Annotated in this window: 50 protein-coding genes (2 of these 50 cut by a window edge); 17 read left to right on the top strand and 33 right to left on the bottom strand. The window is 68.2% G+C overall.

Annotated features, from left to right (window positions below; genetic code table 11):
- Positions 1-903, top strand: the 3' portion of a protein-coding gene (locus RN51_RS16200) for an MFS transporter (protein WP_082066631.1). It extends 390 nt beyond the left edge of the window; 903 of the gene's 1,293 nt are visible here — the last part of the coding sequence; its start codon lies off the left edge, out of view; its stop codon occupies positions 901-903.
- Positions 904-935: 32 nt separating this feature from the next.
- Here RN51_RS16200 and RN51_RS16195 read toward each other — a convergent pair whose 3' ends face one another.
- The 3 genes from RN51_RS16195 to RN51_RS16185 form a co-directional block, all read right to left on the bottom strand.
- Positions 936-1,490 (bottom strand): YceI family protein, encoded by a 555-nt coding sequence (locus RN51_RS16195; RefSeq protein ID WP_045265072.1) that lies wholly within the window; start codon positions 1,488-1,490, stop codon positions 936-938.
- Positions 1,491-1,668: 178 nt separating this feature from the next.
- The gene (locus tag RN51_RS16190; RefSeq protein ID WP_045265071.1) at positions 1,669-2,037 is read right to left on the bottom strand and encodes an FKBP-type peptidyl-prolyl cis-trans isomerase; all 369 of its coding nucleotides are present in this window, start codon (positions 2,035-2,037) and stop codon (positions 1,669-1,671) included.
- A 233-nt stretch (positions 2,038-2,270) separates the two neighbouring features.
- Positions 2,271-3,605 (bottom strand): PrsW family intramembrane metalloprotease, encoded by a 1,335-nt coding sequence (locus RN51_RS16185; RefSeq protein ID WP_231579331.1) that lies wholly within the window; start codon positions 3,603-3,605, stop codon positions 2,271-2,273.
- A gap of 88 nt (positions 3,606-3,693) precedes the next feature.
- On the opposite strand from RN51_RS16185, the gene RN51_RS16180 reads away from it, so the two are divergent.
- Positions 3,694-4,563 (top strand): fumarylacetoacetate hydrolase family protein, encoded by an 870-nt coding sequence (locus RN51_RS16180; protein WP_045265070.1) that lies wholly within the window; start codon positions 3,694-3,696, stop codon positions 4,561-4,563.
- Positions 4,564-4,626: 63 nt separating this feature from the next.
- Here the strand turns inward: RN51_RS16180 and RN51_RS16175 are convergent, their stop codons facing one another.
- The 4 genes from RN51_RS16175 to RN51_RS16160 form a co-directional block, all read right to left on the bottom strand.
- Entirely contained in the window at positions 4,627-6,087 is a 1,461-nt protein-coding gene (locus tag RN51_RS16175) for an aspartate ammonia-lyase (protein WP_045265069.1), read from the bottom strand.
- Between the two features lie 61 nt (positions 6,088-6,148).
- On the bottom strand, positions 6,149-7,069 hold the full coding sequence (locus RN51_RS16170; RefSeq protein ID WP_045265068.1) for a phosphodiesterase: 921 nt from the start codon (positions 7,067-7,069) through the stop codon (positions 6,149-6,151).
- A 59-nt stretch (positions 7,070-7,128) separates the two neighbouring features.
- Complete coding sequence (locus RN51_RS16165; protein WP_045265067.1) at positions 7,129-7,464, bottom strand: hypothetical protein; 336 nt, start codon at positions 7,462-7,464, stop codon at positions 7,129-7,131.
- On the bottom strand, positions 7,461-8,852 hold the full coding sequence (locus RN51_RS16160) for an inorganic phosphate transporter (RefSeq protein WP_045265066.1): 1,392 nt from the start codon (positions 8,850-8,852) through the stop codon (positions 7,461-7,463). The genes RN51_RS16165 and RN51_RS16160 overlap by 4 nt, the downstream gene beginning before the upstream one ends.
- Before the next feature lie 155 nt (positions 8,853-9,007).
- On the opposite strand from RN51_RS16160, the gene RN51_RS16155 reads away from it, so the two are divergent.
- Together RN51_RS16155 and RN51_RS16150 are read left to right on the top strand one after the other, a co-directional pair.
- Entirely contained in the window at positions 9,008-11,107 is a 2,100-nt protein-coding gene (locus RN51_RS16155; RefSeq protein ID WP_045265065.1) for a S9 family peptidase, read from the top strand.
- Positions 11,108-11,740: 633 nt separating this feature from the next.
- The gene (locus tag RN51_RS16150; protein ID WP_231579330.1) at positions 11,741-12,349 is read left to right on the top strand and encodes a DUF559 domain-containing protein; all 609 of its coding nucleotides are present in this window, start codon (positions 11,741-11,743) and stop codon (positions 12,347-12,349) included.
- Positions 12,350-12,541: 192 nt separating this feature from the next.
- Here the strand turns inward: RN51_RS16150 and RN51_RS16145 are convergent, their stop codons facing one another.
- The 6 genes from RN51_RS16145 to truB all read right to left on the bottom strand — a co-directional run bounded on the left by RN51_RS16145 (position 12,542) and on the right by truB (position 18,861).
- Positions 12,542-13,570: a 6-phosphofructokinase gene (locus RN51_RS16145; protein WP_045265063.1), complete on the bottom strand. Its 1,029-nt coding sequence runs from the start codon at positions 13,568-13,570 to the stop codon at positions 12,542-12,544.
- A 203-nt stretch (positions 13,571-13,773) separates the two neighbouring features.
- Positions 13,774-15,918, bottom strand: a complete 2,145-nt coding sequence (locus tag RN51_RS16140; protein ID WP_045265062.1) for a DEAD/DEAH box helicase — start codon at positions 15,916-15,918, stop codon at positions 13,774-13,776.
- 241 nt (positions 15,919-16,159) lie between these two features.
- Complete coding sequence (locus tag RN51_RS16135; protein ID WP_045265061.1) at positions 16,160-17,110, bottom strand: bifunctional riboflavin kinase/FAD synthetase; 951 nt, start codon at positions 17,108-17,110, stop codon at positions 16,160-16,162.
- Positions 17,107-17,544: a hypothetical protein gene (locus RN51_RS16130; protein ID WP_231579329.1), complete on the bottom strand. Its 438-nt coding sequence runs from the start codon at positions 17,542-17,544 to the stop codon at positions 17,107-17,109. The genes RN51_RS16135 and RN51_RS16130 overlap by 4 nt, the downstream gene beginning before the upstream one ends.
- Positions 17,545-17,602: 58 nt before the next feature.
- Positions 17,603-17,971, bottom strand: coding sequence for a hypothetical protein (locus RN51_RS16125; protein WP_045265059.1), 369 nt, complete (start codon positions 17,969-17,971; stop codon positions 17,603-17,605).
- Positions 17,968-18,861: a tRNA pseudouridine(55) synthase TruB gene (gene truB / locus RN51_RS16120; RefSeq protein WP_045265058.1), complete on the bottom strand. Its 894-nt coding sequence runs from the start codon at positions 18,859-18,861 to the stop codon at positions 17,968-17,970. The genes RN51_RS16125 and truB overlap by 4 nt, the downstream gene beginning before the upstream one ends.
- A gap of 87 nt (positions 18,862-18,948) precedes the next feature.
- Between truB and RN51_RS16115 the strand changes: the two genes are divergently transcribed.
- Positions 18,949-19,845 (top strand): A/G-specific adenine glycosylase, encoded by an 897-nt coding sequence (locus tag RN51_RS16115; RefSeq protein WP_045265057.1) that lies wholly within the window; start codon positions 18,949-18,951, stop codon positions 19,843-19,845.
- 53 nt (positions 19,846-19,898) lie between these two features.
- Here RN51_RS16115 and RN51_RS16110 read toward each other — a convergent pair whose 3' ends face one another.
- The 5 genes from RN51_RS16110 to nusA form a co-directional block, all read right to left on the bottom strand.
- Positions 19,899-21,974 (bottom strand): helix-turn-helix domain-containing protein, encoded by a 2,076-nt coding sequence (locus tag RN51_RS16110; RefSeq protein WP_045265056.1) that lies wholly within the window; start codon positions 21,972-21,974, stop codon positions 19,899-19,901.
- 164 nt (positions 21,975-22,138) lie between these two features.
- Positions 22,139-22,564 carry a 30S ribosome-binding factor RbfA gene (gene rbfA, locus RN51_RS16100; protein WP_021199404.1) on the bottom strand — a complete coding sequence of 142 codons (426 nt, stop codon included), beginning with the start codon at positions 22,562-22,564 and terminating at the stop codon, positions 22,139-22,141.
- A gap of 96 nt (positions 22,565-22,660) precedes the next feature.
- Positions 22,661-25,405 carry a translation initiation factor IF-2 gene (gene infB / locus RN51_RS16095; RefSeq protein WP_045265054.1) on the bottom strand — a complete coding sequence of 915 codons (2,745 nt, stop codon included), beginning with the start codon at positions 25,403-25,405 and terminating at the stop codon, positions 22,661-22,663.
- Between the two features lie 94 nt (positions 25,406-25,499).
- Positions 25,500-25,754 carry a YlxR family protein gene (locus RN51_RS18280; protein ID WP_082066630.1) on the bottom strand — a complete coding sequence of 85 codons (255 nt, stop codon included), beginning with the start codon at positions 25,752-25,754 and terminating at the stop codon, positions 25,500-25,502.
- Positions 25,755-25,816: 62 nt separating this feature from the next.
- Entirely contained in the window at positions 25,817-26,800 is a 984-nt protein-coding gene (gene nusA, locus RN51_RS16090) for a transcription termination factor NusA (RefSeq protein ID WP_045265053.1), read from the bottom strand.
- A gap of 131 nt (positions 26,801-26,931) precedes the next feature.
- Here nusA and RN51_RS16085 point away from each other — a divergent pair, with 131 nt between their 5' ends.
- Positions 26,932-28,287, top strand: a complete 1,356-nt coding sequence (locus RN51_RS16085) for a flavin monoamine oxidase family protein (RefSeq protein WP_045265052.1) — start codon at positions 26,932-26,934, stop codon at positions 28,285-28,287.
- On the opposite strand, the gene RN51_RS16080 is transcribed toward RN51_RS16085, so the two are convergent.
- On the bottom strand, positions 28,256-29,296 hold the full coding sequence (locus RN51_RS16080) for a TIGR00730 family Rossman fold protein (protein ID WP_045265051.1): 1,041 nt from the start codon (positions 29,294-29,296) through the stop codon (positions 28,256-28,258). The genes RN51_RS16085 and RN51_RS16080 overlap by 32 nt on opposite strands.
- 53 nt (positions 29,297-29,349) lie before the next feature.
- Positions 29,350-30,507, bottom strand: a complete 1,158-nt coding sequence (locus RN51_RS16075) for a P1 family peptidase (protein ID WP_156149208.1) — start codon at positions 30,505-30,507, stop codon at positions 29,350-29,352.
- 151 nt (positions 30,508-30,658) lie between these two features.
- On the opposite strand from RN51_RS16075, the gene RN51_RS16070 reads away from it, so the two are divergent.
- The 3 genes from RN51_RS16070 to RN51_RS16060 all read left to right on the top strand — a co-directional run bounded on the left by RN51_RS16070 (position 30,659) and on the right by RN51_RS16060 (position 33,344).
- Positions 30,659-32,119, top strand: a complete 1,461-nt coding sequence (locus tag RN51_RS16070) for an APC family permease (RefSeq protein ID WP_045265049.1) — start codon at positions 30,659-30,661, stop codon at positions 32,117-32,119.
- Between the two features lie 21 nt (positions 32,120-32,140).
- Positions 32,141-32,740: a TetR family transcriptional regulator gene (locus tag RN51_RS16065; protein WP_045265048.1), complete on the top strand. Its 600-nt coding sequence runs from the start codon at positions 32,141-32,143 to the stop codon at positions 32,738-32,740.
- A 100-nt stretch (positions 32,741-32,840) separates the two neighbouring features.
- Entirely contained in the window at positions 32,841-33,344 is a 504-nt protein-coding gene (locus tag RN51_RS16060) for a pyridoxamine 5'-phosphate oxidase family protein (protein WP_045265367.1), read from the top strand.
- Between the two features lie 35 nt (positions 33,345-33,379).
- Here the strand turns inward: RN51_RS16060 and RN51_RS16055 are convergent, their stop codons facing one another.
- Positions 33,380-35,140, bottom strand: coding sequence for a proline--tRNA ligase (locus RN51_RS16055; RefSeq protein WP_045265047.1), 1,761 nt, complete (start codon positions 35,138-35,140; stop codon positions 33,380-33,382).
- 42 nt (positions 35,141-35,182) lie between these two features.
- Positions 35,183-35,953, bottom strand: coding sequence for an isocitrate lyase/PEP mutase family protein (locus RN51_RS16050; RefSeq protein WP_045265046.1), 771 nt, complete (start codon positions 35,951-35,953; stop codon positions 35,183-35,185).
- 80 nt (positions 35,954-36,033) lie between these two features.
- On the opposite strand from RN51_RS16050, the gene RN51_RS16045 reads away from it, so the two are divergent.
- A complete protein-coding gene (locus RN51_RS16045) occupies positions 36,034-37,449 on the top strand; it encodes an RNB domain-containing ribonuclease (protein ID WP_045265045.1) in 1,416 nt (471 codons plus the stop codon).
- A 44-nt stretch (positions 37,450-37,493) separates the two neighbouring features.
- On the opposite strand, the gene RN51_RS16040 is transcribed toward RN51_RS16045, so the two are convergent.
- The 3 genes from RN51_RS16040 to ispG form a co-directional block, all read right to left on the bottom strand.
- Complete coding sequence (locus tag RN51_RS16040) at positions 37,494-38,360, bottom strand: hypothetical protein (protein ID WP_045265044.1); 867 nt, start codon at positions 38,358-38,360, stop codon at positions 37,494-37,496.
- A 73-nt stretch (positions 38,361-38,433) separates the two neighbouring features.
- Complete coding sequence (locus RN51_RS16035) at positions 38,434-38,766, bottom strand: nuclear transport factor 2 family protein (protein ID WP_045265043.1); 333 nt, start codon at positions 38,764-38,766, stop codon at positions 38,434-38,436.
- A gap of 17 nt (positions 38,767-38,783) precedes the next feature.
- A complete protein-coding gene (gene ispG, locus RN51_RS16030; RefSeq protein ID WP_045265366.1) occupies positions 38,784-39,914 on the bottom strand; it encodes a flavodoxin-dependent (E)-4-hydroxy-3-methylbut-2-enyl-diphosphate synthase in 1,131 nt (376 codons plus the stop codon).
- Positions 39,915-39,995: 81 nt separating this feature from the next.
- Between ispG and RN51_RS16025 the strand changes: the two genes are divergently transcribed.
- Together RN51_RS16025 and RN51_RS16020 are read left to right on the top strand one after the other, a co-directional pair.
- Positions 39,996-40,622 carry a pyroglutamyl-peptidase I gene (locus RN51_RS16025; RefSeq protein ID WP_045265042.1) on the top strand — a complete coding sequence of 209 codons (627 nt, stop codon included), beginning with the start codon at positions 39,996-39,998 and terminating at the stop codon, positions 40,620-40,622.
- A 171-nt stretch (positions 40,623-40,793) separates the two neighbouring features.
- Entirely contained in the window at positions 40,794-42,677 is a 1,884-nt protein-coding gene (locus RN51_RS16020) for a chorismate-binding protein (RefSeq protein ID WP_045265041.1), read from the top strand.
- A 74-nt stretch (positions 42,678-42,751) separates the two neighbouring features.
- Here RN51_RS16020 and RN51_RS16015 read toward each other — a convergent pair whose 3' ends face one another.
- The gene (locus tag RN51_RS16015; protein ID WP_156149207.1) at positions 42,752-44,065 is read right to left on the bottom strand and encodes a M50 family metallopeptidase; all 1,314 of its coding nucleotides are present in this window, start codon (positions 44,063-44,065) and stop codon (positions 42,752-42,754) included.
- Positions 44,066-44,129: 64 nt separating this feature from the next.
- Between RN51_RS16015 and RN51_RS16010 the strand changes: the two genes are divergently transcribed.
- The 3 genes from RN51_RS16010 (at position 44,130) to RN51_RS16000 (ending at position 47,212) form a co-directional block, all read left to right on the top strand.
- Entirely contained in the window at positions 44,130-44,714 is a 585-nt protein-coding gene (locus tag RN51_RS16010; protein WP_045265040.1) for a hypothetical protein, read from the top strand.
- Positions 44,715-44,810: 96 nt separating this feature from the next.
- The gene (locus RN51_RS16005; RefSeq protein ID WP_045265039.1) at positions 44,811-45,497 is read left to right on the top strand and encodes a YcnI family protein; all 687 of its coding nucleotides are present in this window, start codon (positions 44,811-44,813) and stop codon (positions 45,495-45,497) included.
- 92 nt (positions 45,498-45,589) lie between these two features.
- Entirely contained in the window at positions 45,590-47,212 is a 1,623-nt protein-coding gene (locus RN51_RS16000) for a Mur ligase family protein (protein WP_045265038.1), read from the top strand.
- A 75-nt stretch (positions 47,213-47,287) separates the two neighbouring features.
- Here RN51_RS16000 and dxr read toward each other — a convergent pair whose 3' ends face one another.
- Positions 47,288-48,370 (bottom strand): 1-deoxy-D-xylulose-5-phosphate reductoisomerase, encoded by a 1,083-nt coding sequence (gene dxr / locus RN51_RS15995; RefSeq protein WP_045265037.1) that lies wholly within the window; start codon positions 48,368-48,370, stop codon positions 47,288-47,290.
- 37 nt (positions 48,371-48,407) lie between these two features.
- Positions 48,408-49,370: an FKBP-type peptidyl-prolyl cis-trans isomerase gene (locus RN51_RS15990; protein ID WP_045265036.1), complete on the bottom strand. Its 963-nt coding sequence runs from the start codon at positions 49,368-49,370 to the stop codon at positions 48,408-48,410.
- Between the two features lie 123 nt (positions 49,371-49,493).
- Between RN51_RS15990 and RN51_RS15985 the strand changes: the two genes are divergently transcribed.
- A complete protein-coding gene (locus RN51_RS15985; protein WP_045265035.1) occupies positions 49,494-50,291 on the top strand; it encodes a lysophospholipid acyltransferase family protein in 798 nt (265 codons plus the stop codon).
- A 32-nt stretch (positions 50,292-50,323) separates the two neighbouring features.
- Here the strand turns inward: RN51_RS15985 and RN51_RS15980 are convergent, their stop codons facing one another.
- On the bottom strand, positions 50,324-50,818 hold the full coding sequence (locus RN51_RS15980) for an OsmC family protein (protein ID WP_045265034.1): 495 nt from the start codon (positions 50,816-50,818) through the stop codon (positions 50,324-50,326).
- Between the two features lie 67 nt (positions 50,819-50,885).
- Here RN51_RS15980 and RN51_RS15975 point away from each other — a divergent pair, with 67 nt between their 5' ends.
- Entirely contained in the window at positions 50,886-51,881 is a 996-nt protein-coding gene (locus RN51_RS15975) for an asparaginase (protein WP_045265033.1), read from the top strand.
- A gap of 86 nt (positions 51,882-51,967) precedes the next feature.
- Here the strand turns inward: RN51_RS15975 and RN51_RS15970 are convergent, their stop codons facing one another.
- From RN51_RS15970 to RN51_RS15955, 4 genes are all read right to left on the bottom strand, one after another.
- Entirely contained in the window at positions 51,968-54,745 is a 2,778-nt protein-coding gene (locus tag RN51_RS15970; protein ID WP_045265032.1) for an FtsK/SpoIIIE domain-containing protein, read from the bottom strand.
- Positions 54,746-54,803: 58 nt separating this feature from the next.
- Positions 54,804-55,601 (bottom strand): PP2C family protein-serine/threonine phosphatase, encoded by a 798-nt coding sequence (locus RN51_RS15965; protein WP_045265031.1) that lies wholly within the window; start codon positions 55,599-55,601, stop codon positions 54,804-54,806.
- A 299-nt stretch (positions 55,602-55,900) separates the two neighbouring features.
- A complete protein-coding gene (locus RN51_RS15960) occupies positions 55,901-56,734 on the bottom strand; it encodes a DUF5684 domain-containing protein (protein ID WP_197073275.1) in 834 nt (277 codons plus the stop codon).
- 142 nt (positions 56,735-56,876) lie between these two features.
- Positions 56,877-57,018, bottom strand: the end of a protein-coding gene (locus RN51_RS15955) for a YaaA family protein (RefSeq protein ID WP_045265030.1). 605 nt of this gene lie beyond the right edge of the window; only the last 142 of its 747 coding nucleotides appear in the window; the start codon falls outside the window, past its right edge; the stop codon is at positions 56,877-56,879.

Here is a 57,018-nt window from a genome sequence, read left to right as displayed (position 1 = left end):
ACGCGCACCGCGATCGTCCCGCGTCTCATCCCGCGTGAAAAGCTCGCCGCGGCATCGGCACTCAACGGCGTCGCCTTCGGGCTCACCGTCATGGCAGGTCCGGCGCTGGCCGGCCTCCTCGTCGCGCTCACCGGATACGGCTGGACCTACACGATCGACGTGGTGCTGATGCTGTCGATGTTCCTCGGACTGTGGACACTTCCGGCGTTGCGGCCGGAAGGAGAGGTCGTCCGCCCCGGACTCGAGTCCCTGGTCGACGGCTGGCGGTTCCTCCGCAAGGCCGGCAACATCCGCATGCAGTACATCATCGACATCATCGCGATGACATTCGGACAGCCGCTCGTGCTGTTCCCGGCGCTCGGCACGGTTCTCCTCGGTGGCGGAGCACTGACCACCGGCATCCTGACGGCCGCGGTCGCCGTCGGGACGTTCACCTCGAGCCTGTTCTCCGGTCGGGTCGTGCAGTATCGCTGGCACGGACGAGGGATCGCGAGGGCTGTCGAGGCGTACGGCGCCTCGATCCTGCTCTTCGGCGCCGTGCTGCTTATCGGAGCGTTCTCCGCACCGGCGAGCGAGACGATGCCGCACGTGGGGCTCATCATCGCCGCATGCATCGCGCTGGCACTTTCCGGCGCCTCGGACAATGTCAGCTCGATCTACCGCAACACCATGATGCAGGCCGCCGTGCCCGATGCGATGCGCGGACGTCTCCAGGGGCTCTTCATCGTGGTCGTCGCCGGTGGACCCCGCATCGGCGCGCTGTACGCGGGAACGCTCGCAACGTTGACGAGCCTCTGGTTCCCTCCCATGCTCGGCGGGTTCCTGGTGATCGCCCTCGTGGCGATGCTCGCCCGCCGCAACCGGCGCTTCCACGACTATGACGCAGAGAACCCCGAGCCCTGAGGGGCCCGGGGTTCCGGTCTCGATCCGTCGCGTCAGTCCTGCTGCAGCGCGCCCTGGAGGTCGAGGCTGATCGTCACGTCCTTGCCGACGAGCACGCCACCGGTCTCGAGCGCAGCGTTCCAGGTGAGGCCGAAGTCCTCGCGGTTGATGACCGTCTTGGCCGAGGCACCGGCCTTGTAGTTGCCCCACGGGTCGCTGCCGAAGCCGCCGAAGTCGAGCTCGAAAGTCACCGGCTTCGTGATGCCGCGGATGGTGAGGTCGCCGTCCACGAACAGGTCGCCGCCCTCGGCGCGAGCGCCGGTCGAGACGAACTCCATGGTCGGGAAGTTCTCGGTGTCGAAGAAGTCTGCGGAGCGGAGGTGCTGGTCGCGGCCCTCGTCCTTGGTGTCGACCGAGGTGACGTCGACGGACGCCTCGACCTTGGCCTCGAGGGGGTTCTCCGGAGCGATCAGGGTGGCGCTCTTGACGCCGAAGGTGCCGCGCACCTTCGAGATCATCATGTGGCGGACGCTGAAGGTGACCTCGCTGTGCGAGGGGTCCAGGACCCAGGTGCCGGGACGGTAGCCGGGGATGTCGATGCTGGTCATTGCTTCTCCTCTGGAGACGTCAGCCGCAGCTGCGGCAAGGGACAGGGGCCGCGTTCACCGCGACCCCTGTGACAACTTACATTCACAAGCATGTATTCCCCTGAATGAAGAATCTCTTCTGAAAACACGAAACGCCCCACTCGCGAAGGAGCGGGGCGCGTCGTGGAACGAGCGGGGATCAGCCGACGGCGACGAGATCGATGATGAAGATCAGGGTCTTTCCGGAGAGGAAGTGGCCTCCGCCGACCGGGCCGTAGGCCAGGTGCGGCGGGATGATCAGTTCGCGGCGGCCACCCACCTTCATACCGGGGATGCCGTCCTGCCAGCCCTGGATGAGACCCTGCAGCGGGAACTGGATGGTCTCACCACGACCCCAGGAGGAGTCGAACTCTTCGCCGGAGTCGAACTCGACCCCCGCATAGTGCACGGTCACGGTGTCACCGGGCTTCGCCTCGGCACCGTCGCCCTCGATGATGTCGCGGACGACGAGGTCCGCAGGTGCGGGGCCGGTGGGGGCGTCGAACTCAGGCTTTGTGCGATCAGTCATATGTCCATCCAACCCGAGCGCCACGGACCGGTCAACGCGTCGGCACCTGCTCACAGCGAACACCACGCAACTTCTTCAGCGCCCCTCGGCAAGTAGCCCTTGACACTCGCGCGGGGCCGGGTGCACCCTGTTTACAGATCAACTCAGCGCCCGGGAGACTCGCAGGCATCGCCGCAGCACCGGGCGCTGAGTCTTGTCACAGGCGGATGGTCGCGCTCGGCCGCGGCCGCACGTCAGTAGGCCAGGAGCGCCGCCCTCGTAGCCCTGGTGCGGATCAGCAGCGCACGCTCGTCGTTCACGGCCATCGGGTCGCGACCGGTGATCGCACGCTGCCGGACCGAGGCCAGCTCGGTCGCGTCCTTGATGAACGATCGCATCAGCGGACGCCGGTCACCACGCAGCTGCGACGCCCATGCGAGTCCCACCTTGCGCCCGGCGGGCGTGGCCAGCATCGTGACCTCCTCGGGGGTGAACCAGCCCGCGGCGGCGTAGTCCTCCAGGCGTGCGCGGGTGAGCCTTGCCTCCTCGCGCCGCAGCGCGACGATACCCAGGATGAAACCGATGAACAGCGGCACCTGAAGAGTGAAGTAGAGCCCGAAGAAGTCCGCGAACGTCGCCGAACCGTTCCAGAGCGCGTGCAGCAGGATCGCTCCGACGAGACCCAGCGCTCCTGCGCCGGCCGCTGACCGCGCCGAGCCGTGGCGCCGAGCCACCAAGCCGATCGCGAAACCGGTGATCGCGGTGAACATGGCGTGAGCGAAGGGAGAGAGCAGTCCGCGTACGACGAACGTCACGGTCAGCTGCTGCCCCCCGCCCTCGATCAGGCTGACTCCGAAGTACTGGATGTTCTCGGTGAAGGCGAAGCCTGCTCCCACCAGAGCACCGTAGACGATGCCGTCGACAGGTCCGTCGAACGCCCGACGGGCGAGCAGGAAGATGAGGAAGACGCCCAGACCTTTCCAGAGCTCCTCGACGAAGGGGGCCTGCACGACCGCACCGAACTCCTCCGACCGGAAGCCGAGCAGGAGCGTCAGCGCCGTGTCGACCAGCAGGGTGAGGCCGACCGCAGCCACCGCACCCCAGGCGATGGCGAACGCCACCAGCCGCTTGGGCTCGGGCTCCCATCGATCGATCAGCCGCACGCCGAGGAACACGATCGTGAGCGGTATCAGCGCGAGGACCAGACCGACAACAGAGGCGAACGATCCGAGCGCCCACACGAAGTAGCCCACGAGCGCGATCAGCAGGAAGCCGAGCACACCGAAGAGCCACAGCGAAATCGTGCGGCCCTTCCTCGTGGGCACGGGCAGAGCGGGAAGCGACTCCGCAGGCGACGGGGCAACCGGAGCGGGCGGAGTGTACGGAGTCGGCTGAGCCAGAGGAGAGGCATACCCGGCGACGGGGCGGCCCGCCGTGACGGAGCCGTCCGCCGTGGTCGACAGAGGCGCGCTCGGATGCGGCGCGGGCGCGTATGCACGCGGTGGCACCTGCCCGGGCGAAGACTGCGAGGCAGGCGGAGGAGCATACGGCGAGGGCTGCTGCGGCTGGGACGGTCCTCCGGAACTCATAGGCAAAGCTTATGGGCACAACGTGGGTGGTCCGGATATGGTGAAGCCCTCCACCCGGCGACCCGCACCCACCCGGTAGCGTAGAAGCATGCGGTTCGCTCACCTGCGCCGTCCTGACTCCCCCCACGCGGCTCTCGCCGTGGTCGAGGGCCCGGACGCCATCCTCGTCTCTGACCTCCTGACCGACCCTCCTGCCACGCTGCAGCAGCTGATCGAGGGAGGGGAAGCGGCACTCGACGCTCTGCGCGGTGCGCTGGAGAACAGCTCCGCGCCGCGGCACCCACTCGACGGGTGGACATTCGACTCCGCCGTACTCACACCGCCCGCAGTGCTCGCCGTCGGCCTCAACTACGCCGCGCACTCCAGTGAGCTCGGTCTGAAGACGGATGCGGCACCGACCGTCTTCACCCTGTGGCCGAACTCGCTCACAGGTCACGAGCAGACCACGTCATGGCCGCGGTCGCTGAGCGAAGCCGTCGACTACGAAGCCGAGCTCGGTGTGCTCATCGGCCCCCCTGCCAAGGACGTCTCCGAGGCCGATGCGCTGTCGCACGTCTGGGGCTACACGGTGGTCAACGACATCACCGCCAGGAACGTCCAGTTCTCCGAGGCGCAGTGGTCCCGCTGCAAGTCGTTCGACGGCTTCACCCCCACCGGCCCCTTCGCCGTGACCGCCGACGAGGTGGCCGACCCGCAGGACCTCCACATCTGGACCGTCGTGGACGGCCACACCGTGCAGGACGCGAGCACCGACCAGATGGTCCGATCGGTGGCGAAGCTCATCGCCCACCTGTCGCAGTCGCTCACGCTGCTGCCCGGCACCCTGATCTCCACGGGCAGCCCCGGCGGGGCTGGCTACTCACGCGACCCGCAGATCTTCCTCCGCGACCACTCCACGGTCACGGTCGGCATCGACGGCATCGGCGAGCTGACCACGCACTGCCGGATCACCGACTGAGCCCAGACGATACGAAGAGGGGGACGGATGCGGCGCATCCGTCCCCCTCTTCGTATCGCGCGATCAGATCTCGATCAGGTCCTCCGACGCGACCACCGGGATCGCCGCGGTGATCGTCTCGAGGCCCGAGAGACGCGCGGGCGACAGCTGCTTGAGGACCTCTTCGCGCGACATCAGACCGGCTTCGACGACGAGGTCGGCAACGCTGCGGTTGGTCAGCAGAGCCGTCTTCGCCAGAGCGGCGGCGGCCGCGTAGCCGATGAAGGGCGTGAGGGCCGTGATGACACCCACCGAAGCGCCGACCATGGCGCCGAGGCGGTCGCGGTTGGCGGTGATGCCGTCGACGCAGTTCACGCGCAGGGTCCACATCGCCTGGCGCATCCAGGTGATCGACTGGAAGATCGAGTGCGCGATCACGGGCTCGAAGGCATTCAGCTGCAGCTGTCCCGCCTCGGCCGCCATCGTCACGGTCATGTCGGCGCCGGCGACGGCGAACGCCACCTGGTTCACGACCTCGGGGATGACCGGGTTGACCTTGCCCGGCATGATGCTCGAACCCGCCTGCATGGCCGGGAGGTTGATCTCACCGAGACCCGCCTGCGGGCCGGACGAGAGCAGACGGAGGTCGTTGCAGATCTTCGAGAGCTTCATCGCGTTGCGCTTGAGCGTCGAGGAGAACGACATGAAGGATCCGGTGTCGCTGGTGGCCTCGACGAGGTCGCCGGCGGTGCGCAGGTCGAGACCGGTGATGTCACGCAGGTGCTTGAGGACGGCGGGGGCGTATCCCGGGTGGGTCGTGATACCCGTACCGATCGCCGTGGCGCCCATGTTGATCTCGAACATGAGGGACGCGTTCTCCGTGAGTCGCGTGTGGTCGTATCCGAGGGTCGTGGCGAAACCGTTGAACTCCTGCCCCAGGGTCATGGGCACGGCGTCCTGCAGCTGCGTGCGACCGACCTTCAGGACATCGTGGAACTCGCGCGACTTGCCCAGGAACGACAGCCTCAGCAGGTCGAGCTCCTCGAGCAGCGAACGCAGCGTCAGCGAGAGGCCGATCTTCACCGCCGTCGGGTACACGTCGTTCGTGGACTGGCTCCGGTTCGTGTGGTCGATCGGCGAGAGGAAGGCGTAGTCGCCCTTCTCGTGACCGGCCATCTCGAGCGCGATGTTGGTGATGACCTCGTTCGCGTTCATGTTCGTCGAGGTTCCGGCACCGCCCTGGATGACGCCGACCGTGAACTGCTCATGGAACTCGCCGTCGATCACGCGCTGCGCTGCGCGGTCGATCAGGTCGGCCCGCTCGGGGTCGAGCACGCCGATCTCCCGGTTCGCGCGGGCACTCGCCTGCTTGACCATCGCGAGACCCACCACGAGGTCGGGGTACACCGAGATGGGGCGCTTCGTGATCGGGAAGTTCGCGTCGGCGCGGGCTGTATGGATCCCCCAGTACGCGTCGACGGGAATCTCCATGCTCCCGAGCGAATCGGTCTCGGTACGGGTCAGGGTAGGCGCGGCAGAAGCCATGTCACATCCTCGTGGGTCGTGGCGGGTGAGAAGGGTGGGGGATGCCCCCAGTCTACGCCGCTCAGCGTGCGGGTTTGCGGGAGAAGGCCTCGAGTCGCTCTTCCGGGCTGAGCCGCGCCATACGCTCCAACCACGCTTCCGAGAAGTATTCGCCGGTCTCCGCTCCGGTCACCGGGATCACCGTATGCGTGATCGTGTCGGCGTACACGTGGACGAGCTGGAACGCCTGTGCGGCGTCCATGCCGTTGACCTCGGCTGCGGGCCGCGCGACGTTCATCGTGTAACAGGTCGCCGACGCGACGCTCACCGGAACCCCGGCGAAGGTGCCGTGGGACGAATAGTGGAGGTGGCCGGCGAGGATGCCGCGGACGTCGCTCCCCCGGATCACGTCGGCGAGTTCGTCCTGGTGTCGCAGCTCGAGGATGTCGAACAGCGGCACATGACTCGGGAGCGGCGGATGGTGCATGGCCAGCAGCGTCCCGGACGGGGCGGGGTCGGCGAGCACCTCGGCCAGCCACGTGAGCTGACCCTCGTCGAGATCGCCGTGATGCCAACCGGGCACGCTCGTGTCCAGCGCGATGAGCCGGACGCCGTCGAGATCCCAGATGCCCGTGACAGGCTCTTCCGTCGGCTCCAGACCGAGCATCTCGGCACGCAATGCCGGGCGCTCATCGTGATTGCCGGCGACCCAGACGACGTGCGTGTCCAACTCCGCGGCCACCGGCTCCACGGCTGCCCGGAGTCGGCGGTACGCATCGGGCTCCCCCAGATCGGCGAGGTCGCCGGTCACGACGATCGCGGTGGGATTCGGATGCACCGCCCTGATCGCCTCCAGCGTGCGCGCGAAGTTCTCCTCGACGTCGTAGCGTCCCCCCAGCTTGGCGCCCCCGGCGAGGAAATGCGGGTCGCTCACATGGATGAGTGAATGAGACGCGAGCTCATGCCGGCCGAACGCGTAGGGGCTGCCTGATCCTGCGGACATGGCTTCAGCCTATGTCCGACCGGTGACCCAGGAGCGGGACCTGCACGGCTCGCCGTCGATCAGTGGCCGAGCACCAGGAGCAGGATCCCGCTGATCACGGCGACACCGCACAGAGCGAAACAGGCGTAGGCGCCGACGAGCGCGAGGGACTTCTGTCCCTCGGTCAGCGGGCTCTTGCGGGCGGCCTTCGCGGCCTGCTTCTCGGCGCGCTTCAGCTCCTTCTCCGTGATCACGGTGATCGCGTCGGTGAACTCGGCAGGGCTGACGACAGGTGCGCGACCGCTGCGCACGAGGAGGCGCAGCCCCAACGCGTAGAAGGTGACGATGGCCGCCGCACCGATGAGGGCGGCCGCGAACACCTGGAGGAAGGCATACCAGTCGATCACGACGCTCATTCGGACTCTCCGTTCCGGTCGGCGTCGGCTTTCTGCGTCGGCGACGCGGTCTTCGATGCCTTGGTGGTCGCTTTGGCGTCAGCTTTCTTCTTCGCCTTCGCTGCCGCATCCTTCTTGGCCTTGGCCTTGGCATCGGCCTTCGCCTTGTCGCGTGCCTCCGCGCGAGCCCGAGCCTCGGCCTTGGCCTGCTCGATGCGCTGCTGACGCCTCGTCGGCGGTGGCGTGTCGGGCAGCTCGATCGCGCGGCCCGATTCGGCGACGTCGCTCATCGCGTTCGCCGGCGTGACGGCGTTGCGCCGTGACCGCATGAACAGCCCGAGGATGATGGCCAGCGCGATGACGGCGTCGATCACGACACCCCAGTTGCCGAGCCAGACCACGAGCAGCGCCGCGAGTGCTCCGACGCCTCCCGCAGCGGGGAGGGTCAGCAGCCAGCCGACACCGATACGCCCCGCGGTCCGCCAGCGCACGGTGGAACCGCGGCGTCCGAGACCGGACCCGATGACCGAGCCGGAGGCCACCTGCGTCGTGGAGAGCGCGAAGCCGAGGGCACTGGAGGCGAGGATGGTGGCCGCGGTCGAGCTCTCCGCGGCGAAGCCCTGCGCCGGCTTGACGTCGGTGAGCCCCTTGCCGAGCGTGCGGATGATGCGCCAGCCGCCGAGGTAGGTGCCGAGAGCGATCGTGAACGCACACGCGATGATGACCCAGAGCTCGGGCTCGTGGTGCGCGCCGGACTGCCATCCGATGGTGATCATCGCCAGCGTGATCACACCCATGGTCTTCTGCGCGTCGTTCGTGCCGTGTGCGAGCGCGACCAGGGACGACGTGAAGATCTGCCCCCACCGGAAGCCGTCGCGCCCATCGGGCTTCCCGTCGTAGCGGCGGGTGATCGAGTAGGCGATCTTGGTGGCCGCGAACGCGATGAGGCCGGCGGTGACAGGAGCGATCAGCGCCGGGAGCACGATCTTCGAGAGCACCATGCCGAAGTCGATGCCGCTGATCCCCGCGCCGACCATGGTCGCGCCGATCAGTCCGCCGAAGAGGGCGTGGGACGAGCTCGACGGCAACCCGAGCAGCCAGGTCAGCATGTTCCAGGTGATCGCGCCGATCAGTCCGGCGAAGATCAGTGACAGGAACAGATCAGTCCCCGCGTCGATGATCGCGTCTTCGCGGATGATGCCGCCGGAGATCGTCTTGGAGACCTCCGTCGACAGGAAGGCGCCGACGAGGTTGAGCACCGCGGCGAGGAGAACGGCTGTCTTGGGCTTCAGCGCGCCGGTGGCGATCGGAGTCGCCATGGCATTCGCGGTGTCGTGAAAGCCGTTGGTGAAGTCGAAGAAGAGTGCCAGCGCGATGACAAGCACGACGATGAGGGCTGCGGTTTCCACCGTTCGCTTTCGGTCGTTGAGGAAGAAGGAGATGTCGACGGGATCGACGTGACGAACGAAGAGTTCACCGTGGGTTTGACTTCCGTTAACCGGCCCCGGTAAATCCTCCCACCGTCCCCCGTGCCGGTCAACTCGACCTGGGATAGCGTGAGACGGTGACTGACGCTCCCGCCACCGACCGCCGCTCGACGCTCCGCACCCATCATGGTGACACCTTCGACGATCCCTACGAATGGCTCCGAGCCAAGGATTCCGCAGAGGTCATCTCCCATCTGGAAGCGGAGAACGCGCACACCGATTCCGAGACCGCGCACCTGGCCGACCTGCGAGAACGTCTCTTCGAGGAGATCAAGGGTCGCGTCCAGGAGACGGACCTCTCCGTCCCGACCCGCCGCGGCGACTGGTGGTACTACAGCCGCACCGAAGAGGGTGCGCAATACGGCATCCACTGCCGCGCGGCCGCCGAGCCTGGCGACTGGACTCCCCCGCGCCTGGAACCGGGAGTGCCTGTCCCCGGCGAGGTCGTGCTCCTCGACGGCAACATCGAGGCCGAGGGCCACGAGTTCTTCTCGCTCGGCGCCTTCGACACCTCCGACGATGCGACCAAGCTGCTCTGGTCCACGGACTTCGAGGGCGACGAGCTCTACACCGTGCACGTGCGCGACCTCGCCACCGGCACCACCCTCGACGACGAGATCCCGAACACGGGCGGCGCCTTCTTCACCCCGGACGGCACCGGCGTGCTCTACACGACCCGCGACGAGGCCTGGCGCCCCGACACCCTGTGGCTGCATCGGCTCGGCACCCCGGTGTCCGAAGACGTGAAGCTCTTCCACGAACCGGACGAGAAGTTCTGGCTCGGTGCAGGCATCACCCGCAGCCGCCGCTACCTCGTGATCGCGGTCGGCTCGAGCATCACGAGCGAGGAGTATCTGGTCGATCTGCACGGCGACCTCACCGCCGAACCGCGCCTCGTCTGGCCACGTCGCGAAGAGGTCGAGTACTCGGTCGAGCACGCGGTCGTGGACGGCGAGGACCGACTGCTCGTGCTCCACAACGACGGCGCGCTCGACTTCGAGCTGGTCTCCGTGGCGGCCTCCGACCCGCAGGGTGCCCGACACGTGGTGCTCGCCCATGAACAGGGAAGGCGCCTTCTCGGAGTTGACGCGTTCCGTGACTTCGCGACCGTGGAGTACCGCCGCGAAGGACTGGAGCGCGTGGGTCTGCTCGACTACGCCACAGACCTCGTCGAAGAACTCGCCTTCGACGAACCGCTCTACTCGGCGGGCGTGAGCGGCAACCCGGAATGGCACTCCCCGTTCCTCCGCCTCGGGTACACCTCTTTCGTGACGCCGGGAACCGTGTACGACCTCGACCTGGCCACCAGGGGACTCGTGCTGCGAAAGCAGGTGCCGGTGCTGGGCGGCTACGACCCCGGGGACTACGGCCAGCGACGCGACTGGGCGACCGCCGCCGACGGAGTCCGTGTGCCGATCTCCCTCGTCTGGAAGCGCTCCTTCGGAGAGCCGGGAGCGGAACCGCGCCCCGTGCACCTGTACGGCTACGGATCGTACGAGCACTCCATCGATCCCGGATTCTCCGTCGCCCGCCTCTCCGAGCTGGACCGCGGGGTCGTCTTCGCCGTGGCGCATGTGCGCGGCGGCGGCGAGATGGGTCGGCAGTGGTACGAGGACGGCAAGCTCCTCCACAAGCGCAACACCTTCACGGACTTCGTCTCCTGCGGCGAGCACCTCGTCGAGACGGGTGTGACCACTCCGAACCGGATGGTGGCAGAGGGCGGCAGCGCCGGTGGTCTGCTCATGGGCGCCGTGACGAACCTCGCACCCGAGCTGTTCGCCGGGATCCTCGCCGGGGTACCGTTCGTGGACGCCTTGACGACGATCCTCGACCCCTCGCTCCCCCTCACCGTGATCGAGTGGGACGAGTGGGGTGACCCGCTCCACGACCCGGAGGTCTACGCGTACATGAAGTCGTACAGCCCCTACGAGAACGTCCGCGACGGTGTCGAGTACCCACGGATCCTCGCGGTCACCTCGCTGAACGACACCAGGGTGCTCTACGTGGAACCGGCGAAGTGGGTGGCTCGTCTGCGCGAAGCCGGAGCTGCCGATGTGCTGCTGAAGTGCGAGATGGTCGCCGGGCACGGCGGTGTGAGCGGACGCTACAACTCCTGGAAGGAGCGGGCGTTCGAACTCGCCTGGCTCCTCGACACGCTCGGCCTCGCCGAGGTGTGACACCGGCGCACGTTCGCGGGTGCTCGCGTTCGCGGGTGAGCGTGCGGGCGTGCGGGTAAGCGTGCGGGTAAGCGGGTGAGCGTGCGCGGGAGCGTCCGTGCGGGTATGCGTGCGCGCGCTGGCGTGAGCCTTCGCGCGCGGGGGTGAGCGTGCGCGAGAACAGGCGATCACGCCAGAACAGGCGGGGTTCGAGGCAAGCTGCCTGTTGCGGCGCGATAGCCTGCCGCCCCGTTGTCCGCTCGCCCCGTTGTCCGCTCGCCCCGTCGTCCGCTCGCCCGAGGACTCGGGGGTAGCGGACTACTCCTGCACGATTGGCTCCTCGCTGTCTCGTGTCCTCCGTCCGCGCGCAGAGCGGCGCTGTCGCCCCTCGGTACGAGGCAGGCTCGACGTGTGCCGAAAACGACAGTCGAAGAGTGGGTTCACTTGCACAACGGGATCGCGCACACGTCGGTGCTCCGAGCAGCGGGCTTCAGCGAGCACAGCGTGCGGCGCGCCGTCCGGGAGGGCCGGTTGAGGTACGTACGCCGCTCGTGGGTCGTCACTCCTCGGTGCGATCCGCGGCGAGTGAGCGCTGCCTCCGTCGGCGGGCGCGTGACGTGCGTGAGCGCCGCGAGCGTCCGAGGGTGGTGGGACGTGCCAACGGACGCGTTGCATGTCGCACTGCCCCACAGCGCTTCGCGATTCGATGCGTCCGGCCTTCTCGTCCATCGTGCGCGTGGACCGGTGCCCGTGCATCGGCGGGCCACCGAGGAGCCCGCTCTGAACGTGCTCTTCCATGTGGCGCGGTGTCTGCCTCCGGTCGACGCCCTCACCATCTGGGAAGCAGCGGTACGCAGGGAGGCCGTGGATATCGATGTCCTCGCGAGGGTGCGGTGGCGGTCCCGCGCCGCGGACGACCTCACCGTGTGCGTCAGCGGCCGATCCGACTCAGGGCCCGAGACGGCGTTCGTCTCGCTCATGCGTGGGATCGGCGTGGAAGTACGACAGCAGGTGTGGGTCGACGGACATCCACTCGACGCGATGATCGGCGAATGCCTCGGCATCCAGATCGATGGTTTCGCGCACCACAGCGCAGCCAAGGATCGACGTCGCGACATCCGCGCGGATGCCCGACTCGCGCTACGCGGGTACACAGTCCTCAGATTCGACGTCCAACAGGTGCTCCACGACCCCCGATACGTCGAACAGACCGTTCAGGTAGCCATCGCCCAGGGACTGCACCGGCACCGCACGCAGGGCTGATCCTCCGCTCAGTCCCGCCGGACGTGCAGCCCGAGCGTGCAGGTGCAGCGCGTCCAGGGCCGACCTCACACCGCGATGCAGCGTCGCACGCGCGAGAACAGGCCAACACGCGAGATCAGGCCACCCTCGCACAGGGTTGCCTGTTCCGGCGCGATCGCCTGACCCGACGCGGGCGGACAGCGAGACCCGGGCTCAACCGAAGAGCGCGGCGGCTTCGTCGTAGCGGTAGCGGGGAACGGTGTTCAGCTCGCCGAGTGCGTCCGCGAACGGCACGCGCACGATGTCGGTACCCTGCATCGCGACCATCTGGCCCCACGCACCGTCGACGATCGCGTCAGCGGCATGCAGTCCGAGCCGCGTCGCGAGCACACGGTCGAAAGCGGAGGGCGATCCGCCACGCTGGATGTGTCCGAGGATCGTCGCACGCGTCTCGATGCCGGTGATGCGCTCGATCTCTGGGGCGAGCTGGTCGCCGATGCCGCCGAGGCGCGGACGATTGAAGGCGTCGAGCCCCTTGTCGCTGTATGCCTCGTCCATCCCGAGCAGCTTGAAGCCCTCCGAGACGACGACCAGGGGTGCGCGTCCGCGGTCATGGGCGCTGGTCACGAGCTCCGTGATGTCGTCGATGGACATCGGCACCTCGGGGATGCAGATCACGTGCGCACCAGCGGCCATGCCGGCGTGCAGCGCGATCCAGCCGACGTGCCGCCCCATGACCTCCGCGACCATGCAGCGCTGGTGCGAATCACCGGTCGTGCGAAGACGGTCCATGGCATCCGTGGCGATGTTCACCGCGGTGTCGAAGCCGAACGAGTAGTCCGTGGCCTGCAGGTCGTTGTCGATCGTCTTGGGGACGCCGATGACCTTGATCCCGTCCTTCGCGAGGCGGTCTGCTGCGGCGAGTGTCCCTTCCCCGCCGATCGCGATGATTCCGTCGATCTTGTGCCCGTAGAGGGTCTTCGCGATGTTGTCCGCTCCCCCGCGCTCTCCCTCGTACGGGTTGGTGCGGCTGGTGCCGAGAATGGTCCCGCCGACCTTCGACAGGCCCTTCACCTCATGTCGGGTCAGCGGCATGAAGTCCCCGTCGACCAGACCACGCCAGCCGTCGCGGATGCCGACGAACTCCAGGTCGTAGGTGGTGGTGCCCTTGAGCACGATGCCGCGGATGACCGCGTTGAGGCCGGGGCAGTCGCCACCGCTCGTCAGGATGCCGATCTTCATGCTGGTGCCTTCAGACGTTCGGGGAATGGGGGGAAAAGGCGACGCTGCCTTCGATCGACCCTAGCGCCCCGGCATGCTCGGGCGCCATTCGGGCGCGACGAAAAGCGTCGATCTTGACGACTCCATCCGCCGATATCGACGAACTTCCCGATCGGCGCCCTTGCGAGCCTCGATCTCGCGTTAAGAACAGCGGTTCTTGAGGCTCAGATCCCGCCGAGCGCCTGGCGCAGCAGATGCATGAGCGCCGCCAGCTGTACGGGCTCGCCCGCCGACTCCTCGACCGCTTCGCCATCGAGCGCACGTGCCGCGAGCCCCTGCTTCTGGTCGATCAGCTCCGCGATCTTCGTGTCGATCGTGTGCGCGGCGATGATCCGCCAGGCCGTGACTGGCTCGTCCTGGCCGATCCTGTGCACGCGGTCGATCGCCTGGGTCTGCTCGGCAGCCGTCCACGACAACTCGGCGAGCACGACGTTCGACGCCGCCTGCAGGTTGAGTCCGACACCCGCCGCGGTGAGGGAGCACACGGCGATGCCGACCTCGGGGTCGCCGTTGAAGTCATCGATGGCCTGCTGCCGGACAGCGGACGTCTGGTCTCCGCGGATCGACACCGAGCGGATTCCTGCCGAGGCGAAGTGCGCCTCCGCCTGGTCCATGACGTCGATGTGCTTCGCGAAGAACACGACCTTGCCCACCGATCGCTGCAGCTGTGCGGCATAGTCGGCCGCCAACGGAGCCTTCGCCTGACCGATGCGACGCACCATGGTGAAGACGTTGTCACCACCGGTGCCGGCGGCCTTCGACTCTTCGAGCTCGTTCTGGGCGACGAGCCGCACGATGTCGTCGTCGATCTCCCCAGGCGCGAGGCCACGATCTCCCCGAGCCTCGATGATGCGGCGGTAACGCGCGGCGAGGCGCTCCCCCAGTTCGCGTTCGGCCTGGCGGATGCTGCGCCCGAACTCGTCGTCGAGCTGCACCGGCAGATCGGCGATGAGCTTGTCCGGAAGGTCCGCCGCCACGTCCTTCTTCTTGCGTCGGACGATGCCCATCGAGATGACCGCGTCGCGCGCTTCAGGATAGAAGGCCTTGTCCGCCGGTGTGAAGCCCGTCGCGTCGAGCTTCTCCATGAGCTCAGGGCCCGGCTTCTCGCCGGTCGTCCACCCGAGGAAACGCCAGATCGCGTCGAAGTCCTCGACGTCGTTGATCAGCGGCGTGCCGGTGAGGGCGAGCATCAGAGGGTTGTGCCCCGGAGTGCGTTCGCGCACCTGGGCGGCCAGCGACAGCACGTTCCGCGAGCGCTGCGACGAGAGGTTCTTGATGAAATGTGCCTCGTCGACGACCATGCCGCGCAGACCGATCGAAGCCAGCCACGACATGTGACGGTCGAGGATCTCGTAGTTCACGATGAACACGTCGGCGAAGGCGTCGATATCGTCGCCGTCTCCCTGTATGACCGTGGCGCGACGCTGCGGCGTCCACCGCTCGACCTCGCGCGCCCAGTTCATCTTCACGACGTTGGGTACGACGACGAGCAACGGGTACGCACCCGCGACCGAGGCCGCGAGCACCGACTGCGCCGTCTTGCCGAGACCCGGTTCGTCCGCGAGCAGGAAGCTGCGGTGGCCCGCCTTCACTGCTTCGAGGAAGCGCGACTGGTGCACCATGACCTCGAGCCCCTTGGGCGAGACATGGTCGAACTCCGGAGCGGGCGGAAGATCCATCGATGCGGCAGCGCCGCCCGCGCCTGTCTCGAATGCCTTGTACAGCGGGCCCATCAGCTCCCAGCCGTCCAGACGACGACGCGGGGTCGCGGACGGACGCGGCGTGAGATCCGGAGCGAGGAACGGGTTGGCGAGCTGCCTGGCCTCGACCGATGGCGGAGTGACCTGGCGCTCGGCGATCGCGGCGGGGATCACCGAGATCTGCACAGGGGCCGCATCGGCGATGATGAGCTCTTCCGGGGCGAGCTCGGCACCCGATTCGAGCAGCCAGTCTCGGCGCATCCGCTTCGCCACCGGCGACGTCGCCTGGTCCGCCTCGAGCAACTGGATGAGTGACGTGTCGCGAGCCGCGGTCTTGGCGAGGATCGTCGCGACCCCGTCGAGGCGCTTGAGCAGTTCAGCGCGCGCGGGGTCGCTGATCTCGGCGTCTGCCTTCACCCTGGCGCGCTCTTCACGCACCAGGAAGGCGATCACCTGGAACTTGACCCGATTCGTGGGTCCGAGCTTCCCTCGCTGCGACTTCGCCTCGATCTCGCGCACCTTGCGCGCCAGGATCGGGATGAGGGGTGCCTCGTCATCGCGACGGGACGTCTTCTTGCGCCGCGTGGCGGCGGTTGCCGTGGTCGGCATGCTCCTCCTGAGCGTGAAAGCCCCGGCTTCCCCAGGAAGCCATGGGCCGTTCTCGTTGTCCGCGTGTGGCACGAGCCAGGACCGTACGAACAGTGGGTCGTCTTCCCGTCGAGGCACGCGAGACTCGCGAAGTTCGGCGGGAGCCGCTACCCATTCTATGTCATGACGCCCGAACGAACGCGATTGGCGATGCCGAGCCGCGCGTCTCGACCCGTGGCCTCAGCGCCGGGAGACGGGCCCGCTAGGCCGGAAGTCCGAGCGCGCGCGCGGCATCCGTCACGTCCGCGCCCATCTGCACCATGAGCTTCTCGATGCCTTCGAAGGCGACCATGCCCCGCAGGCGGTCGACGAACTCGACCGTGACGTCGTGTCCGTAGAGGTCGAGGCCGGTCTCACCCAGCACATGCGCTTCCACCTGGCGGACGAGCACGTCATCGAAGGTGGGGTTGGTCCCGACGGAGATGGCGGAAGGGTGTCGGATTCCTGTGTCGTGGTCGACGAGCCACCCTGCGTAGACGCCGTCTGCCGGCACGAACGCGTCGACGATGGTCGACAGGTTCGCGGTGGGGAATCCCAGCTCGCGTCCACGCTTGAGACCGTGCACGACCTCTCCGCGCACATCGGGGTACCGCCCGAGCACGGTCGCAGCCGACGCGACGTCGCCCTCCATCAGGAGTTCGCGGATCCAGCTCGACGAGACGCGCCGTTCGGACCCGGGGAGGTACACGTCGTCGACCACCTCGACCGAGAAGCCGTACCGCGGGCCGAGCTCGCGCAGCAGCTCCGGCGTTCCCGCTCCCCTGTTGCCGAAGCGGAAGTCCTGGCCGACCAGAACCGTGGAGACCTGCAGGGCTCCCACGAGGATGTCGACCACGAAGTCCTCCGCGCTGCGGGCCGCGAGCTCCTCGTCGAACGTGAGCACCAGAGTGGCATCCAGGCCGAGCTCGCCCAGGAGCTCGAGCTTGCGCTCCACCGTGACCACGTTCTCCGGGCACCGGTCAGGGCGGATGATGGCGAGCGGGTTGCGGTCGAACGTGACCGCGACGGAGCGGCTCCCCGTGGCGGCCGCTGCGTTCTCGAGACGTGCGATCACCGCACGGTGGCCTGCGTGCACACCATCGAACTTGCCGATCGCGACCGCGCTCGGACCGAAGTCGCGCGGCACGTCCTCTGGGCTGCGGAAGATGATCACGCGTCGACCTCGACGGGGCGCACCACATCGGCGGGTCGGTGCGTGCGCAGCCACCAGACGCCGAACACCGGAAGGACCAGCGGGATGAAGAGGTAGCCGCGCCCGAACAGCGACCACACGGTCTCGTGCTGGAAGAGGTCGGGCAGCAGGAGACTCAGCAGTCCGACCACCAGGACGCCTGTGAGCTCGAAGACGATCGCCACCCAGGCGACCGTGTACCAGCCGCGGTGACGAGCCAGCACGAGGGCGAGCGTGGCGAGGATGTAGACGACGGCAGCGAGTGCGGAGAGCGAGTACGCCAGCGGCGCCTCGTCGAACCGACGCACGATCTGCACGAAGCTGCGACCTGTGGCCGCCAACGCCATCACGGCGTAGACGATGACGAGGACGCGACCGATTCCGGTCATCCGAGAGGAGGGGGCGGTGGAGCTCATAGCGCATTCCATCCTAGAGCCGTGGGAAGAAGCCGGGCTCCCGCGCCGACCTCTCGCGTCACGCGATCTGGACGGTCCAGATGACCTGCATGCGCCACAGCATGATCGCGATCGCGATCGCGGCCACGCCCAGGATCACGGTGCTCCAGCGACTGCGCTCCATGAGGGCCCACAATACGGCGCCGACGGGGAGCAGGACCGCCGAGACCAGATACACCCAGTACTCCAGAAGGTCTCCGGTCGGCGGGTTGCCTGCCAGGGGCGCGATGATCGCGACGACCACCTGGACGATGAGGAGCGCCTCGACCAGGGCGAGGGCGCCGACACTGACGTCGCTCGGTCTCCGGCCGATCAGTCCCGCGATGAGGCAGAATGCGCCGGCAGCGACCGCGATGACGATCTGCGCGATCGTGAACCACAGGATCATCGTGCGACCTCCGGCATGTTCATGGCGCTCTTGAGATCCGCGCCACGCTTCTCGACGATGCCGATCAGGGCGCCGTCCTGGTCGATCGCCGCGCCGATCGCCTCGTCCAGACGTGCTGCCTGTCCGCTCAGTCGCTTGCCGTGTCGGAGGTCGCGCGCGTCGTCCGTCGACATCTCGAGCACGGGAAGGATCCGTCCGGCTGCTTCGCCGGGAGTCAGGGTCGGCGCACCCTCGAGAGCATCCAGTCCGACAGCGTCGGCCACGTCGAACGGCCCGACCCTCGTGCGGCGAAGCGCCGTGAGGTGGCCCCCCACACCGAGCCCCGCGCCGAGGTCGCGTGCGAGCGAGCGGATGTAGGTCCCCGAGGAGCACTCGACGATGACGTCGAGATCGAGGTGCCCTTCGCCTCGGCGAGTGTCCAACAGGTCGAATCGCGAGATGACGACGTCCCGTGCCGCGAGCACGACCTCTTCTCCCGCACGAACGCGCTCATACGCGCGGCGACCGTCCACCTTGATGGCCGAGACGGCGCTCGGCACCTGGGAGATCTCACCCGTGAGTCGGGCGATACCGGCGGACACCGCGTCCTCGGTCACGGACCCCCATGCGTCGGCGTCCGCTGTCGTGAGGATCTCCCCCTCGGCGTCGTCGGTGCCGGTGGTCTGACCTAGGCGGATCGTCGCCGTATAGGTCTTGTCCGCTCCCACGATGTACGTCAGGAGCCTGGTCGCACCCTCGATGCCCACGACGAGCAGACCCGTCGCCATCGGGTCGAGGGTGCCGGCGTGGCCCACCTTGCGGGTGCCGAACGCCCGACGCGTGCGCGCGACGACGTCGTGACTGGTGAGCCCAGCGGGTTTGTCGACGAGAAGGATGCCGGGCGAGACCATTCATCCAGCCTACCGAGAGCGCACGACGATGAATGCCCGCACGGTGACCGATCCGCCGTGGCAAGGCTGCTCGCCTAGGCTGGAGGGATGCCTCTTCCGCCGGCCCCGCTCGAGTCGATGTCGCCGCTGACGTCGTGGTATCGCTCGACAGCCAGGGACCTGCCGTGGCGTCGCCCCGAGTTCCATGACGAGTACGGCGCATGGGGTGTGCTCGTGAGCGAGTTCATGCTGCAGCAGACGCCGGTCACGCGAGTCATCCCGCGTCTCGAGGCGTGGTTGGACCGCTGGCCCACCCCCGCAGCGATGGCCACCGCGTCGACGGCGGACGTCGTACAGCAGTGGGCGAACCTGGGCTATCCGCGGCGCGCGCTCTGGCTGCATCGCGCGGCAGTCGAGATCACGGATCGCCATGGGGGGATCGTTCCTCGCGAAGTAGACCAGCTACTGGCGTTGTCGGGCATCGGCGACTACACCGCTCGTGCCGTCGCCGTGTTCGCATACGGCGACCGGCACCCGGTGGTCGACACGAACACCCGACGAGTGCTCGCCCGTGCCGTCGAGGGCCGCGCGCAACCGGGCACGCCATCGCGCCGGGACCTCGAGCTGATGGCCTCGCTGCTGCCCGAGGATGTCACCGCTGCCGCCGTGTTCAATGCGGCGGCGATGGAACTCGGAGCGACGGTGTGCACTGCACGAGCGCCGCGATGCGAGCTGTGCCCGTTGGCCGACAGCTGCGCCTGGCTGGCGGCAGGCAGACCGGACACCGGAGACGAACGCCGACGCCAGGCCGCGTACGAGGGGTCCGACAGACAGGCTCGCGGCGCGGTGCTGCGGCTGCTGCGGGCTATGGATCCGGAGGCTGTTCCGCTCGAGGCCGTCCTGCCGGAGTGGCCCGACACCGGGCAGCGTGATCGCGCCATCGACTCCCTCATCGCCGATGGTCTCGCCGAAGCGGACGGCTCCGCGCTGTTCCTGCCACGATGACGGCGCGGGCACCGACACCCGCCAAGGCCTCCATGCCTCGGAGTTGCCGTCGCTCAGGCGTGTTGGTCCGTGCGATGCGCGAGCACCGTCAGCTCGACTCTGCTCCGCACGTCCAGCTTGGCGAAGATCCTGCCGAGATGTACCTCCACGGTGCGGACCGAGATATTCAGCTCCTCGGCGATCTCGCGGTTCGCTGCTCCTCGAACGGCGCGCATCGCGATCTCCAGCTCACGCGCCGTAAGCCGGAGCGCCCAGGCTGAGCGGCACGCGGCCAGTGCGTCCATCGCCGGGGCGATGCTTCCCTCCCTGGCGTCGAGGCGATCCAACCTGTTCCGGGTGGCCCTGGCCCACGCGGTCGCACCGGAGAGCTCGAACAGCCGTTCCGCGTACTGGAAGTGGATCCTCGCCGCGGCGTGATCATCGCGGATCGCGAACTGGGTCCCGAGCATCGTCTCCACTCTCGCCCTGGCGAACGGCGAAGTGAGTGTGCGCGCGATCTCGCTGACCTCTTCGCTCTCGGACGGCCAGCGCCTGTCCCCCACCGTGGCGATGCGCACCCGCAGCTGCTGGGCGAGCGTGATCTCCGGAGGCTCGACTGCAGCGCCACCGAAGCTCTCCTGACCGACGAAAGCCATCTCCTCCAGCCCGGGAACCGCAAGCGTGGTCTGCGGAGCTCCGCGATCGCCCCAGAGGCGTACCGTCGCCGCCGCATCGTCGAACGAGCCGGCGAGGAACGAGCGGATGCCTCGGTCGATGAGCAGATCGACCTTCGCCCCTGCGGGGAGGACGGCCGTGAGCGAACGGGCGAACGGACCGAGCTCCCCGAGCACCGCCAGGTCCAGCCGCCGCGCGAGGACCACGCCCAGGCCGGCGAACGGCAGCGCGATCGGCAGCTGGAGAGCCGACTGGATCAGTCGCTCCCGCGCGAGTCCGATGTCTCCCCGCCAAACCAGCAGCAGCACTTCGACGACCGCGCGATAGGCCTGGGCGACCGGGCTGTGCTCGTACCCGGGGATGAGAGGATCGGGGCCGACGGACAGGACCGACCGGTCGGTCGCCAACAGCCGCAACGCACGATCGAGGTCTCCATCCGTCGCGGCGCGCAGTGTGCGGAGCATCCCACCGCTCACCGGACCTGACCCGCTCACCCCGCTGTCATCACGATCACCCGCGATGAGCCAGCACAGGGCGACGACGGGATCGCGGAGCTCACGCTCGACACCGATACGGGCGGCTCCGTCGCGCAGCACCTCGAGCCACATGCGCATGCCTCCGCGGTCGCCACGTTCAGCGCACAGCACGGCGGCGAGAGCAGCAGCCCTGGCCCAATGATGCCAGTCGTCCTCATCGCCCGTCGTCGGCCGGAGCGTGGTCGGATCGACATCGGGCACTGCGCCCTGCACGAGAGTCTGGGCGACGATCAGTGCGCCGAGGCCGGCGATCCGATGGCGCGCGCTGCCGTGCGGATGGAGCGCGCCCAACCACGCCGCGGCTTCCGCCGCCAGACCCGCCCCCACGGCTGACGCGCCGGCGACCAGACGCGCCTCATCCCTCGCTTCGCCGACGGCGTGCTGGTAGGCCTCCGTGGCGAGCTGCAGCGCACGGTCGGGATGCCCGGCTTCGGAGAGCTGCCGTGCGAGCAGGATCAGCTCGGGCGCAGCGGAAGGGGCTGCCTCGAGCGAAGCCCGAGCCCGATGCCAGTCCGCGCTCACGCGATCTCCGCGAGCGTGGAAGAGCGCACTCAGCCGCTCGTGCACCGCCGCCGTCCTGGCCGCGCAGGTGGTCGCCTGCACCCAGGTCGACAGTCGCGCATCGATGAGCCGAGCGCGGCCGGCGTGCACGATGAGGTGATCCGAGACCGACGCAGCTGCCAGCTCGGCCGCCGTGCGTCCGTCGAAGACCAGGACGGGGTCGAGAGCGTCGTCCAAGCACACCGCGACCGCGAGCAGCAGCTCGCGATCGCGTTCGTCGAGTTCCAGATCTGCGAACCTGCGCGCAACGGCAGGTACGAGGGGCAACGGCGTCGGGAGGGAGTGAAGCCCCTGCCGTTGAGCCGGTGTCAGCCGCTCGACGACTTCGCGGATGGTCGACGCGTCGCCGTCCAGATCGTCCGAGAGCCACGCGAGCACGTGCGGGGCGCACTCGAGACCCCGATCGAGCAGATCCGACAGGAGCAGTTCGACGGCCGCGGGCGCGACGAACGGCCCCCCAGTCGTGCCCGTACCCTCGATGTGCCGATCCCCCTCAGCTTCGCGGAACCCGGTCCCGCGAAGCTGAGCGTATCAAACGGCGATCACTCCGCGTCGTCGTCCGTGCGGTAAGGGTCGGCGTCGCCTGCGTGCGAGGCCGAAGAGGCGAGCTTCGCGACGTCTGCATCGCGCTGCTGTGCCTCACGGAGTAGCGCTCCGATGTGGTCGGCGTTCTCCGGCAGAGCATCCGGGATGAACTCGAGAGTCGGTACGAGTCGCGTGCTCAGCTGTCGTCCGACCTCGCTGCGCAGCATTCCGGTCGCGGAGGTCAACGCGGCTCCGCTGGAGATGCGCTCCTCCTCCGTGCCCAGCACCGTGTAGAACACGGACGCGTGCTGAAGGTCTCCGCTCACGCGGACGTCGGTGATGGTGACGAAGCCGAGACGCGGATCGCGCAGCCCCTTCTCCAGCCGTTCGGCGAGGATCACACGGATTCGATCCGCGAGTCGGGCCTGTCGTTCGCCTGCCATTGTTCTCTCCCTGTCCAGGAACCCTCAGGGCGTCCTCCGTCTCCTCGCTCCGGGAGGAGACGGGAGCGAAGGACGCCCGAGAGTGTTTCGAATTGATCAGCCGCGAGGCTTCTCGACGAGCTCGGTCGTCTCGATCTCGTCACCGATCTGGATGTCGTTGTACTTGCCGAGGCCGATACCGGCCTCGTAATCCGTACGGACCTCGGTGACGTCGTCCTTGAAGCGGCGCAGCGACTCGATGGCGAGACCATCGGCGATGACGACACCGTCGCGGATGACGCGGGCCTTGGCGTTTCGGGTGATCGTTCCCGATCGCACGATGACACCGGCGATGTTGCCGAACTTCGAGGAGCGGAACACCTCGCGGATCTCGGCCACACCCGACTGGACCTCTTCGTACTCCGGCTTGAGCATGCCCTTGAGCGAGCTCTCGATCTCGTCGATCGCGTTGTAGATGACGGAGTAGAAGCGGATGTCGACGCCCTCACGAGCGGCACGCTCGCGCGCCTTCGTGTCCGGGCGCACGTTGAAGCCCACGATGATCGCGTTGTCGATCGTCGCCAGGTTCACGTCGGACTCGGTGATCGCACCGACACCGCGGTGGATGATGCGCAGCTGCACCGAGTCGTCGACCTCGATCTTGAGGAGCGACTCCTCGAGTGCCTCGACGGCACCGGAGACGTCACCCTTGATGATGAGGTTGAGCGACTCGACCTTGCCCTCTTCCAGAGCACGGGTGAAGTCCTCGAGCGAGATGCGCTTGCGGGCCTTGGCCAGCTGGGCGTTGCGCTCGACTGCTTCACGCTTCTCGGCGATCTGGCGAGCCATGCGGTCTTCCTCGGTGACGATGAAGACATCACCGGCGCGCGGCACGGAGTTCAGACCCTGCACCTGGACCGGACGCGACGGGTAGGCCTCTGTGACCTGCTCGCCGTTCTCGTCCGCCATCGCACGCACACGTCCGTACGCCGTACCGGCGACGATCGCGTCCCCGACCCGGAGCGTTCCGGACTGGATGAGCACGGTGGCGACCGAACCGCGACCCTTGTCGAGCTTCGCCTCGATGGCGACACCACGAGCGGCCTTGTTCGGGTTGGCGGTCAGGTCGAGACCGGCATCGGCGGTGAGCAGCACGGCGTCCAGGAGCTCCTGGATACCGGTGTTCGCACGAGCGGAGACGTCGACGAACATCACGTCGCCACCGAACTCCTCGGCGACCAGACCGTACTCGGTCAGCTGCTGACGCACCTTCGACGGGTTCGCGTCGGGCTTGTCGACCTTGTTCACCGCGACCACGATCGGCACGTTCGCCGCCTGCGCGTGGTTCAACGCCTCGACCGTCTGCGGCATGATGCCGTCGTCGGCTGCGACCACGAGGATCGCGAGGTCGGTGACCTGCGCACCGCGGGCACGCATGGCCGTGAACGCCTCGTGGCCCGGGGTGTCGATGAAGGTGATCGCACGCTCGATGCCCTCGTGCTCCGTCCAGACCTGGTACGCACCGATGTGCTGGGTGATGCCGCCGGCTTCGCCCTCGATGACGTTGGTCTGACGGATCGCGTCGAGCAGTCGCGTCTTACCGTGGTCGACGTGACCCATGACGGTGACGACCGGAGGACGAATCTCGAGGTCTTCCTCGCTCTCCGCCTCCAGCTCGGCCTCGAGGTCGAGACCGAAGCCCTCGAGGAGCTCCTTGTCCTCGTCCTCGGGCGAGACCATCTGGATCTTGTAGCCGAGCTCCTCGCCCAGCACCTCGAACGTCGCCTCGTCCAGCGACTCGGTGGCCGTGGCCATCTCGCCGAGGTTGAAGAGGATGGTCACGAGGGTTCCGGGCTGGACCGTGTAACCGGTCAGCGTCTCGATCTTGTCGGCGAAGTCCGCGATCGATGCGCCGCGACGCATGCGGATGATCTCTCCGTTACCGCGGGTGACGTTGACGCCACCGACGACCGGAGCACTCCGCATCTCGAACTCTTGCCGCTTCGCCCGCCGCGACTTGCGCTGCTTGCTCTTGCCGCCGCCCTTGCCGAAGGCACCTGCAGTGCCACCGCCGGGACCGCGTCCACGACCGCCACCGCCACCGGGACGACCGGCGAAACCGCCGCCTCCGCCGGGACGTGCTCCGGGACCGCCGGCACCGCCGGGTCCACCGGCGCCGCCGGGACGACCGGGACCGCCGGGACGCTGCTGGAACGGAGCGCCGGGACGACCGCCCTGGCCGCCGCGAGGCGCACCGGGACGAGGCGAGCCGGGACGAGGTGCACCCGGACGGGGGGCACCGGGACGAGGCGCCTGCGGGCGCGGGATGTTGCCCGGCGTCGGACGCTGACCCATGCCCTGTGCGGACGCGAACGGGTTGTTACCCGGACGCGGACCCGCCGGACGCTGGCCCATGCCCTGTGCGGACGAGAAGGGGTTGTTGCCCGGACGCGGAGCGCCGGGAGTCGGTGCGCTGCTCTCAGCGGGCGCCGGCGCCTCCGGCGCGGCGGGCGCAGGAGTCGCTGCTGCGGGGGCGGGAGCCGGGGCCGCGGGTGCAGCCGGGGCCTCAGGGGCCGGCTTGGGACCAGGCTTGGGGCCGGGCTTCGGCCCCGGCGTGGCGCCGGAGGTCGTGCCGGGCTTGGCCGCAGAGGGAGCCGGCTTCGCCGCAGGAGCGGCAGGGGCAGCACCCTTGAGCGAGCTGTCGGCCTCGATCGCCGCGCGCAGCTTGCGCGCCACAGGCGGTTCGATGGTCGAGGACGGGCTCTTCACGAACTCGCCGAGTTCTTTGAGCTTTGCAAGTGCGATCTTGCTGTCGACGCCGAGTTCGGCGGCGATCTCATGTACGCGTGGTTTACCAGCCACAATTCTCCTGTCTGAGTCGGTCCACCCAGACAGGGCAGACCACTAGTCGCGGACGGGTCTCATTTCGAGCCGTTCACTTTGTTTCCATAGCTGTTCAGCCTTTGTTTCTTGGTGGGTGCTGTTCGAAGTTCCGTGTGTCCAGCTGAGTGTTCACACGCAGTGCTCGTCCGAAGGCTCGTCGCCGCAGAGCGGCTTCCATGCACTCGGGTGTCGGATGCACCCACGCGCCGCGCCCCGGCAGGACAGCACGCTCATCGGGGATGAGGGTGTCGTTCTGGGCAACCACCCGGAGAAGGGCGGAGCGGGGAGCACGCGTGCGGCAACCGACGCACGTTCGTACGGGTTCCATCTTACACCTGCGTTCCGTCCGTCCTCGCCGCCACCGGGCGTGGCGACGAGGAAGGACACGGATCAGTCGAGGACGCTGTCCGGCTGGATGTCGATCTTGGCGCCCGTGAGCTTGGCGGCCAGACGCGCGTTCTGACCTTCCTTGCCGATGGCGAGCGACAGCTGGTAGTCCGGCACCAGGGCGCGGACGGCCTTGGTGCTCGCGTCGAGGACGAACGAGCTCGTGACTTTCGCGGGCGACAGCGCGTGTGCCACGAACGTGGGCAGGTCGGCGTCGTAGTCGACGATGTCGATCTTCTCCCCCGCGAGCTCCTCCGTGACCGCTCGCACGCGACGGCCCATCTCGCCGATGCACGCACCCTTGGCATTGATCGAGGGGTCGTTCGCCTTCACCGCGATCTTGGTGCGGTGCCCGGCCTCGCGAGCCAGCGCGACGATCTCGACCAGGCCGGCCGCGATCTCGGGCACCTCGAGGGCGAAGAGCTTGCGGACGAGCCCGGGATGTGTGCGGGAGACCGTGATCTGCGGACCCTTGAGCCCCTTGGCCACGCTCGTGACGTAGACGCGCAGGCGTGATCCGTGGGTGTACTCCTCGCCGGGAACCTGCTCCTCGGGCGGGAGGATCGCCTCGACGGTGCCGAGGTCCACGTGGATCATGCGCGGGTTCGGTCCCTGCTGGATCACACCGGCGACGATGTCGCCCTCTTTGTCCTTGAAGTCGCCGAGCACGACGTCGTCCGCGATGTCGCGGAGACGCTGGCTGATGACCTGCTTGGCGGCGAAGGCGGCGATGCGACCGAAGTCATCCGGCGTGGCATCCTCTTCGCCGATGATCGCACCCTCTTCGTCCCTGACGACCTGCAGGACGGCGACGTGGCCGGTCTTGCGGTCGAGGTCGACGCGGACACCTTCGGGCGTGATGCCCTCAGCGGAGACGTGCTTGGAGTACGCGGTCAGGATCGCCTGCTCGATGATGGCGACGAGCTCGTCGAAGGGAATCGCCTTCTCCTTCTCGATCCCTCGCAGCAGACTCAGTTCGATGTCCATGACGGCCTCTCTATTCAGCTCTCGTCGCGCCTGTTCGCACGCGCGACATCCGTACCACGATACCCTGTGCCCACCGGCTCCCGCACGGCGGCGGCAGCGGCGGAATCCCGAATCCGCTCGAGGAGGAGCACATGAGCACATTCGACACGGTCGTGATCGGCGCAGGCATGTCTGGGCTGACCAGCGCCAGGATGCTCGTCGACGCCGGACAGCGCGTCGTCGTCCTCGAGGGGCGCGACCGCATCGGCGGCCGGATGCACACCGACCGCAGCGCCGGTTTCCCGGTGGATCTCGGCGCCTCGTGGATCCATGGCATCGAGGACTCCCCGCTGTGGGACCTCGTCCATGCGCTCCGTATTCCGGCGATCGAGTACACGGTGGGCAGCTTCCAGGTCGGAGGTCGCCCGATCGAGAACTTCGACGGCGAGGGGCGCCGCCTGGACGAGGCGGCGACCGCGCAGTGGATCAGCGACGTCGATCTGGCGGACCGCCTGCTCGTGGAGGAGATCGCCTCATCCTCTCCCGGTGACACGTATCTGGATGTGACGGAGCGTGCACTCGACAGGTCTGGGCTGTCCCCTGACCGTATCGACGACATCCGCGAGTTCTTCCGCCACCGCGTCGAGGAGCAGTGCGGCGCGTGGATCGGCGACCTGGATGCGCACGGCCTCGACGAGGATGCGATCGAGGGCGACGAGGTGATATTCCCCCGCGGCTACGACGAGCTCCCCCACCGCATCGCCGCCGGTCTCGACGTGCGCCTCGAGACCGTCGTGACGCGCGTGAGCCGTTCCGCAGCAGGCGTCGTCGTGCACGCAGGCGACACCGAGTTCCGGGCCGACCGGGTGATCGTCACGGTGCCGCTCGGGGTGCTCAAGGCGGGAACGATCTCGTTCGATCCCGCGCTTCCGGATGCGGTCGCCGGCCCCATCTCCCGGCTGGGGATGGGTGTGTTCAACAAAGTGTTCGTCCAGTTCCCCGAGCGCTTCTGGAACGAGGAGAGCTACGTGATCCGTGCTCTCGGAGACACCGGCGAGCACTGGCATTCCTGGTACGACGTCTCAGCCGTGAGCGGTATCCCCACGCTCCTCACCTTCGCTGCGGGACCGTTCGGTCGTCGGATGCAGGACCTCACCGATTCCGAGATCGTCGCCGATGCGGTCAGCGCCCTGCACGACCTGTACGGCGACGCCGTCGGCGAGCCGCTCGCCCACTGGGTCACGCGCTGGGGCGAGGACGAGTTCTCGAACGGCTCATACTCCCATCTCGCTCTGGGATCGACGCATCACGATCACGATGAGTTGGCCGGCCCCGTCGACGGGGTGCTGCACTTCGCCGGCGAAGCCACCTGGGGCGATGAGCCGGCCACGGTCGGGGCGGCGTTCTACTCCGGCCACCGCGCTGCGGAGCGCATCCTCGATCGCCCGGTCGACCTCGCCGACTTCGCCGCCCGCATCACCGCGCGGGAGCAGACGGAAGGGCGTTGATCGCGCCGATCAGACGGAACAGGTTGCCCACCTGCCGCTGATCCAGGTGCAGGATCAGGCGCGGGAGGTCGACCCTGTCGGCGTCGGCGACCTCGGGCTGCCGCGGGCCCGTCCGCTCGATCCTCCCCGAGGACAGCATCGAGCCGAACTGCTCGTTCAGCTGATCGATCTCCTCGTCGGTCGGCTCCGCCTTCAGACGAAGCACAAGAGCGTCGCCGACCCACCGTAGCGAGTCGTAGTTGTGCCAGAAGCCGGTGATCTCCGCCCTGGCAGCCTCCACCGAATCGGTGATCACGACGCGGTCGAAGTCGCCCTCCGAGATGACCCCTGTCGGCGCGAGATGGTCGTCGATGAAGCTGCGCAGTCCCTGCCAGAACGTGCCGCCAGGCTCGTCGAGGAGCACGATGGGCGTCGGTTCGGCCTTGCCCGTCTGCTGCAGCGTGAGCAGCTCGAACATCTCGTCGAGGGTGCCGAATCCGCCGGGAAGGCAGATGAATCCGAGCGACTCCTTGATGAGCATGAGCTTGCGGGTGAAGAAGTACTTCATCGCGACGACGTGGTCCTGGCCTGCCACGAAGCCGTTGGGCTTCTCCTCGAACGGCAACCGGATCGAGACGCCGAGCGAGAGTGCGGGGCCCGCACCCTCGGAGGCCGCCTGCATGATGCCGGGCCCCGCCCCCGTGACGACCATCCATCCGTCCCCCGCGAGGGCCGAGGCGACGTCGCGTGCCGTCAGATACAGCGGATCGTCCTGCCTGGTGCGCGCCGATCCGAAGACCGTGACCTTCGGGACGCCGCGGAAAGGCGCGAACAGACGGAAGGCATCGCGCATCTCGGCGAGAGCCGCCGAGGCGATCTTCAGATCGAGACGGTCGGCACCGTCCTCGCCCAGCAGGATCGCCGTGCGCAGCATCCGCATGACGAGCCGGCGGTCGGTATGCAGCCCCGCATCGTCGAGGACGGCGTTGATCTCGGAGCTGAGCGCGTCGGGCAGGGGTTCGTCGATCATGTCTCCAGGGTGTCATGCTCCGGAGCTCGCGTCGCATCCTGCCACGCCGGAGATCAGGCTCCGAAGGTTTCGTCGACGGCCGCCCGGATCTCGTCATGCGGAAGCGCGACGCTCCTGTGCCCATCGCGTCCGGTCATGTCGTCCGCCGCGACGAGTGCGTTCCACACCGCCTCGTCGACGGCCTGCACCGCTGCCGTCAGGAAGGGATCGATCCGCCCCCACGGGATCAGGCGCATGCTCTCGTACACCTCGCCGCTGCCGTCCGGGAACTGCGACGTGAGTGCGCCCTCGTTCGCGGTGGAGAACGCGAGGACGATGTCGCCCGAGAAGTGACTGCCCGCCGTGCCGCTGCGGCCGAGGCCCAGGGCTCCCCGACGAGCCAGTGCCGCGCACTGACCGGGAAGGAAGGGTGCGTCCGTGGCGATGACGACGATCGCGGACCCGGCTCCTCCCGGAGCGCGCTGGCGCCGCTCCCGAGCGAACCAGTCGTCGTCGCCCATCGGGTTCGGCGCCGACGATCGAGCGCCGAGGTCGATGCTGCCGAGCCGAAGCTCCTCGCGGGCACCGAAGTTCGCCTGGACGAGGACCCCGACGGTGTACTCGGTCTCTCCATACGCCACTGTCCTGGACGCCGTGCCGGTGCCTCCCTTGAAGCCGTAGCAGTTCATCCCCGTCCCTCCGCCGACGTTCCCCTCCTCCGGAGCCGCGGTGCTGGCCGATTCCAGCGCCGACCATGCGTCGGCGGGCGTGACATGACCTCCGTTGATGTCGTTGAGGTACCCGTCCCAGGTCTCCCCTACGACCGGCAGCATCCACTGAGCCGCGACCTGCGGGGCGGCCCGCGCAACCCAGGAGTCGATACCGGCATGCACGGCTCCGACGGCATGCGAGCTGGTGATCCCGATCGGCATCGACAGCGAGCCGGACTCGTCGATCCACGCGCGGCCGGTGAGCTCGCCGTTGCCGTTGAAGGAGTGGACGGCCGCTGCACAGGGCACGCCCACTCCTTCCCGACCTCGGGGCAGGACAGCAGTGACCCCGGTGCGGACCGCGCGCGCTCCCTCCCCCTCGACCATGGTGCGATACCCGACGGCCACACCGGGGACATCGGTGATCGCGCCATGGGCGCCGCTGCGCCCCGCGAACGGGATCCCCAGATCCCTTGCCCTGATACGACTGCGCGACTCCGACGTCGATGAGGAAACCACCATGTACTCCACTCTCATTTGAACGCGTGTTCAGAGAGTACGTCATTTACCTTATGTTTTGCTTGACTTAACTCGGCTTTGCCTTTTGAATCACTGTTCAAGAGCTCGTACCGTCCGATATGCACCCTCCCGACAGCAGATTCCGGAGCCGCAGATGTCTCAGCCGAATCCCTCCGTCCCCACGACCACGACCACCACGCTCGCGCAGCGACGCCTCGGGGTCTGGGCGATCGTCTTCTTCGTCGTCTCCGCCGCGGCGCCCCTCACGGTCGTCGCCAGCGCTGCCGCCACGGATTTCCGTCTCGCGGGCATCGGCGGCCCCGGCGCGATGCTCGCGAGCGGTGTCGTGCTGATGCTGTTCGCCTTCGGATTCACCGCTATGTCGAGGTATGTGCGCAACACCGGCGCCTTCTACGTCTACGGCGCTCGAGGACTCGGCAAACCCGTCGGCATCGGCATCGTGTTCGTGACGATCTTCTCCTACACCGCCCTGTGCATCTGCTTCTACGGCTTCGTCGGGTTCTTCGGGGAGATGACCTTCTCCGCACTCTTCGGTATCGATCTTCCCTGGACCGTCTACGCGCTGCTGGCGCTTGTCATCGTCGGGGTGCTCGGCTACCGCAAGATCGATGTGGGCGCCAAGGTTCTGGGCGTCCTGCTCACGGCCGAGGTCGCCATCCTGCTCGTCCTCGCGATCGCCGTGCTCGCGGCGGGCGGACCAGAGCCGATCTCGTTCGCCTCCTTCGCGCCCGAGAACGTCTTCTTCGCCGCCGGGAGCGGCGCGCTCTTCGTCTTCGGATTCGGCGCCTACCTCGGCTTCGAGAGCACGGCGATCTACGCCGAGGAGGCGCGGGATCCGGCCCGCACCGTGCCCATCGCGACGTACATCTCGATCGCGTTCCTCGGCGTCTTCTACGCCTTCACCTTCTGGATCCTCACGGTCGCCTTCGGCATCGAGGGCGTGCTGCGCCTCGCCCTGCAAGACGACTTCCAGGACATGGTGTTCCACGCCGGTGACGCCTACCTGGGCGCGTGGGCATCCGTGACGATGCGGGTGCTGATCGTCACGAGCTTCTTCGCCTGCCTCCTCGCCTTCCACAACGCCAGCTCCCGGTATCTCTTCTCGCTCGGACGTGAGCGCCTGCTGCCCTCGTGGCTCGCGCAGACCCAGCCGACGACCCAGGCACCTCACCACGCCAGTCTGGTGATCTCGATCGTCTCGCTCATCGCCATCGCGGTGACGATCGTCAGCGGAGCAGATCCCTTCCTCGGCTTCGCGCTCCCCGTGTACTCGATCGGCGTGGCCGGGTTGGTCTTCGCCCAGGCCGTGGCCGCCATCGCCGTGGTCGGCTTCTTCCTGAGAGGACGGCGCGGGCACAGCATCGGGCGGGTACTGGTCGCGCCGGCGCTCGGGGCGCTCGGTCTGATCATCGGATTCCTCCTCATCGCGACCAACTTCGATCTCGTCACCGGCCTCCAGGGACCCGTCAACCTCGCTCTCCTCGCTCCCACTCCCGTGCTGTTCGTGGCCGGCATCGTCGTCGGGCTCTTCCTGAAGCGGCGTCGCCCGCGCCACTATGCTGAACTCACCACGCTCGTTCCCGACGACGAGTAGCGCCAGGCACGAGGAGGACACGTGGCCGAGCAGCGCAAGCACGCCGCCCGACGGGCAGAGCTCATCTCCGCGACCAGACGGGTCGCCGGGCGCAGCGGTCTGCTCGGCACGAACGTCCGAGCTGTGGCCGCGGAGGCCTCGGTCAGCGCCGGGAGCGTGCTGTACTACTTCTCCAGCTTCGATGAACTCATGTATGCGACCGTCGAGGGCGTTCTGGAGGAGATGTACGAGCGGCGACGCGCACTCGCCGAGAACGAGCCCGACCCGGCGAAGCGTCTGATCGCACTGATCAGGGCAGGGATCCCTGACGAGATCAGCGACCATCTGCGCATGGCGTACGAGAGCATCCCCCTGCTGCGGGAGCAACCTCAGTACCGTCCCCTGCACCGCTCCATCGTCGAACGGCAGGTCGCTCTCTATCGGTCGACGATCGAGATCGGCACGGCGCTCGGCACTTTCCGTCCCACCGCCGACCTCACCGTGATCGCACGGAACATCGTCGCGCTCGAGGACGCGTACGACCTCTACCCGCTGATCGGCGTCGAGTTGGGAGCGGAGACGTACCGCTCGAACATCCTTTCCTACGCCCGCACCGCTCTCGACTGCGACCTGGACGCCTGAGTACCGCATCCCCTTCGTCTGCCTTCGGCGATGTCGAGCACGGCGCGTGCTCGCTGTCAACGCCCGTGCGCGAGCACGCTCCGCACGGCACGCTGGCGTCATGACGGAGATCACTGGACCCGAAGCCCTCGCCCGCGTCGTCGAGCTCGTGGAGGACATCGACATCACGATGCTCACCACGACCGACGATGACGGCAACCTTGTGAGTCGGCCGATGTCGACCAGGCAGATGGACGACGCGGGCGACATCTGGTTCTTCACGGCCGAGGACACCGAGAAGGTCCACGAGGCCCGAAAGCACCATGACGTGGGCCTCTCATACTGCGACCCCAAGGGTATGCGGTACGTGTCGGTCGCCGGCACCGCAGAAGTGGTGCACGACCGCGCCAAGATGGAGGAGCTCTACTCCGCGTCGCTGGAGATCTGGTTCGTCGACGGCCTCGACACCCCGGGCATCGCCCTCCTCAGAGTCACACCGAAGGTCACCGAGTTCTGGGAACCGTCGAAAAGGAAGCTCGCGCTCGCTGCGGGGGCGCTCAGGTCCCTCGTCACCCGTGACACGCCGGACGACGACACGATGAACCACGGCCACATCGTCTGCTGACGATGCGGCCGTGAAGGCTCAGCCGGCGAGGAGGCTCAGCGCGCTGCGGAGAGTCGCGGCACGACCTCGTCGACCGAGACGGCCTCGCGTTCCCCGGTGGCACGGTCCCACAGCTCGACCTGGCCTTCTGCGGCTCCGCGGCCGACGATGACGATCTTCGGCACACCGACGAGCTCGGCGTCACCGAACTTCACGCCGGGCGAGACCTTGGGACGGTCGTCGTAGAGCACATCGAGCCCCGCGGCTTCGAGCTGGGCTGAGAGCCCCTCCGCGACCTCGAACGCGACCTGGTCGCGGCCCGCGGCGACGACCTGCACGTCGAACGGTGCGACGGACGCGGGCCAGATGAGGCCTTTGTCGTCGTTGTTGAGCTCGGCGATGATCGCGAGGATACGGGTCACGCCGATGCCGTAGGAGCCCATCGTGACGGTGACGAGCTTGCCGTTCTCGTTCAGCACCTTGAGGCCCAGCGCCTCGGCGTACTTGCGGCCGAGCTGGAAGACGTGTCCGATCTCCATTCCCCGAGCGAGCTCGACAGGACCGGAGCCGTCGGGGGCCGGGTCGCCCGCGCGCACGTTCGCGATCTCCACGATGCCGTCTGCAGCGAAGTCGCGACCGGCCACGACGGAGTGCGCGTGCTTCTCGTCGATGTTCGCACCGGTGATCCAGCTCGTGCCCTCGCTGACCCGAGGGTCGACGAGGTAGCGGATGCCGGTGGCCGACTCCTCACCGAGGACCGCCCCCGTCGGCGACCACGGACCGATGTAGCCCTTCACGAGAAGCGGGTTGTTCTCGAAGTCTTCCGCAGTTGCCGTCTCGACCTCGGCGGGTGCGAAGGCGACCTCGGCGCGCTTCTCATCGACCTCGCGGTCTCCGGGGATGCCGACGATGACCAGCTCGCGCGTGCCGTCCAGATGCGTGAGAGCCAGGACGACGTTCTTGAGCGTGTCGGCCGCGGTGTAATCGCCGTCGAGTTCCCGGTTGGCGTGCGCCACCAGCGTGTCGATGGTCGGTGTGTCCGGCGAGTCGAAGATCACGGGGGACGCGTCGTCGTCGTACGCGATCGCCTCGGGCACCGCAGTGGTGAAGGCCTCGACGTTCGCGGCGTACCCACCCGCGCTCCGCACGAAGGTGTCTTCGCCGACCGGCGTGGGGTGCAGGAACTCCTCGCTCCGAGAGCCGCCCATCGCGCCGGCATCCGCCTGGACGATGACGTACTCGAGTCCGAGGCGCTGGAAGATGCGCTCGTAGGCGTCGCGCTGCGCCTGGTAGCTGACCTCCAGGCCCTCGTCGGAGGAGTCGAACGAGTACGCGTCCTTCATCGTGAACTCGCGACCACGGAGCAGACCGGCCCGCGGGCGCGCCTCGTCGCGGTACTTGTCCTGGATCTGGAAGATCGTCAGCGGCAGGTCCTTGTACGAGGAGTAGAGGTCCTTCACGAGCAGCGTGAACGCCTCCTCGTGCGTGGGCGCGAGAAGGTAGTCACCGCCCTTGCGGTCCTGCAGACGGAAGAGCAGGTCGCCGTACTCCTCCCAGCGCCCGGTGGCCTCGTAGGCCTCACGCGGCATGAGTGCAGGGAAGTGCACCTCCTGCGCGCCGGCTGCCGCCATCTCCTCACGGACGACGGTCTCGATCTTCGACTTGACGCGCAGCCCCAGTGGCAGCCACGCGAAGATGCCGGCGGCCTGCGGGCGGATGTATCCGGCCCGGATCAGCAGCCGATGGCTGGCGACCTCTGCGCCTGCAGGGTCTTCACGGAGCGTGCGGAGGAAGAAGTTCGAAAGACGAGTGACCACGGAGCAAGTCTAGTGAGCCGTGATCACCCGTCTTCCACCGCGTCAGTTGAGCGCGGGGAGGTTCGCCGGGACGACACCGCCCGCATAGAGGTCTGCGGCCAGCTCCTGCAGCGCGGTCAGAGCCACTCGCTGCGGAAGCGGGCCGTAGGAGATGCGTGAGACGCCGAGCTTCTCGTACTCGGATGCGGCGAGAGCGCCGGGGAGCCCGATCACGCTCACCTTGCGCTCTCCGATGCCCTCGACGAGCTGGCGGGTCACGTTCATGTCGAGGATGCCGGGGACGAAGACAGCTGTCGCACCGGCGTCGAGGTAGGCGCGACCACGCTGGATCGCGTCCGCGATGCTCTCCTGCACGGGACGCCCACCAGCGCGCACGAACGCGTCGGTGCGCGCGTTGAGAGCGAAGGAGACGCCTTCGGACTGCGCAGCCTTCACGATCGCCTCGACGGCCGCGACGGACTCGTCGAGCGGCTTGAGACGATCCTCGACGTTCGCGCCGACGACGCCGACTCCGATCGCCCGGCGCGTGGTCTCCCCCGCATCGCCGTACCCGTCGTCGAGGTCGGCCGTCACAGGCACCTGGACGGCAGCCGCGATGCGACCCACCATGTCGATCATGATGTCGCGAGGCGTCGAGCCGTCCTCATAGCCGAAGGATGCGGCGATGCCGTGTCCGGCCGTCGCGATCGCCTTGGTCTCGGGAAGAGCCGCGACCGCTCGTGCGGACACGACATCCCACACGTTGACGACACGGAGGATCTCCGGTGCGTCGTAGAGTCCGACGAGGGTCTGGGCCTTGGCTGCAGTGATCATGACTCCACGCTAACGCGGGATGGCCTGCGTCGGGCCGGTTCGTCGGGTTCCCTGGGACCGCCCGCGCCTAGGGTTGAACCATGCCCCAGCGCCGATCGCACGTCGCCCCGTCCGCCGCGCAGACCGAACTGGCGTCGGCGCTCGCTGCTCTGCGCGAGACATTGGAGGCGCCCCTCGACTTCCCCGCTGACGTCATCGCCGAGGCGGAGGCGGCGGCAGCCGTCGCGCCGGAGCTCGATCTTCGCGAGATCGCCTTCGCCACGCTCGATCCGGAGGGCTCCCGGGACCTCGACCAGGCCTTCCACCTCGAACGCACCGAAACGGGGTACACGGTGCGGTATGCGATCGCCGACGTGCCGGGATTCGTCGTCCCCGATGGAGCAGTGGACGTCGAGGCGCGTCGGCGAGGACAGACCCTCTATGCCGCTGACGGGACGATCCCGCTGCACCCGCGCGTGTTGAGCGAGGATCGGGCTTCGCTGCTCGCCGACGTCGACCGCCCGGCGCTCGTCTGGACTTTCACCCTCGACTCCGTGGGCGTCGTCTCGGAGTTCCGTCTGCAACGCGCTCTGATCCGCTCCCGCGCGCAGCTCGACTACGCGACGACCCAGGAATCAATCGACCGCGGAGAAGACGGCCCCGCCGCGCTGTTGCCCGAGATCGGTGCTCTGCGTCTCGAGCAGGAGCGCCTGCGCGGCGGAGCGAGCCTGAACCTGCCGGACGAGGAGGTGGTGCGCAATGACGACGGCACCTACGCGATCGAACGCCGCAGTCCGCTCCCCGTCGAGGAATGGAACGCCCAGCTCTCGCTCATGACGGGAATGGCCGCTGCCGCGCTGATGCTCGACGCCGGAGTGGGCATCCTGCGGACGATGCCGGAGCCGGATGAAGCGGCCTTCGAGACCTTCCGACACCAGACCGAAGCTCTCGGCCGCCCGTGGACGTCCGGCACCTACGGGGACTACCTCCGCGCCCTGGACCGTGCGGATCCGCTGACTCTCCCGGTGTTGGAGGCCGCCTCGTCACTCTTCCGTGGCGCCGGATACCTGGTCTTCGACGGCCAGGCGCCGGAAGATGCCGTACAGGCAGCGATCGGCGCCCCCTACGCGCACGCGACCGCTCCCCTTCGCCGCCTGGTCGATCGATGGGTCCTCGCGATCTGCCTCGCGGTGTCGAACGGCGACCCGATCCCGGCGTGGGCCCGATCCTCGCTCGCGCAGCTGCCCGCGCTGATGCAGGAGTCGGGACAACGTGCCTCGCGCCTGAACGCGGCCACGATCAACCGCGTCGAGGCCGCGCTCCTCACGCCCCTGATCGGCTCGACGGTCGCTGCCACCGTGATCGAGCTGCGCGGAGAGCGCGCTGCCGTCCAGCTCGCCGATCCGGCCGTGACAGCGACTGCTCCGATTCCCTCAGGGGCACGACCAGGCGACGTCGTCCAACTACGCGTCGTCAGTGCCGACATCGCCGAGGGAGAGGTCGAGTTCGCGCTCTGAGTCGGTGACAGCAACGTTCGATGCGGGAACGTCGTCCGCTGACGTCAGCGTGCGGGAGCGGCCACAGTCGTCATGACGAGCAGCTGAGGGTCGTTCAGGTCGAGGCTCACGGTGATCGAGGCGAACTCCGAGAGTGATTCCACGTGGGTTCCCCCGCACAGGATCACGGCCTCCCCCTCCGGGAGGTCGCAGTGCCAGCGCCGCCGATCGACGATCGTGGGCCCTTCCGTCTCGATGCTGCTCACAGCACCTGACGCGACCCATACCTCGAGCTGCTTGTTGATCCGTCCCTCGCGCTCGGACAGGGTCGCGGCGAACGTCTCGGTGTCGAAGCCGGCCCGGCGCAGGCTCTTTCCGAGCCGGTACTCATCGATCGCGCCATCCTCGTGGATGCGGCTGGACTGGTTGGCGCGACCCTCGAAGTCGGGGTTGCCGAGAGCGTCCTCCCCCGGTTCCTTGCGCCAGAGATCTGCGAGAGCCAGATCGAGCGCCAGGGAGGCGACATGGCAGGCGGTGTGCCCACGGCTGAGTCCCGCACGGCGAGAAGCATCGACGGTGAGGACCGCGCGAGCGCCCTCCGTGAACGACGCCGGGGCGGCTCCCTCGATCCGGTGTCCGACGAGCCAGGTCCAGCCCTCGGCCCCGCGCTTGACGGGGATCGCGCTTCCCACGGCGAACTCCCCCTCGTCCGAGATCGCGGCCATGACGGCCTCGATGACACGGGCGGTGTCATCGCCCACGGCGATGCTCCCTGCGTCACCCGGCTGGTCGGGCCAGGTGTGATCGACGGGGTGGAAAGGCGTCTCGTCGACCACGACGATCGTGCCCTCGGGCGTCTGCTCCACGCGGACGATGACCCCGTCTCCGGTCACGGTCCCTGTCGGGAAGGTCACGATGGTGGGCGTCGACATGGTTCTCCTCGGATACGACGTCGGGGACTCGAGATGGGGCGCGTTCGACGCCCGCGGACCTCGATCCGATCGGTCAGTGGGACGGCGGAATGGTGAAGCTGGCGAGCTTGTCGCCGTCGACCACGAAGATCCCGTCGGATTCGCCGTTGAAGACGCGACTCGCCCAGCCGAAGCGGATGCGCGTGGTGTCCCCCTCGGTCGTAGCCGAGAGCACGGTCATGCGCGCGCCGGCACCGATCGCATCGCTGCCAGCCCAGGAACGCACGCCCTCGGGACCGGCCTTGACCGTGCCCCAGTCGCTGACGAAGCCGTCATCGGTGAAAGCGGCGACGAACGCGTCCGTGTCCGCGGCGTTGATCGCGTCGATCATCGCCCTGACCGGAACAGGGAGCGGGGAATCCGACATCGCGTGCTCCTCGCTGTTCAGACCGTGACGACCTGGGCGGTGCCCAGCGGCGCCTCAGGGCCCATCTCGGCGGCGATCCGGTTGGCCTCTTCGATGAGAGTGGCGACGATGTCCGCCTCCGGCACGGTCTTGATGACCTCGCCCTTCACGAAGATCTGGCCCTTGCCGTTGCCCGAAGCGACTCCGAGATCGGCTTCACGAGCCTCGCCGGGTCCGTTGACGACGCAACCCATCACTGCGACCCGCAGAGGGACGGTCATGTCCTTGAGGCCTTCGGTGACGTTCTCGGCGAGCGTGTACACGTCGACCTGTGCACGACCACAGGACGGGCACGAGACGATCTCGAGCTTGCGCTCGCGCAGGTTGAGCGACTGCAGGATCTGGTGTCCGACCTTGACCTCTTCGGCGGGTGGCGCCGACAGCGAGACGCGGATCGTGTCGCCGATGCCCTCACCGAGGAGGATGCCGAATGCCGTGGCGCTCTTGATGGTCCCCTGGAATGCAGGGCCGGCCTCGGTCACACCGAGGTGCAGGGGCCAGTCGCCCCGTTCCGCCAGCTGACGATAGGCCTTGACCATCACGATGGGGTCGTTGTGCTTGACCGAGATCTTGAAGTCGTGGAAGTCGTGCTCTTCGAAGAGCGACGCCTCCCAGACGGCACTCTCCACGAGCGCCTCGGCCGTGGCCTTGCCGTACTTCGCGAGGATGCGACGGTCCAGCGAGCCGGCGTTCACTCCGATGCGCAGCGAGACCCCGGCGGCCTTGGCGGCCTCCGCGATCTTCCCGACATTGCCGTCGAACTCGCGGATGTTGCCGGGGTTCACTCGCACCGCACCGCACCCGGCGTCGATGGCCGTGTAGATGTAGCGCGGCTGGAAGTGGATGTCGGCGATCACCGGGATCTGGCTCTTCATCGCGATGATCTTCAGCGCATCGGCGTCGTCCTGGTGCGGCACCGCGACGCGCACGATCTCGCATCCCGAAGCGGTGAGTTCGGCGATCTGCTGCAGCGTCCCGTTGATGTCCGTCGTCTTCGTGGTGGTCATCGACTGCACGCTGACGGGAGCGTCGCCGCCCACGAGAACCTTGCCCACCTTGATCTGCCGTGACTTACGGCGCGGGGCGAGGACTTCGGGGATCTTCGGCATTCCGAGGTTCACTGCTGGCACCCCTCAAGACTACGCCGCCAGGATGCATGTGGGCTGGACGGACGCACCTAGCCTTGAGGTATGGCAGTCATCCTCCTCACCGGGTTCGAACCGTTCGACGGCGCAGAGCGCAACCCGTCGGCGGAAGCGGTGAACGCCGTGGCGGCCGACTACGACGGACCGCACGAGCTCATCGTCGCCACCCTCCCCGTCACTTTCGAGTCATCGGCTCGCCGGCTCCGTGAACTCATCGCCAGCCACTCGCCGGATGCCGTCATCGCCACCGGCCTGGCGGGAGGGAGCTCGCAGGTCGCCGTGGAGCGCATCGGCGTGAATCTGATGGACGCGCGCATCCCCGACAACGACGGTGCACAGCCGATCGACGAGCCCAGCGAGGTCGGCGGCCCCGCGGCGCGGTTCTCGACGCTTCCCGTCAAACATCTGGTGCAGGTGATGTCCGCAGAGGCGATCCCTGCCCGGTCGTCGCTGTCCGCCGGCAGCTACGTCTGCAACCACGTGCTGTACACGGTGCTGGGGGCGGTGCGTCCCGACGCCGTCGCCGGGTTCGTGCATCTTCCCTGGTCGACGGAGACGGCGCCGTCGGGATCTCCTCATCTGAGCGAGGAACAGCTGGCTCGTGCGGTGCGCCTGGTCATCGATCACGCGCTCGACACCGAGGCGAGGGAGCCGGGCGGCAGCATCTGGTGACGTCATGCCGCGCAGGCCACGGCGGCCGATGTGGTAGTTTCGGCCCCATGCTCGCGAACTTCACCTGGTGGCCCGCCTTCTAGGCGGTGTGTTCGCGTTCCCACGAATTCAGACCGCCCCCGGGGCGGTCTTTTCGTTGCGCCGAGCCGGAGCACAGCACAGGAGATACTCATGACCCTCTCGCGACTCGCCGAGCTCCGCGCCGATCCGACCGCGTCGTTCGTCCTCATCGCCCGCGACGGATCCGACACCGTCGAGCTGCTCAGCGGCGACGTGCGGGATGTCGACCTGCTCGCCGACATCCCGCTCGCCCTCGACGGCACGCCTCGCGAGGTCTTCGCGATGGTCCCCTACCGCCAGGTGCGCGAACGCGGCTTCGTCGCGCAGGACGACGCGGCACCGCTGCGGTGCGTGGTCGTCGACGAGCATCTGCACCTCCCGACCGCAGAACTGCTCTCCGCCCTGCCGAGCGAGCCGGTCGCGCTGCACGACGACGGCTTCGACATCGCGGACGCCGAATACGCCGCGATCGTCGAGAAGGTCATCGCCGACGAGATCGGGCGCGGCGAGGGCGCGAACTTCGTCATACGACGCGACTTCACGGCGAGCATCGACGTCGACGATCGGACGGCGGCGCTGACCTGGTTCCGAGCGCTGCTCACGCACGAGCGCGGTGCGTACTGGACCTTCGCGGTCTTCACGCCCGGTCACATCGCCGTCGGCGCGAGTCCCGAAGCCCATGTGGTCGCCCAGGGCGGCATCGTCACCATGAACCCGATCTCCGGAACCTTCAGGCACCCCGCCGGTGGGGCGACGAAGGAGACACTGGTCGACTTCCTCGCCTCCACGAAGGAGACCGAGGAGCTGTTCATGGTCGTGGACGAGGAGCTCAAGATGATGAGCGCCGTCTGCTCCGACGGGGGGCGGATCACCGGCCCGCACCTCAAGGAGATGTCCCGGCTCACGCACACGGAGTACATGCTCCGCGGACGCAGCACTCTCGACCCCCGCGACATCCTGCGCGAGACCATGTTCGCTCCCACCGTCACCGGCTCGCCGATGCAGAACGCCTGTGCGGTGATCCGTCGCCACGAGCAGAAGCCCCGCGGCTACTACTCCGGCGTCGCCGCGCTGTTCACCCCGAACGCCGAAGGCGGCCACGACCTCGACGCGCCCATCCTGATCCGTACCGTGTACCTCCAGGACGGAACGCTGAGCGTTCCCGTCGGGGTGACTCTGGTCCGTCACTCCGACCCGATGGGCGAGGTGTCGGAGACCCATGGCAAGGCCGCGGGAGTGCTCGGCGCCATCGGGGCGATCGACCGCGACCACGTGGCCGAGGCGCGCAGCGATGCGGATGCTCCCGGTGAGGCACACGCCCTCGCGGACGACCCGACCGTGGCCGAGCTGCTGGAGTCGCGCAACGCGCGCCTGGCCGAGTTCTGGCTCAACCCGCAGGGCGAGGACTTCACCGGTCCGTTCGCCGGACGGTCCGCTGTGGTCGTCGACGCGGAAGACCGCTTCACGACGATGCTCGCCCATCAGCTCCGCCATCTCGGACTCGCCGTGACGATCGTGCCGTGGGACGAGGCGCGGGATGCCGCCCTGGACGCCGCCGACCTCGTCGTCGCCGGCCCCGGCCCCGGCGACCCGCGGGACGCGCAGAGCGCCCGCATCGCCCGGATGCGCGAGGTCGTCGCCCGTCGCCTCGACTCCCAGACCCCGCTGCTCGCGGTGTGCCTGAGCCACCAGATCCTGGCCGACCGCCTCGGCATCGCCCTGACTCCGCTCGACGCTCCGCATCAGGGGCTGCAGAAGTCCGTACCGGTGTTCGGCGAAGATGCATCGATCGGGTTCTACAACACCTTCACCGCGCGGGTCACTGCCGGCACGCACGCGGTGGGCGACGCCGAGGTGTCGGCAGACCCGGTTTCGGGCGATGTCTACGCACTCCGAGGGCCACGTTTCGCCTCGGTGCAGGGCCACCTCGAGTCGATCCTCTCGCGGGACGGGATCCGCACGCTCGAACGCCTCGTGACCCACGCCCTCGCCTGAGGCCACCGGACGCGGGCCCTCCGCTGTCAGGGTGCCGGCTGCGGTGGCCGAGAACCTCCGGCAGCACGGCGCACTCAGCCGAGCAGGTTGACCGGGTTGAAGAGATCGGCGACCAGGAGCAGCGCGCCCATCGCGATCAGGGCCACGGCGACGACCACGGTGAGCGGTACGAGCTTGGTGGCGTCGACGGGTGCCGGCGGAGGCCGGCGGAAGAGCTTGGCCCATGCCCGCTTGATGCCATCCCACAGCGCGACCACGATGTGACCGCCGTCGAGCGGGAGCAGCGGGATGAGGTTGAACACGAACAGGGCGATGTTCAGCGATCCCAGCAGTCCGAGCAGGAACGCGAAGCGATTCAGGATCGGCGCATCGGTCGCAGCGACCTCTCCCGCGAGGCGACCGACACCGACCACGCTCAGAGGTCCGTTCGGATCGCGTTCACCGCCGGTCACGAGGGACACTCCGACATCCCAGAGACGTACGGGGAGCGTGACGATCATCGAGGCGACGCGAGCCGTGCTGTCCGCAGCCATCTCCGGCCCCGCAGTCAGCGGCTGCTGCACGTATCCCATCTGCGCGCCCATGCCGACGTAGCCGACCTCCTTGACCACGGGCTTCCCGGCGTCGTCCAGGATGGGCTGACCGCTCGCATCCGTGATCGTGCGTTCCGCGGCGATCGGAGTCAGACTGAGCGACTTCTCAGCTCCGTCGCGCTGCACGACCATGTCGATCGTCTCCCCCGGGGACGCCTGCACGATCGCGGTGGCCTCGGCGAAGGTCGACACCGGCTTCCCGTCGACCGACACGATCACGTCGCCGGGTCTGATGCCGGCTTCGGCTGCCGGAGACGCGGGATCATCCGGCGTGCACTCGGTCGCTGTGGAACCCGCCGGGACCACGCACTCGGTGACCGAGGCGATCGTGGTCGTGCCCTGCTGCACGCCGATGCCGGACAGCAGCACGGTGAAGATGACCGTCGCGAGCACGAGATTCATGGCGGGGCCGCCGAGCATGACGACGACGCGCTTCCACACGGGCAGGCGATAGAAGACCCGCTCCTCTGCACCCTCGGCGATGCTCTCGTCGTTGGCACTGCGCGCGTCCTGGATCAACGACCGGAAGACGCCCGACGCCGGCCTCGAATCGTTCGACGCCGGATACATGCCCGACATCGAGATGAAGCCGCCCAGCGGCAGCAGCTTGAACCCGTACTCGGTCTCGCCGATGCGCTTGGACCACAGCCGCGGCCCGAAGCCGATCATGTACTGGCCGACGCGCACGCCGAAGAGCTTCGCGGGGACGAGGTGCCCGACCTCATGCAGGCCGATCGAGAGCCCGAGGCCGATCAGCATGAAGAGGATGCCGGCCAGATAGAGCAGGAATTCCACGTGCCAACGTTAGTGCCCCCAGCTAGGAATCCGCCCGGCGCTCGCGCACGGCTAGGCTGTCAGCGTGAATGCCCGGCAGCTGCGAATCGTGCGCGCTGCTGCCCTGTCCTCGGTGGCGACGCTGCTTGCGGCGCTCTCCCATACGCTCGGCGGCGGTGCGGCCCCGCATGCGCTGCTGATCATCGCGGTCGCGACCCTGATCACCCCGCTCGCAGCTCTCCTGGTCGGCGTGCGGCGGTCGCGCACCAGGGTGGCCCTTGCCGTGTTCCTCGGGCAAGCGGCCTTCCATGTCGTGTTCCAGCTGCTGGGCTCACCCACCGGTGTGACGCCGATCACCGCGGGTGGACACTCCCATCATCTCGACCTCTCGCTCCTCGCATCGGCATCGCCTGTCGCAGCTCCCGGCGCACTGATGCTGTCTGCGCACGTCGTCGCGGCCGCACTCACCACGTTGCTGGTGTGGCACGGCGAGGCGATCATGCGGGTCGTCGCCCGCTGGGTCGACGCGCTCTTCCGACGTGCGTCCGCGGTGGCGCCCTCTCTGCATCGCCGTCCCGAACGCCTGCGCTCGATCGCCTCCCCTCCCTTCGATGCCGCCGTCTCCGTCGCTCTGCCTCGACGCGGACCCCCTGCTCTCCTGCGCGACTGATCCGTCGCACGTGATCCCGCCGCCCGACACGGGTGGCACCCCTTCGCGGAGACGCGTCATCGTGGCGCGCCCGCACGTCGATCATCAGGAGATCTCATGACCCGCAACATCCGTACCCGTCGTCCGCGCCCCGCGGTGCTCCGCCTCGCCGCGGGGGTCCTCGGGGGAGCCGCCCTCGCCGTCGCCGTCCCCCTCATGGCCGGAGCACACGTGGGGGTCAGTCCCGACGAGCTCGCTGCCGGAGACCACGGGGTACTCACGTTCTCGTTCTCCCACGGCTGCGAGAACTCGCCCACGACCGCGCTGCGCATCACGATGCCCGAGGGTCTCGCATCCGTCTCACCGACCATGGACTCGGATTGGAACATCCAGGTCGAGCGGGGCGATGACGGTCTCGTCAGCGTTGTCACCTACACCGCGGTCGCCCCGGTTCCCACCGAGCTCCGGGGTGCGGTGAGCATGGGAGTCGGACTGGACGAGAACACTCCGGACACCCTGGCGTTCCCCGTCGTCCAGGAGTGCGTCGAGGGATCCACCGAGTGGACGCAGCTCGCCGAGAACGGCGAGGATCCGCATAGTCTCGATGCCCCTGCCCCGGTCGTCTCGGTGACCGCTGCCGGAGCGGACGGGCACGGTGAGCACGCCGAATCCGGCACCGCAGCAGAGGCCGCGACTCCGGCTACGGTGTCCGATCCTCTGGGCGTTGCGCTCGGAGCCGGAGGGCTGCTCGCCGGGTTCGCCGCACTGGTCGTCGCGATCCTCGCCTACCGGCGTCGCGCCTGACCGTGGGAGCGACCCCTCGCGCTCGGGTATCCGGCGCGCGAGGGGCCGCTCGCGAGGGGTTCTCACCTCGGTCGTGAGATCATTGAAGCGACATGTCGATTGAACAACAACCGAGCCTGCCTCCCGTGCTCCGCCCCGCGAACCCGCCCCGGCGTGAGCTGTCCGAACTCGCCTCCCGTTTCGCCCGCACCGTCCGCGGCGAGGTGGACGGCGTGGCCCTCACCGGCATCACCCTCGCCACCGCGGATCTGCGTCCCGGCGAGGCGTTCGTCGCGATCCAGGGCGTCAACCGGCACGGGGCGGACTTCGCCGCCACCGCTGCCGAGAAGGGCGCCGTCGCCGTCATCACCGATGAGGCCGGCGCGGTGATCGCAGAGTCCGCCGGGCTCCCGATCCTCGTGGTGGACGATCCTCGCGGGGTGCTGGGCGACCTCAGCGCCTGGGTCTACGGCACCGGGGCGGACGATCCGCTTCCTCTGCTGTTCGCGACGACCGGGACCAACGGCAAGACCAGCGTCTCGCACCTGCTCGAGGGCATCCTCGATCAGATCGGTGTCGTCACCGGGCTCTCCTCCACGGCCGAGCGTCACATCGCCGGCGAGGTCATCGTCTCCCGTCTGACCACCCCCGAGGCATCCGAGATGCATGCGCTGCTCGCTCTGATGAGGGAGCGCGAGGTCGAGGCCGTCGCCGTCGAGGTCAGCGCGCAGGCGCTCTCCCGCCACCGCGTGGACGGCATCCTGTTCGATGTCGCCGGATTCACCAATCTCAGCCACGACCACCTCGACGACTACGCCGACATGGAGGAGTACTTCGAGGCGAAGCTGCCGCTCTTCCGTCCTGACCGCGCCAAGCGGGGTGTCATCTGCCTGGACTCGCCGTCGGGCGCGGTCGTGGTCGAACGCTCCGAGATCCCCGTCGTCACGGTGGGCACCCCCTCGATCGCCGCCGACCCCGAGGCTGCTCGCGCTGCAGACTGGGTTGTCGTCATCGACGACGAGCGTGCGGCCGGGACCACGTTCACGATGACCGGGCCTGCCGGCTCCCTCACGACGACGGTCCCGGTGATCGGGCCGCACATGGCCGCCAATGCGGCTCTGGCGATCGTCATGCTCGTCGAAGGCGGTTATGCCTGGGACCGCATCGTCGATGCCCTCAGCCGTGACGGAGGCATCCGTGCCTACCTGCCCGGGCGCACGCAGCTGGTCTCCGGCGACCGGGGCCCGGCGGTCTTCGTCGACTTCGGCCACTCCCCCGACGCGTTCGAGAAGACGCTCGCCGCCGTCCGCCGAGTGACTCCCGGCAAGGTGCTGATGCTGTTCGGCGCCGATGGCGACCGCGACGCGAGCAAGCGATTCGATATGGCGCGCACAGCCGTGGAAGGCAGCGACATCCTCGTCGTCACCGACCATCACCCGCGCTTCGAGGACCCCGCATCCATCCGGGCCACTCTCGTCGAGGGCGCCCGCCGCGCGCGCCCGGACGCCGAGATCCATGAGGCCTCGCCGCCGGAGAACGCCATCGTCACCGCGGTCAGCCTCGTCGGCGACGGCGATGCGATCCTCTGGGCGGGACCAGGCCATCAGGACTACCGCGACATCCGCGGCGTCCGCACCCCTTACTCGGCGCGTGAGCTCGCCCGTCGTGCGCTCCGCGCGGCCGGCTGGCCCGTCCCCGACTCCCGCTGGCCCGTTCCGTACCCGGACGAAGACTGATCCGGATTCCCGGGGCGCGCCAGCGCCCCGGGATTCCGCGTCGGGATCTCGACGCTCCACGGAGCGCCTTCCGCGTCAGGCGGCAGCGATCATCCGATCCGCCGTCGCGCGCGCCCACGTTTCCGCGTCGGCGAGCGTCTCGACGGTGAGCACGTCGGGTGCGTCATGCGCGTCGATGACGCGTGCGATCGTGTCGACGATGCCGAGGAACGAGAGCCGGCCCTCGTGGAACGCATCGACAGCCTGTTCGTTCGCCGCGTTGTAGACCGCCGGGAAGGTCCCGCCGGCACGTCCGACCGACTTCGCGAGAGCGACGGACGGGAACGCCTCGCCATCGAGCGGCTCGAACGTCCAGGAGGTCGCGGAAGACCAGTCGAGCGGTCGCCCGACGCCTCCGACGCGGTGCGGCCAGTCCAGGCCGAGCGAGATCGGCAGGCGCATGTCGGGCGGAGAGGCCTGAGCGATGGTGGACCCGTCGATGAATTCGACCATCGAGTGCACGATCGACTGCGGATGCACCACGACCTCGATGTCGTCGTAGGCGATGTCGAAGAGCAGATGCGCCTCGATCACCTCGAGCCCCTTGTTGACCAGGGTCGCGGAGTTCGTGGTGACCATGCGCCCCATGTCCCAGGTCGGATGCGCGAGCGCCTCCGACGGTGTCACCTGGGTCAGCTCGCCACGGCTGCGTCCTCGGAAGGGGCCGCCGGACGCCGTCACGACGAGCCGTCGCACCTCGGCATGCGTGCCCGCGTGCAGGGCCTGCGCGAGGGCGGAGTGCTCGGAATCCACCGGGACGATCTGCCCGGGAGCCGCGGCCGCGAGCACCAGGTCGCCGCCCACGATGAGGGATTCCTTGTTCGCGAGAGCGAGCGTGCGACCAGCTTTCAGCGCAGCGAGAGTAGAGCCGAGTCCGATCGAGCCCGTGATGGCGTTGAGCACCACATCGGCGTCGACATCGCGGACGAGCTGCTCGGCTTCCGCAGCACCGAGGGCCGTGGACTCGACCTGGAACTGCGCGGCCTGTTCCTCCAGCATCTCGGAGTTGGAGCCGGCGGCGAGACCGACCAGCTCGAAGCGACGAGGATTGGCACGGATCACATCCAGTGCCTGGGTGCCGATGGAGCCGGTGGAGCCGAGGACGATGACGCGACGCATACCGCCAGCCTAGGTCACGCCCCCGGCTCCCCTGCGGCTACTGCTGCGCCTGGACCGGAGTCGTCGCGAGGATGTCGACGACGAACACGAGGCTCTCCTTCTGGAGCTCGTGTCCCTCGCTCGCACCGTACCCGTCAGAGGGCGGCATCACGACGATCACCTGCGAGCCGACCTTCTGGCCCTCGAGAGCCTTCTTGAAGCCCGCGACCACGCCGGTGGTCTGGAACTGCGCCGGGGCAGCATCGCGGCTCCAGCTCGAGTCGAACTCCTTGCCGTCCGACCACTTCACGCCGAGGTACTGCACGACCACGAGGTCACCCGCCCCCACCGTCGCTCCGTCGCCCTGCTTGAGAACGGCGACCTGCGTCTCGGTCGGTGCGTCGCCGTCCGGGATCGTCACCGTCGGAGCGCCCTTGTCGTCGAGCTTCACCGTCGGCATGCCGGGGGTCGGGTCGACCGGGGTGCCGGTCGCCACCTCCGGCAGCTTCTCGACCGCTTCGGCGTAGACCACCACGTTGTTGGCCCCCTCGCCGAGGACCTTCCCCGGGAGCGTCAGCACGATTCGCGATCCGATCGGCTTGCACTCCAGCGCTGCCACGAAGAGTGACGACTGGTTGGTGTCGAGCAGCACGGGCAACACGCCGCCCTCGCCACGAGCGGACGAATCGAGGACCTGATTGTTCGTCGCGTCGACGATCTGGTACTCGACGGAGACGAGATCGTTCACCACGGCGTCATCGCCATCGCCTTCAGAGATCACGGTTCTCTCGACGCCGGCGAAGGGAGCATCGGACGGAACGGTCACCTTCGTGTCCGCGCCTTCGCCCTCGACGACGACCGCGTCAGAGGTGTCCCCCGACTTCGCATCCAGCTGACAGGCACTCGATGCCGTCGGCGAAGGGGTGCCCGAGCTCTCGGGAGCACCGCCACCGGCACAACCGGCCAGCAGGAGGGTCGCTGCAGCGACAGTGGACAGGACGATGAGCGAACGCTTGCGCACAGTGAGACCTCAGGATCGCGGGCGGGAACCTCTATCCTGCCTCATACCCCTTTGCCCGCGCTGGGAGGCGCGTCGTAACGCTTCATTCCCACGCAGGCATGGATCCGGGAGTAACCTGCTCTGATGACCTCTGAGCAGTCCGTCGAGCCCGAATCCTCGTCAGAAGAGGAATCCTCGTCCGAAGAGACTGCGAAGCCTCGTCATGCCGGATTCGCGTACACGCTCGGCCGCAGCCTCATCACCCCCCTCGCTCGCCTGGTGTATCGACCACGCATCGAGGGCCGTGAGAACGTGCCGCTCGACGGCCCCGTGATCTTCGCGAGCAACCACCTCTCGTTCATCGACTCGATCGCGATCCCCGTGGCTGCTCCCCGCCCCGTGCACTTCCTGGCGAAGTCGGCTTACTTCGAGGGCACCGGCTTCAAGGGCTGGATGAGCAAGACGTTCTTCGAGTCGATCGGCGCGATCCCGGTGCGTCGAGGAGCGGGACAGGCCGCCCTGGATGCCCTCGACCTGCAGCGTCAGCTCCTCGATGAGGGGCTGGCTGTCGCTCTGTACCCCGAGGGCACCCGCTCGACCGATGGCCGCCTGTACAAGGGCCGCACGGGAGTCGCGTTCCTCGCGCTGCAGACGGGTGCACCGGTGGTCCCGGTGGGTCTCATCGGCACCGACAAGGTGATGCCCGTCGGAGCGAAGGTGCCGACCCTCAAGGAGCGCATCACGGTGCGCTTCGGAGAGCCGCTCGACCTCTCGCCGCATGGCCCGGCGACCAGCGGGCGGGCGCGCCGCCTCGCCACGGACCAGATCATGGCCGCGATCCACGGGCTCTCCGGTCAGGAGCTTGCGGGAGCGTACAACGAGGCACCCGCGCAGGGAGCCATCGAGAAGATCAAGCAGGCACTGCCTCACGAGCGCCGCTGACGAGCGCCGGAGGCCGATACCGGCCATGCGGCTCAGGAGAGAGCAGTGACCGTCGCCTCGTGACGCACGGGGAAGTTCATCGAGTTGGCGATGAAGCACCATGCGTTCGCCTGCGCGTGGGCGCGTTCTGCGGCCTCGATCATCGACTCCTCGGCGACCACGACTTCCGGGTGCAGCAGCACCTCCGCGAAAGAGCCACCCCCGGCCCCGTCTTCGCGCATCATCCCGGTCGCCCGGTCGCGGTAGGACACCACGACGACGCCAGCGGTGACACACGCGTGCAGGTACGAGAGCAGGTGACACTCCGACAGCGATGCCAGCAGGAGGTCCTCCGGGTTCCACCGTGAGGGGTCCCCGCGGAAGGGCTTGTCCGCGGAGGCGAGGAGATCGGGTTTGCCCTCGATCTCGATCGTCACATCGCGACAGTAGTCCCGGTATCCCGTGGTTCCGGTGCCGGTGTTGCCTGTCCACGTCGACGTGAGCGCGTAGCGGTGTTCGCCGAGCGTGCGAGGGGTCGTCTCTGCCATGAGGACAGTCTGTCAGGGTCATCCGACACGACACGAGGAGCCGTGCACGCCGGGCTAGAGTTGACGGGTGCTGGAGACTCTCACCGTTCAGGATTCCGTGGAACTCGCCGTCGTCGAGCGGAGCGGATTCGTCGAATCCCGCCACGCCGGCGCCGCCGTCGTCCTCTCCCCCGACGGTGAGGTCATCGCCCGGCATGGCAACGCCGATGCACTGATCCTGCCGCGTTCGAGTCTCAAGCCCCTTCAGGCCATCGCCTGCGTCACGGCAGGCGCCGTCCTCGAGGGCGAGCAGCTCGCACTCTCGACGGCGAGCCACGTCGGCACCGACCGGCATGCCTCCGTGGTGCGGGACATGCTCACCGAGGGCGGGCTCACGGAGGATGACCTGGGCTGCCCCGCGTCGTGGCCCAGTGACTCGGCGACCCGCGATGAACTCGTGCGCGAGCATGGAGAGCCCACGCGCATCCGCATGAACTGCTCGGGCAAGCACGCCGCGATGCTGCGCGCCTGCGTGGCGACCGGCTGGCCCACCACCGGCTATCTCGACCCCAGCCACCCGCTGCAGCAGCACATCAGAGACGTCATCGAGCGCCTCACGGGTGAGAAGATCGCGCACACCGCGATCGACGGCTGCGGCGCGCCCGTGCATGCGATCACCTTGATCGGCCTGGCACGCGCAATCCATCGAATCGGAACGGCGTCCGATCGCTCGCCTTTCGCTCTGCACCGTGTCGCCGGCTCCCTGGTCCGGGCGGTCCGGGAGAATCCGTGGACGATCGAAGGCCCAGGTCGCGCCGACACCATCGCGACGGAGAAGCTGGGCGTTTTCACGAAGCACGGCGCCGAGGGAGTCATGGTCATGGTCGCCCCGAACGGAACGACGGTCGCTCTGAAGATGCTCGATGGATCGACCCGTGCCTCGACGATCGTGGCTGCCACTCTGCTCGCGCGCGCGGGCGGTCTGAGCGATGCGGATGTGACCGCCCTCGGCCAGGCGCTCCCCCTCACCGTGCTCGGCGGCGGCGCGGACGTCGGCGTCATCCGTCCTGGCACGGGCATCTGACGTCACCGGCACACCTCGACGACCGCACCTCGACAACCGCACCTCGACAACCGCACCTCGACAACCGCGCCTCGACGTCGCGAAGGTCATCGCGGCAAGAGCTCAGTCAGGTGCACTCTTCGCGGCGACTCGGCCCCGATCACGGACCATGCTCGGCCTGCATTCGGGCGCGCATACGGTGGAAGGTCGCGTGCTCCGATCAGCTGACGGAGGTCGGCGGGACGCTCGCAACGGATGAGGACCTCACCCGCTGATCTCACACGTTGCCAGAGTGTCCAGTTCCTCTGCCATTCCTCCGCATCGCCAACCACGATGCACGAGCCGCTCGCCTCCACCCGCTCTGCCCCGGGGTCGGTCACCTCGCGCTCGGGATGAGCGTGCCGCAACCGGGCGATGACCTCCTGAGTCCCGGCAGTGACGATCGCGGTGAGCCCGAACGTCGGCCTCCACGTCTCCGGAGGTGTCTGCGCGAACCGAGGAGACTCCGACTCGTCGGCCCACGCCAGCTGAACCTCATGCTCGCCGATCCTGGCGCGCCCCGGAGCACGATCACGCAGGAATCCCGACGGCTCACCCCCTGCCGCCAGGTGCTCGAGTTTCGTCGGCATACGCAGCAGCGCGCGACGGGGCAGCACGTCGAGGACACGCCCGCAGACTCCGCCCGCCCTGGTCGCGGTCATCACGAAGGTCGTGCCCTGAGCGGCACGAAGCACCTGCTCCCAGCGCTGCACGAGCTGATGAGCGTACTCGGGTGGAACACCGGCAAGCAACGCGTCCACATCATCGCAGAGGACGATGGACGGAGGCCGCTCGCCTCCGTCCGCCCAGCCGGCGAGGAGATCCCAGGCCTCCTCGGGGTCGCTGGGCATCCAGAAGGCATCGCCGCGCTGTGCTGCCACGGCCCTCAGCACCGCGGTGCGGCCGGAACCCGATGTGCCCAGGACCGCGATCCCCCGCTCCTTCCCGCACTGGAGCAGGACGGGAGGCTGCGTCTGACGGCCGGGGTCGTCTGCCCGCCCGATGACGACGGTGTCAGGACCGGCGTCGGATCCGGCGACAGCACTCGCTGCCTGTTCGCCGAGTAGCTCACTGAGCGGGAGAAGCGGAGGAAGCGGCGGAAGCCAGGGACTCGGCGGGCGATCAGCAGCGGCCCACCGCATCCCGACATCTCGCAGGTCCGAGGCGTCGGTGAGGGCCACGCGCAGAGCGACAGGTTCCTGGTCCGTGGGTCTGCGAACCAGTGCGATCCCCCGAGACCCGGGGTCACCGGGGAGCAGTGCTGCCGCGTCGCTGCCGACCATCAGCCGACTGTCGGCCGCATCGCTCACGCGGAGGCTGATGCGAAGCGGACAGTTCGCCGCCAGTGCGTCTCTGACCACGCCGGCAGCGCGCTGCGTGCCGAGGATCAGGTGCATGCCGAGCGCACGCCCTCGAGCCGCGATATCCGTGAAGACCGCACCGAGGTCGGCATGCTCCGCCAACAACGCCGCGAACTCGTCGACGACGATCACCAGCCGGGGCATGGAGATGTCGCGCGCATCGCGAGCGCCGGCGGCCGCGAGCACCGCTTCCCGGCGGCGGAGTTCCGCCGTGAGGCTGGAGACGCCCCTGCGTGCGCCACCTTCATCGAGGTCGGTGATCACGGCCACGACCTGTGGCAGTGCGCGCAGCGGCTCGAACGCGGTACCGCCCTTGAAGTCCGCGAGGACGAAGGTCACCCGGTCCGGTCCATACACCGAGGCGATCGCGGTGACCCAGCTCACGAGGAGTTCGCTCTTGCCCGTTCCCGTCATGCCGGTCACGAGTGCATGGGGCCCGTCGCCGACGATGTCCACTGCGGCACTCCCCCGCTCGTCACAGCCGATCGCGGCCGCGAGTCCGATCGCATCGTCCGGCTGTTCGAGGCTGCGAAGCGCGACCGAGTCGGGAAGCACGCCGTCTTCATCGCTCCGCTGCGCGATCTCGCGCGCCAGCATCTCCGCCTGCGCCGACGACAGGAACTCGACCGCGATCTCCGTGGTCCCACTCGCTGTGCGCAGCGTTGCGAGCCCTGGCTCCACGATGTCGATCACCGAGGTCACGCCCTCTGGAACGTCTTCGCCGAGACCGGCCGTGCAGATCAGGGCGTCGGCGTCCGACCTCGCACCCGCGCTCGACCCCATGGCGACTCGGAATCCGCGACGACGAACGCGCCGCCCGTGGGGCAGGGCCCCGAGTCCGTGGGCGACGAGATCGGCATCGAGACCCTCACCTCCGACGAGTGAGAACTGCGCGGGCCCGAACCGAAGACACAGCTGCAGGATGAGAGCTCTCGCGGCGGCTGCGGTCAACGGACCCGCGCCTCTGAGGCAGATCCCTCCCCCGAGCGGCACCACGAGGGGTGAACCCGTGACGACGCGACACCGTTCACGAAAGGCTCGTGCGCGTGCATCGTCACCGCCGTTGCAGCGGACCTCGCTCGCTGCCTGCCCGGCCCCGACGACGACCCACGTCTTCTCATCGACGGGTTGCGTTCCGCGAAGCGGTGGTTGCGCGATGCAGGTCGCGGTGTCGGGATGCCGCTGCCACAGCGTTCTGCGCTCCTCCTCGTGGCGACGGGTCAACTCCTCCTCCGCCGAGGCCCACCCCTCCTCGGTCCGCTGCACACCCTGTCGCCGTTCACGACGCCGAAGCCGTGCCGCGTCCAGGAGAGATGCCACGATCATCAAGGGCCCCAGCGCCGCGAAGCACAGAGCGAGCACCGAGCCGGTGACCGACCACAACACGATTCCTGCAGCGACCGGCACGATCGCAGCGAGGAACGGCACGGGAGCGCGTTTCTGGGGAGCCTGATCGGCCGGCAACGTGATCGGGAGGGAATCCATACCCCCGAGTCGATCGCATCACGGGGCCTGGATCAGCACCCTCCACAGCCTCAGGACACTATTGCTCTGTATCCTCAGCCGGGGAGGAAGAGTCGTCCGCTGCCGTCACCTGGACGATGATGAGCGTGACGTTGTCCCGCCCTCCGTTCTCCAGGGCGGCCGCGAGCATCGCATCGACTGCCGCACCAGGATCCTCGTGCTCGCGGAGGAAGTGCTGAATCCCGTAGTCGGTGAGCTCCTTGGTGAGCCCGTCGGAGCACACCACGAACCTGTCGCCGGAGCGCACGTCGATCGAGACGTAGTCCGGTGCAGTGAGTTCGCTCGCGCCCACGGCACGGGTGATGACGTTGCTGTAGGGATGCCCCTCGGCTTCCTCCGGGCTGAGCTTCCCCGCTGTGATCAGCTCCTGCACGACCGAGTGATCAGTCGTGATCTGCACCAGGCGGTCGTCGCGGAGGAGATACACGCGGGAATCGCCGATGTTCAAGGCGATCCACTGGGCGTCATCCCCTTCGGTATCGAAGTACACACCGGTAAGCGTGGTCCCCGTGCCCTCGTCGGTCGTCTCGGGGTGATCTGCGATATCGCCGACCGCCAGTTCGAGTGCGTTCTCGATCGAGGGGCGATCGACCTTCCCCGATGAGACGACGGCCTGCAGTCGAGAAACCGTGCTCTGACTCGCGATCTCACCACCGGCGTGACCGCCCATGCCATCTGCCACGATGAACAACGGATAGTCGGCCAAGAAGGCGTCTTGGTTCGTCTCGCGACGACGGCCCTGGTCGGTGATACCGGACCAGGACAGCAGCAGCGGGCGCTGCGCAACCGTGATCCGTTGCGTCTTCGTCTCAGCCACGTGCTGCCTCCGATGGGCCTGCGGCGGGTCGGACGGTCGCAGGATACTCACAACACATCGTAGTAGACGCCGCGTGCGCCGCGATCACGCTCGCGTGCCCGTTCCCGTCGACCAGGGAAGCGAATGTCTGGGATCAGGGCCGGAGAGCATGACGTGACCGGAGACATGTGCACGGTGCGCGGACGAGATCATTCCTCCACGTTAGCGGCCGCCGTGTCCCGATCACCAGCCAAGACAGCACAGAGCCCCCGACAAGGAGTCAGGGGCTCTGTGTCAGACGTCATCGCCTGTTCAGTCGATCACGCCGGGGGCTGTGCGGGATCCGTGGGCGGCGCCGGCGGAGTCGTGGGCGGAGCCGGCGGAGCTGCAGGCGGTGCCGTCGGAGGCGCGGGCGGAGTCGTCGGAGGCGCAGCCGGTGCCGGCGGCGGAGTGGACGGCGCCGCGGGCGGAGTGGTCGGCGGCACCGGAGCGCCGGTTGCCGGGGCCGCGGGCGGGACGTTGCCGGGCTGCGCGGGCGGTGCATAGCCGGGCTGCGTGGGAGGGGCGTAGCCCTGGGGTCCGGGCTGGCCGTAACCCTGGGGCGCACCGTACCCAGCCTGGGGCGCCGCAGCCGATGCCTGAGCGGGGATGCCGTCCCAGACCGTGCGGTCGCCGAGCAGGCCGTTGGCAGCCCACGATGCCGGCTGGATGGCCGAGTTCCAACGAGACTTGTCGAATGCGTTGATGCCGAGCCACACGGGCGGAAGGAAGAAGTACAGAACGACCCAGACGGCATCCTTCTGCAGCTTCAGCCCCACGCGCCATGCGGCGATCAGGTCGACGACGCGACCGGCGATGCCGACGAGCGGGAGGATCAGGAACCAGCCGAGGAACGGGATGATCGCCCCGACGATGCCGGCACCCATGAGGTACAGGACGATCCACGGGCTCAGATCACCGAGCTTGTAGAAGATCATGGTGTTGTAGACCGGCACCCAGGCACGCCACTTGCCCTGCACGCCTGCCTTCTCGAAGATCTTCATGTAGAACCACGAGTAGAGCGCGTAGATGGCGAGTGGCAGGATCGTGTAGACCAGGATCAACGCGACGAGCGCGCCACCTGACAGGCCGTCATAGCCGTAGTAGTCGTTCATGGTTCCCTCCAGAAGTTCATGATGGGTCATCATGCGCTGAACACACTAGCGCTTCCCGGGGTTTCCGCGCATGTCCCTTACGCCGTCGGGCGCGTTCGGACGGATCGTTGCCGCAGAGCCACGACCTGCTGAGACGCACAGCTCATTCCTCGACGACGAGCTTCCAGACACCGTCGTCCTCGCCGTCTCGGAAGACCAGGCCTCGTCTCTCAGCCCACGACCGGAAGCCCCGGGCGGAGGTGATGCGTGGTCGGCCCTCGGCGATCGCCCTCACGAGCAGGCCC

The organism is Microbacterium oxydans (genome assembly GCF_000956405.1).
GTDB classification, from domain to species: Bacteria; Actinomycetota; Actinomycetes; order Actinomycetales; family Microbacteriaceae; genus Microbacterium; species Microbacterium oxydans_C.
This window is presented reverse-complemented; position numbering and strand designations above follow the sequence as displayed.

What these genes read in the sequence shown, in the direction of transcription:
- RN51_RS16195 (WP_045265072.1), bottom strand. Translation starts at nt 1,490, where the DNA reads ATGACCAGCATCGACATCCCCGGCTACCGTCCCGGCACCTGGGTCCTG.
- RN51_RS16190 (WP_045265071.1), bottom strand. Translation starts at nt 2,037, where the DNA reads ATGACTGATCGCACAAAGCCTGAGTTCGACGCCCCCACCGGCCCCGCA.
- RN51_RS16185 (WP_231579331.1), bottom strand. Translation starts at nt 3,605, where the DNA reads ATGAGTTCCGGAGGACCGTCCCAGCCGCAGCAGCCCTCGCCGTATGCT.
- RN51_RS16180 (WP_045265070.1), top strand. Translation starts at nt 3,694, where the DNA reads ATGCGGTTCGCTCACCTGCGCCGTCCTGACTCCCCCCACGCGGCTCTC.
- RN51_RS16175 (WP_045265069.1), bottom strand. Translation starts at nt 6,087, where the DNA reads ATGGCTTCTGCCGCGCCTACCCTGACCCGTACCGAGACCGATTCGCTC.
- RN51_RS16170 (WP_045265068.1), bottom strand. Translation starts at nt 7,069, where the DNA reads ATGTCCGCAGGATCAGGCAGCCCCTACGCGTTCGGCCGGCATGAGCTC.
- RN51_RS16165 (WP_045265067.1), bottom strand. Translation starts at nt 7,464, where the DNA reads ATGAGCGTCGTGATCGACTGGTATGCCTTCCTCCAGGTGTTCGCGGCC.
- RN51_RS16145 (WP_045265063.1), bottom strand. Translation starts at nt 13,570, where the DNA reads ATGAAGATCGGCATCCTGACGAGCGGTGGCGACTGCCCCGGCCTCAAC.
- RN51_RS16140 (WP_045265062.1), bottom strand. Translation starts at nt 15,918, where the DNA reads ATGCCGACCACGGCAACCGCCGCCACGCGGCGCAAGAAGACGTCCCGT.
- RN51_RS16130 (WP_231579329.1), bottom strand. Translation starts at nt 17,544, where the DNA reads ATGAGCTCCACCGCCCCCTCCTCTCGGATGACCGGAATCGGTCGCGTC.
- RN51_RS16125 (WP_045265059.1), bottom strand. Translation starts at nt 17,971, where the DNA reads ATGATCCTGTGGTTCACGATCGCGCAGATCGTCATCGCGGTCGCTGCC.
- truB (WP_045265058.1), bottom strand. Translation starts at nt 18,861, where the DNA reads ATGGTCTCGCCCGGCATCCTTCTCGTCGACAAACCCGCTGGGCTCACC.
- RN51_RS16115 (WP_045265057.1), top strand. Translation starts at nt 18,949, where the DNA reads ATGCCTCTTCCGCCGGCCCCGCTCGAGTCGATGTCGCCGCTGACGTCG.
- rbfA (WP_021199404.1), bottom strand. Translation starts at nt 22,564, where the DNA reads ATGGCAGGCGAACGACAGGCCCGACTCGCGGATCGAATCCGTGTGATC.
- RN51_RS18280 (WP_082066630.1), bottom strand. Translation starts at nt 25,754, where the DNA reads ATGGAACCCGTACGAACGTGCGTCGGTTGCCGCACGCGTGCTCCCCGC.
- nusA (WP_045265053.1), bottom strand. Translation starts at nt 26,800, where the DNA reads ATGGACATCGAACTGAGTCTGCTGCGAGGGATCGAGAAGGAGAAGGCG.
- RN51_RS16085 (WP_045265052.1), top strand. Translation starts at nt 26,932, where the DNA reads ATGAGCACATTCGACACGGTCGTGATCGGCGCAGGCATGTCTGGGCTG.
- RN51_RS16080 (WP_045265051.1), bottom strand. Translation starts at nt 29,296, where the DNA reads ATGATCGACGAACCCCTGCCCGACGCGCTCAGCTCCGAGATCAACGCC.
- RN51_RS16075 (WP_156149208.1), bottom strand. Translation starts at nt 30,507, where the DNA reads ATGGTGGTTTCCTCATCGACGTCGGAGTCGCGCAGTCGTATCAGGGCA.
- RN51_RS16070 (WP_045265049.1), top strand. Translation starts at nt 30,659, where the DNA reads ATGTCTCAGCCGAATCCCTCCGTCCCCACGACCACGACCACCACGCTC.
- RN51_RS16060 (WP_045265367.1), top strand. Translation starts at nt 32,841, where the DNA reads ATGACGGAGATCACTGGACCCGAAGCCCTCGCCCGCGTCGTCGAGCTC.
- RN51_RS16050 (WP_045265046.1), bottom strand. Translation starts at nt 35,953, where the DNA reads ATGATCACTGCAGCCAAGGCCCAGACCCTCGTCGGACTCTACGACGCA.
- RN51_RS16045 (WP_045265045.1), top strand. Translation starts at nt 36,034, where the DNA reads ATGCCCCAGCGCCGATCGCACGTCGCCCCGTCCGCCGCGCAGACCGAA.
- RN51_RS16040 (WP_045265044.1), bottom strand. Translation starts at nt 38,360, where the DNA reads ATGTCGACGCCCACCATCGTGACCTTCCCGACAGGGACCGTGACCGGA.
- RN51_RS16035 (WP_045265043.1), bottom strand. Translation starts at nt 38,766, where the DNA reads ATGTCGGATTCCCCGCTCCCTGTTCCGGTCAGGGCGATGATCGACGCG.
- ispG (WP_045265366.1), bottom strand. Translation starts at nt 39,914, where the DNA reads ATGCCGAAGATCCCCGAAGTCCTCGCCCCGCGCCGTAAGTCACGGCAG.
- RN51_RS16025 (WP_045265042.1), top strand. Translation starts at nt 39,996, where the DNA reads ATGGCAGTCATCCTCCTCACCGGGTTCGAACCGTTCGACGGCGCAGAG.
- RN51_RS16020 (WP_045265041.1), top strand. Translation starts at nt 40,794, where the DNA reads ATGACCCTCTCGCGACTCGCCGAGCTCCGCGCCGATCCGACCGCGTCG.
- RN51_RS16005 (WP_045265039.1), top strand. Translation starts at nt 44,811, where the DNA reads ATGACCCGCAACATCCGTACCCGTCGTCCGCGCCCCGCGGTGCTCCGC.
- RN51_RS16000 (WP_045265038.1), top strand. Translation starts at nt 45,590, where the DNA reads ATGTCGATTGAACAACAACCGAGCCTGCCTCCCGTGCTCCGCCCCGCG.
- dxr (WP_045265037.1), bottom strand. Translation starts at nt 48,370, where the DNA reads ATGCGTCGCGTCATCGTCCTCGGCTCCACCGGCTCCATCGGCACCCAG.
- RN51_RS15985 (WP_045265035.1), top strand. Translation starts at nt 49,494, where the DNA reads ATGACCTCTGAGCAGTCCGTCGAGCCCGAATCCTCGTCAGAAGAGGAA.
- RN51_RS15980 (WP_045265034.1), bottom strand. Translation starts at nt 50,818, where the DNA reads ATGGCAGAGACGACCCCTCGCACGCTCGGCGAACACCGCTACGCGCTC.
- RN51_RS15970 (WP_045265032.1), bottom strand. Translation starts at nt 54,745, where the DNA reads ATGGATTCCCTCCCGATCACGTTGCCGGCCGATCAGGCTCCCCAGAAA.
- RN51_RS15960 (WP_197073275.1), bottom strand. Translation starts at nt 56,734, where the DNA reads ATGAACGACTACTACGGCTATGACGGCCTGTCAGGTGGCGCGCTCGTC.